The 57,671-nt window shown below is 62.5% G+C and carries 52 protein-coding genes and 1 pseudogene (2 of these 53 running past the window's edge); 35 read left to right on the top strand and 18 right to left on the bottom strand.

Going from position 1 to position 57,671, the window contains the following annotated elements; all coding sequences use genetic code 11:
• On the top strand, positions 1-365 hold the final stretch of the coding sequence (gene mscK / locus ACU688_RS23425) for a mechanosensitive channel MscK (RefSeq protein WP_448186541.1). 2,974 nt of this gene lie to the left of the window's left edge; 365 of the gene's 3,339 nt are visible here — the last part of the coding sequence; the start codon falls outside the window, past its left edge; it ends in the stop codon at positions 363-365.
• Between the two features lie 48 nt (positions 366-413).
• A complete protein-coding gene (selO, locus tag ACU688_RS23420; RefSeq protein ID WP_448186540.1) occupies positions 414-1,877 on the top strand; it encodes a protein adenylyltransferase SelO in 1,464 nt (487 codons plus the stop codon).
• A 5-nt stretch (positions 1,878-1,882) separates the two neighbouring features.
• Here the strand turns inward: selO and ACU688_RS23415 are convergent, their stop codons facing one another.
• Positions 1,883-2,284, bottom strand: a complete 402-nt coding sequence (locus ACU688_RS23415) for a helix-turn-helix domain-containing protein (RefSeq protein ID WP_448186539.1) — start codon at positions 2,282-2,284, stop codon at positions 1,883-1,885.
• Positions 2,281-2,577, bottom strand: coding sequence for a type II toxin-antitoxin system HigB family toxin (locus tag ACU688_RS23410; protein WP_448186538.1), 297 nt, complete (start codon positions 2,575-2,577; stop codon positions 2,281-2,283). Before ACU688_RS23410 ends, ACU688_RS23415 begins: the two co-directional genes overlap by 4 nt.
• Positions 2,578-2,800: 223 nt before the next feature.
• Between ACU688_RS23410 and trxC the strand changes: the two genes are divergently transcribed.
• The gene (gene trxC, locus ACU688_RS23405) at positions 2,801-3,235 is read left to right on the top strand and encodes a thioredoxin TrxC (RefSeq protein WP_448186537.1); all 435 of its coding nucleotides are present in this window, start codon (positions 2,801-2,803) and stop codon (positions 3,233-3,235) included.
• Positions 3,236-3,334: 99 nt separating this feature from the next.
• Here the strand turns inward: trxC and ACU688_RS23400 are convergent, their stop codons facing one another.
• Together ACU688_RS23400 and ACU688_RS23395 are read right to left on the bottom strand one after the other, a co-directional pair.
• Positions 3,335-3,544 carry a DUF6124 family protein gene (locus tag ACU688_RS23400; protein WP_448186536.1) on the bottom strand — a complete coding sequence of 70 codons (210 nt, stop codon included), beginning with the start codon at positions 3,542-3,544 and terminating at the stop codon, positions 3,335-3,337.
• 446 nt (positions 3,545-3,990) lie between these two features.
• The gene (locus tag ACU688_RS23395) at positions 3,991-4,761 is read right to left on the bottom strand and encodes a ParA family protein (RefSeq protein ID WP_448186535.1); all 771 of its coding nucleotides are present in this window, start codon (positions 4,759-4,761) and stop codon (positions 3,991-3,993) included.
• A gap of 348 nt (positions 4,762-5,109) precedes the next feature.
• On the opposite strand from ACU688_RS23395, the gene ACU688_RS23390 reads away from it, so the two are divergent.
• From ACU688_RS23390 to ACU688_RS23295, 20 genes are all read left to right on the top strand, one after another.
• On the top strand, positions 5,110-5,826 hold the full coding sequence (locus ACU688_RS23390; protein ID WP_448186534.1) for a beta-ketoacyl synthase chain length factor: 717 nt from the start codon (positions 5,110-5,112) through the stop codon (positions 5,824-5,826).
• Positions 5,805-6,617, top strand: a complete 813-nt coding sequence (locus ACU688_RS23385) for a lysophospholipid acyltransferase family protein (RefSeq protein WP_207041235.1) — start codon at positions 5,805-5,807, stop codon at positions 6,615-6,617. Before ACU688_RS23390 ends, ACU688_RS23385 begins: the two co-directional genes overlap by 22 nt.
• Complete coding sequence (locus ACU688_RS23380) at positions 6,595-6,864, top strand: phosphopantetheine-binding protein (protein WP_017738895.1); 270 nt, start codon at positions 6,595-6,597, stop codon at positions 6,862-6,864. The genes ACU688_RS23385 and ACU688_RS23380 overlap by 23 nt, the downstream gene beginning before the upstream one ends.
• 9 nt (positions 6,865-6,873) lie before the next feature.
• On the top strand, positions 6,874-7,128 hold the full coding sequence (locus ACU688_RS23375) for an acyl carrier protein (protein WP_017738894.1): 255 nt from the start codon (positions 6,874-6,876) through the stop codon (positions 7,126-7,128).
• Positions 7,125-7,670 carry a COG4648 family protein gene (locus ACU688_RS23370; protein WP_448186533.1) on the top strand — a complete coding sequence of 182 codons (546 nt, stop codon included), beginning with the start codon at positions 7,125-7,127 and terminating at the stop codon, positions 7,668-7,670. The genes ACU688_RS23375 and ACU688_RS23370 overlap by 4 nt, the downstream gene beginning before the upstream one ends.
• Positions 7,667-9,337 carry an ApeI family dehydratase gene (locus ACU688_RS23365; protein ID WP_448186532.1) on the top strand — a complete coding sequence of 557 codons (1,671 nt, stop codon included), beginning with the start codon at positions 7,667-7,669 and terminating at the stop codon, positions 9,335-9,337. Before ACU688_RS23370 ends, ACU688_RS23365 begins: the two co-directional genes overlap by 4 nt.
• Positions 9,338-9,486: 149 nt before the next feature.
• The gene (locus tag ACU688_RS23360) at positions 9,487-10,221 is read left to right on the top strand and encodes a glycosyltransferase family 2 protein (RefSeq protein WP_448186531.1); all 735 of its coding nucleotides are present in this window, start codon (positions 9,487-9,489) and stop codon (positions 10,219-10,221) included.
• The gene (locus ACU688_RS23355; protein WP_448186530.1) at positions 10,218-11,153 is read left to right on the top strand and encodes a lysophospholipid acyltransferase family protein; all 936 of its coding nucleotides are present in this window, start codon (positions 10,218-10,220) and stop codon (positions 11,151-11,153) included. The genes ACU688_RS23360 and ACU688_RS23355 overlap by 4 nt, the downstream gene beginning before the upstream one ends.
• Positions 11,137-12,678, top strand: a complete 1,542-nt coding sequence (locus ACU688_RS23350; protein WP_207041240.1) for an HAL/PAL/TAL family ammonia-lyase — start codon at positions 11,137-11,139, stop codon at positions 12,676-12,678. Before ACU688_RS23355 ends, ACU688_RS23350 begins: the two co-directional genes overlap by 17 nt.
• On the top strand, positions 12,671-13,096 hold the full coding sequence (locus ACU688_RS23345) for an acyl-CoA thioesterase (RefSeq protein WP_448186529.1): 426 nt from the start codon (positions 12,671-12,673) through the stop codon (positions 13,094-13,096). The genes ACU688_RS23350 and ACU688_RS23345 overlap by 8 nt, the downstream gene beginning before the upstream one ends.
• Positions 13,097-13,125: 29 nt before the next feature.
• A complete protein-coding gene (locus ACU688_RS23340) occupies positions 13,126-13,794 on the top strand; it encodes an outer membrane lipoprotein carrier protein LolA (RefSeq protein WP_448186568.1) in 669 nt (222 codons plus the stop codon).
• Positions 13,784-16,096 (top strand): MMPL family transporter, encoded by a 2,313-nt coding sequence (locus ACU688_RS23335; protein ID WP_448186528.1) that lies wholly within the window; start codon positions 13,784-13,786, stop codon positions 16,094-16,096. Before ACU688_RS23340 ends, ACU688_RS23335 begins: the two co-directional genes overlap by 11 nt.
• Positions 16,097-16,129: 33 nt before the next feature.
• Positions 16,130-17,377: an NAD(P)/FAD-dependent oxidoreductase gene (locus ACU688_RS23330; RefSeq protein ID WP_448186527.1), complete on the top strand. Its 1,248-nt coding sequence runs from the start codon at positions 16,130-16,132 to the stop codon at positions 17,375-17,377.
• On the top strand, positions 17,374-18,108 hold the full coding sequence (locus tag ACU688_RS23325; RefSeq protein WP_448186526.1) for a class I SAM-dependent methyltransferase: 735 nt from the start codon (positions 17,374-17,376) through the stop codon (positions 18,106-18,108). Before ACU688_RS23330 ends, ACU688_RS23325 begins: the two co-directional genes overlap by 4 nt.
• Complete coding sequence (locus tag ACU688_RS23320; RefSeq protein ID WP_448186525.1) at positions 18,105-18,587, top strand: hypothetical protein; 483 nt, start codon at positions 18,105-18,107, stop codon at positions 18,585-18,587. The genes ACU688_RS23325 and ACU688_RS23320 overlap by 4 nt, the downstream gene beginning before the upstream one ends.
• Positions 18,584-19,750 (top strand): beta-ketoacyl-[acyl-carrier-protein] synthase family protein, encoded by a 1,167-nt coding sequence (locus ACU688_RS23315; RefSeq protein ID WP_448186524.1) that lies wholly within the window; start codon positions 18,584-18,586, stop codon positions 19,748-19,750. Before ACU688_RS23320 ends, ACU688_RS23315 begins: the two co-directional genes overlap by 4 nt.
• Complete coding sequence (locus ACU688_RS23310) at positions 19,747-20,208, top strand: hotdog family protein (protein ID WP_017738881.1); 462 nt, start codon at positions 19,747-19,749, stop codon at positions 20,206-20,208. The genes ACU688_RS23315 and ACU688_RS23310 overlap by 4 nt, the downstream gene beginning before the upstream one ends.
• Positions 20,205-20,933 (top strand): 3-oxoacyl-ACP reductase FabG, encoded by a 729-nt coding sequence (gene fabG, locus ACU688_RS23305; protein WP_257781865.1) that lies wholly within the window; start codon positions 20,205-20,207, stop codon positions 20,931-20,933. Before ACU688_RS23310 ends, fabG begins: the two co-directional genes overlap by 4 nt.
• Positions 20,933-22,159 carry a beta-ketoacyl-ACP synthase gene (locus tag ACU688_RS23300; RefSeq protein ID WP_448186523.1) on the top strand — a complete coding sequence of 409 codons (1,227 nt, stop codon included), beginning with the start codon at positions 20,933-20,935 and terminating at the stop codon, positions 22,157-22,159. Before fabG ends, ACU688_RS23300 begins: the two co-directional genes overlap by 1 nt.
• Before the next feature lie 26 nt (positions 22,160-22,185).
• Positions 22,186-22,629 carry a hypothetical protein gene (locus ACU688_RS23295; protein ID WP_448186522.1) on the top strand — a complete coding sequence of 148 codons (444 nt, stop codon included), beginning with the start codon at positions 22,186-22,188 and terminating at the stop codon, positions 22,627-22,629.
• A gap of 383 nt (positions 22,630-23,012) precedes the next feature.
• Here the strand turns inward: ACU688_RS23295 and ACU688_RS23290 are convergent, their stop codons facing one another.
• On the bottom strand, positions 23,013-23,906 hold the full coding sequence (locus tag ACU688_RS23290) for a LysR family transcriptional regulator (RefSeq protein ID WP_448186521.1): 894 nt from the start codon (positions 23,904-23,906) through the stop codon (positions 23,013-23,015).
• A 172-nt stretch (positions 23,907-24,078) separates the two neighbouring features.
• Here ACU688_RS23290 and ACU688_RS23285 point away from each other — a divergent pair, with 172 nt between their 5' ends.
• Positions 24,079-25,305, top strand: a complete 1,227-nt coding sequence (locus ACU688_RS23285; RefSeq protein WP_448186567.1) for an MFS transporter — start codon at positions 24,079-24,081, stop codon at positions 25,303-25,305.
• Between the two features lie 140 nt (positions 25,306-25,445).
• Here ACU688_RS23285 and hemE read toward each other — a convergent pair whose 3' ends face one another.
• The 10 genes and pseudogenes from hemE to pilM all read right to left on the bottom strand — a co-directional run bounded on the left by hemE (position 25,446) and on the right by pilM (position 39,888).
• Positions 25,446-26,513, bottom strand: coding sequence for a uroporphyrinogen decarboxylase (hemE, locus tag ACU688_RS23280; protein WP_257782689.1), 1,068 nt, complete (start codon positions 26,511-26,513; stop codon positions 25,446-25,448).
• 243 nt (positions 26,514-26,756) lie between these two features.
• Positions 26,757-28,175 (bottom strand): FAD-dependent oxidoreductase, encoded by a 1,419-nt coding sequence (locus ACU688_RS23275; protein ID WP_016979195.1) that lies wholly within the window; start codon positions 28,173-28,175, stop codon positions 26,757-26,759.
• Between the two features lie 32 nt (positions 28,176-28,207).
• Positions 28,208-32,653: a glutamate synthase large subunit gene (gltB, locus tag ACU688_RS23270; RefSeq protein ID WP_448186520.1), complete on the bottom strand. Its 4,446-nt coding sequence runs from the start codon at positions 32,651-32,653 to the stop codon at positions 28,208-28,210.
• A 353-nt stretch (positions 32,654-33,006) separates the two neighbouring features.
• Entirely contained in the window at positions 33,007-34,575 is a 1,569-nt protein-coding gene (locus tag ACU688_RS23265; protein WP_448186519.1) for an SPOR domain-containing protein, read from the bottom strand.
• A gap of 10 nt (positions 34,576-34,585) precedes the next feature.
• Complete coding sequence (aroB, locus tag ACU688_RS23260) at positions 34,586-35,686, bottom strand: 3-dehydroquinate synthase (RefSeq protein ID WP_017738869.1); 1,101 nt, start codon at positions 35,684-35,686, stop codon at positions 34,586-34,588.
• 125 nt (positions 35,687-35,811) lie between these two features.
• Entirely contained in the window at positions 35,812-36,330 is a 519-nt protein-coding gene (gene aroK, locus ACU688_RS23255; protein ID WP_016979191.1) for a shikimate kinase AroK, read from the bottom strand.
• A 4-nt stretch (positions 36,331-36,334) separates the two neighbouring features.
• Positions 36,335-37,573, bottom strand: a pseudogene (locus ACU688_RS23250) (type IV pilus secretin PilQ); the annotation flags it as partial.
• Between the two features lie 142 nt (positions 37,574-37,715).
• Complete coding sequence (locus tag ACU688_RS23245) at positions 37,716-38,687, bottom strand: pilus assembly protein PilP (protein ID WP_448186518.1); 972 nt, start codon at positions 38,685-38,687, stop codon at positions 37,716-37,718.
• Positions 38,684-39,235: a PilN domain-containing protein gene (locus ACU688_RS23240; protein WP_448186517.1), complete on the bottom strand. Its 552-nt coding sequence runs from the start codon at positions 39,233-39,235 to the stop codon at positions 38,684-38,686. The genes ACU688_RS23245 and ACU688_RS23240 overlap by 4 nt, the downstream gene beginning before the upstream one ends.
• On the bottom strand, positions 39,235-39,888 hold the full coding sequence (pilM, locus tag ACU688_RS23235; protein ID WP_448186516.1) for a type IV pilus biogenesis protein PilM: 654 nt from the start codon (positions 39,886-39,888) through the stop codon (positions 39,235-39,237). Before pilM ends, ACU688_RS23240 begins: the two co-directional genes overlap by 1 nt.
• 206 nt (positions 39,889-40,094) lie before the next feature.
• Here pilM and ACU688_RS23230 point away from each other — a divergent pair, with 206 nt between their 5' ends.
• Positions 40,095-42,557, top strand: coding sequence for a penicillin-binding protein 1A (locus tag ACU688_RS23230; RefSeq protein WP_448186566.1), 2,463 nt, complete (start codon positions 40,095-40,097; stop codon positions 42,555-42,557).
• A 139-nt stretch (positions 42,558-42,696) separates the two neighbouring features.
• Here the strand turns inward: ACU688_RS23230 and ACU688_RS23225 are convergent, their stop codons facing one another.
• Positions 42,697-43,965, bottom strand: a complete 1,269-nt coding sequence (locus ACU688_RS23225; protein ID WP_017738862.1) for a malic enzyme-like NAD(P)-binding protein — start codon at positions 43,963-43,965, stop codon at positions 42,697-42,699.
• 287 nt (positions 43,966-44,252) lie between these two features.
• A complete protein-coding gene (gene rpmE, locus ACU688_RS23220) occupies positions 44,253-44,483 on the bottom strand; it encodes a 50S ribosomal protein L31 (RefSeq protein ID WP_448186515.1) in 231 nt (76 codons plus the stop codon).
• 217 nt (positions 44,484-44,700) lie between these two features.
• On the opposite strand from rpmE, the gene ACU688_RS23215 reads away from it, so the two are divergent.
• The 10 genes from ACU688_RS23215 to ACU688_RS23170 all read left to right on the top strand — a co-directional run bounded on the left by ACU688_RS23215 (position 44,701) and on the right by ACU688_RS23170 (position 57,592).
• Positions 44,701-46,920, top strand: coding sequence for a primosomal protein N' (locus ACU688_RS23215; RefSeq protein WP_448186514.1), 2,220 nt, complete (start codon positions 44,701-44,703; stop codon positions 46,918-46,920).
• A gap of 182 nt (positions 46,921-47,102) precedes the next feature.
• Positions 47,103-48,839, top strand: a complete 1,737-nt coding sequence (gene argS, locus ACU688_RS23210; protein WP_448186513.1) for an arginine--tRNA ligase — start codon at positions 47,103-47,105, stop codon at positions 48,837-48,839.
• Position 48,840: 1 nt separating this feature from the next.
• Positions 48,841-49,542 (top strand): SPOR domain-containing protein, encoded by a 702-nt coding sequence (locus ACU688_RS23205; protein ID WP_017738858.1) that lies wholly within the window; start codon positions 48,841-48,843, stop codon positions 49,540-49,542.
• A gap of 257 nt (positions 49,543-49,799) precedes the next feature.
• Complete coding sequence (hslV, locus tag ACU688_RS23200) at positions 49,800-50,330, top strand: ATP-dependent protease subunit HslV (protein WP_017738857.1); 531 nt, start codon at positions 49,800-49,802, stop codon at positions 50,328-50,330.
• A 37-nt stretch (positions 50,331-50,367) separates the two neighbouring features.
• Positions 50,368-51,705, top strand: coding sequence for an ATP-dependent protease ATPase subunit HslU (gene hslU, locus ACU688_RS23195; RefSeq protein WP_017738856.1), 1,338 nt, complete (start codon positions 50,368-50,370; stop codon positions 51,703-51,705).
• A gap of 149 nt (positions 51,706-51,854) precedes the next feature.
• Positions 51,855-52,232 carry a gamma-butyrobetaine hydroxylase family protein gene (locus ACU688_RS23190; RefSeq protein ID WP_017738855.1) on the top strand — a complete coding sequence of 126 codons (378 nt, stop codon included), beginning with the start codon at positions 51,855-51,857 and terminating at the stop codon, positions 52,230-52,232.
• Between the two features lie 249 nt (positions 52,233-52,481).
• A complete protein-coding gene (phaC, locus tag ACU688_RS23185; RefSeq protein ID WP_448186512.1) occupies positions 52,482-54,161 on the top strand; it encodes a class II poly(R)-hydroxyalkanoic acid synthase in 1,680 nt (559 codons plus the stop codon).
• Positions 54,162-54,326: 165 nt separating this feature from the next.
• Entirely contained in the window at positions 54,327-55,172 is an 846-nt protein-coding gene (gene phaZ / locus ACU688_RS23180; RefSeq protein WP_448186511.1) for a poly(3-hydroxyalkanoate) depolymerase, read from the top strand.
• An 89-nt stretch (positions 55,173-55,261) separates the two neighbouring features.
• Positions 55,262-56,944, top strand: a complete 1,683-nt coding sequence (gene phaC, locus ACU688_RS23175) for a class II poly(R)-hydroxyalkanoic acid synthase (RefSeq protein WP_448186510.1) — start codon at positions 55,262-55,264, stop codon at positions 56,942-56,944.
• A gap of 27 nt (positions 56,945-56,971) precedes the next feature.
• Positions 56,972-57,592 (top strand): TetR/AcrR family transcriptional regulator, encoded by a 621-nt coding sequence (locus tag ACU688_RS23170; RefSeq protein ID WP_448186509.1) that lies wholly within the window; start codon positions 56,972-56,974, stop codon positions 57,590-57,592.
• A 37-nt stretch (positions 57,593-57,629) separates the two neighbouring features.
• Here the strand turns inward: ACU688_RS23170 and ACU688_RS23165 are convergent, their stop codons facing one another.
• Positions 57,630-57,671, bottom strand: partial view of a response regulator gene (locus tag ACU688_RS23165; protein WP_448186508.1) — the 3' end only. It continues 621 nt past the right edge of the window; 42 of the gene's 663 nt are visible here — the last part of the coding sequence; its start codon lies beyond the right edge, outside the window — the gene reads right to left on this strand; it ends in the stop codon at positions 57,630-57,632.

The raw sequence follows: 57,671 nt of genomic DNA, 5'->3' as shown, positions 1-57,671 counted from the left end.
TGGACTACGGCTCAGACCTGGATCTGGTGAAGGAACTGTTACTCAAGGCCGCCCGGGAAAACCCACGCGTCCTCAAAGAACCCGAACCCCACGTGTACTTCCTCAACTTCGGCGAAAGCACCCTCGACCATGAACTGCGCATGCACGTGCGCGACCTTGGTGACCGCAACCCGGTGATCGACGAGGTGAACCGCTTTATCAACCGCGAGTTCAAGAACCACCACATCAACATCTCGTTCCGCCAGATGGAGGTCTACCTCAAGAACCTTCACGGCCAGGAATACAAACTGGTGGAAGTGGACAGCCCGGCCAAGCCCGCCAACGACGGCGGCGTCACCGAGCCACCGCCGAGCAAACTCGACTAACCGCGCTATCCCCAGCAGAATGCTCGGACATTCTGCTGGAGATGGCCGGTGAAAGCCCTCGACGAACTGACCTTCGACAACCGTTTCGCACGCCTGGGCGACGCGTTCTCAACCCACGTACTGCCCGAACCCCTCGACGCCCCGCGCCTGGTCGTGGCGAGCAAGGCCGCCATGGCTCTGCTCGACCTCGACCCAGCCGTGGCCGAAACGCCGGTATTTGCCGAGCTGTTCGGCGGGCACAAGCTGTGGGCAGAAGCGGAGCCACGGGCGATGGTCTATTCCGGGCATCAGTTCGGCGGCTACACGCCGCAGCTCGGTGATGGTCGCGGGTTGCTGCTGGGCGAGGTGTACAACGCCGCCGGAGAACATTGGGACCTGCACCTCAAGGGCGCGGGGCAAACGCCTTACTCGCGCATGGGCGATGGGCGTGCGGTGCTGCGATCTTCGATCCGCGAGTTCCTCGCTTCCGAGGCCCTGCACGCGCTGGGCATCCCGAGCAGTCGTGCGCTGTGCGTGATCGGCTCCGACACCCCGGTGTGGCGTGAGAAGCAGGAACGTGGCGCAATGGTATTGCGCATGGCGCCGAGCCATATCCGCTTCGGGCATTTCGAATATTTCTACTACACCAAAAAGCCCGAGCAGCAAGCGCTGTTGGCTGAGCACGTACTCAATCTTCACTACCCTGAATGTCGCGAGCAGCCTGAGCCGTACCTGGCGATGTTCCGCGAAATCGTCGAGCGCAACGCCGAGTTGATCGCCAAGTGGCAGGCCTATGGCTTCTGCCACGGCGTGATGAACACCGACAACATGTCGATCCTGGGCATCACCTTCGACTTCGGGCCGTTTGCATTCCTCGATGACTTTGACGCGCACTTCATCTGCAACCACTCCGATCATGAAGGGCGCTACTCCTTCAGCAACCAGGTGCCGATCGGGCAGTGGAACCTCAGCGCACTGGCGCAGGCGTTGACGCCGTTTATCAACGTGGATGCGTTGAAGGAAGCGCTTGGGCTGTACCTGCCGTTGTATCAGGCCAATTACCTGGACTTGATGCGCCGCCGGTTGGGGCTCACCACCGCCGAAGACGATGACCAGAAGCTGGTGGAGCGCCTGTTGAAGCTGATGCAGAACAGTGGCGTGGATTACACCTTGTTCTTCCGCCGCCTAGGGGATGAGTCGTCGGCGCTGGCCGTGGCGAAGTTGCGCGATGACTTTGTCGACATGGCCGGGTTTGATGCCTGGGCCGACCTGTACAAGGCCCGCGTAGAACGGGATGGCGATTACAGCCAAGAACAGCGCCGCGAGCGGATGCACGCGGTGAACCCGCTGTACATCCTGCGCAACTACCTGGCGCAGAACGCCATCACTGCTGCCGAGTCCGGGGATTACAGTGAAGTGCGGCGGCTGCATGAGGTGCTGAGCAAACCGTTTGAGGAACAACCGGGGATGGAGCAGTACGCGCAGCGGCCGCCGGATTGGGGTAAGCATTTGGAGATTAGTTGTTCGTCGTGAAACCTCTAGATGAAGGTTTCGACTGAAACACCGAAGCGTTCAGCCAGCCAACGTATTTGCCGTATGTTGAGCTGGCGTTTGCCGCTTAGGATTTCTGAAACCACCGACTGCGCCCCGACGCCCGGCAGGTCGCTCTGAGTAAGGTTGTGCTCGCGCATCATGTAGCGCAGCACATCGACACCACTGGCGACGGGCATTGGGCGATGCTCATGATCGTAGGCTTCGATCCAGTCACTGAGGATGTCCACCAAGCTCATCAGCGGACTGTCCTCGTCCTCACCGATCATGCTCAACAGCTCGTCCAGACCACATACCAGCGCGTCGTAGTCTGCCTCGTTCTCCGGCTTGCGCAACACTGGCGAAACGAATTGCCAGTGTTCAGCCGCTACTCGCATAAGCGCGCTCATCGGATTTTCTCCTTCCATTTGTCTTTCTCATACTCGCGGTGATCAAGCAGATGCTTGATGTAAATACGCTGCGCCCAATACTCCACGCCAGCAATCAACCTCAGTTTGTTGCCTCCAATATCGAACACATGAAACTCTCCAACCTTATCCGTGGCGGGAAACATGGCTTTCATCGCTGCGAAGTCTTTGGGGGAATTTCGCTTCACGATCCGATACCACTGATCCAACGCTGTTGCTGAACGCGGCCACTTTTCCTTTGCTTCCCAGATCCTTTTCTCGCTGATCACTCGCATGCAACATCCTTATCGCATCTTGCTATGAAGGTTAAACCTGACCTGCAAATATCGCAATTTGCTATATTCGCAAACAGACCAATGGCGCCCCTCAACAGCCTAGACAGACGCTCCCGGATCAACACCGGCGAAACTGTGAGCGGATGAGTCGCCATCTCCATACCTTGATAAACATCCTCGCCGACTCCAAATAGAGCCCATTGTCCATTTCCAGGAGCCCGCCATGTCCGAACCTCTCGTCATCCCTTGCCCTCATTGCAACGGCCTCAACCGCATCCCCGGCGAACGCCTGGGCGACGCGCCCAAGTGCGGGCGCTGCAAGCAGCCGGTGTTGTTAAAAAAGCCTTTCGAACTGAAGCAAGACGACTACGCCAGCCAGATCAAGGGCGATTTGCCGTTGCTGGTGGATGTATGGGCCGACTGGTGCGGGCCGTGCAAATCGTTTGCGCCGGTGTTTGAGCAGGCGGCTGGGCAGTTGGAGGGCAAGTGCCGGTTGGCCAAGCTGGACAGTGAGGCCAATCAGCAGCTGTCGGCGCAGTTGGGGATTCGTTCGATTCCTAGCTTGATCCTGTTCAAGAACGGCCGCGAAGTGGCTCGCCAGAGTGGGGCGTTTCCGCTGCCGCAGTTGATGGCGTGGTTACGCAGCCAGGGCGTTTAACTCGGTCAAATGTGGGAGCTGGCTTGCCTGCGATGACAGTGTTGAATTCACTACAGCTATCGCAGGCAAGCCAGCTCCCACAGAGACCGCATTGCAGATTTAGGCCAGTGGGGCTTCGCGGTCCATCATCTGGCCGACCAGCAGTACCCCTAGCTCGCTTAATTGATGGATGGCCAAGGCCACGTCGCGGTGTTCGCCGGTGAGGTCGTTGGACAGGTTGAGCAGCAGGGTGCGCACGGAAGAGAAGGTTTCGTAGCTGTTGAGGACGAGGGTTTCGGTGGGCAGATTGGGGGTTATGGTGAATAACATGCTTTTCGTTCTCTGATAGGGCCACCACCTATTCGCTACTAAACGAGGGCGGCAGCTGTACGCAGGTTAGTAGACCGGGAACGAAAGCAAAACCGGCGCACCCGAAGGTGCCCTGCGCACAGCTACCATAAGATTTTGGAGCCTTGCACATGCTGTCGTCTGATGGGGCTACTAAACCCGACCACTGAGAATTCAGCGGCCCGAGAACCTTAAGAGACACCCCTCCAGACGCACAAGCCGGCGGATTCTGGCGTACACGTAGGCAACGATACAAGGCTCAATCCCTATTGCCAGAGCTGTCCTACAGCATCAGTAGGACATATCCAAATCCCGTTCTGGAATGCAAAAAAATGTGGGAGCTGGCTTGCCTGCGATGACAGTGTTGAATTCACTACAGCTATCGCAGGCAAGCCAGCTCCCACAGGGGAATGGTGTGGCATTCGAGATCACGCGTTTTCCAGCAAGTTATGCAACTCCACAAACTGCTGGGTCAGCTTATGCCGTGGGTCCAGGTGGATCAGCGGCTTGCTCTCCTGGTGCGACTCACGCATGCGCACGGAGCTGGCCAGGTACACCGGCAGCACCGGCAAACCCTCTGCAATCAATTCATCGAGCATCTGCTGCGGCAGCGTCGCGCGGGCCTGGAACTGGTTGACCACGATGCCTTCCACCTCAAGACCTTCGTTGTGGTCCTCCTTCAATTCTTCGATCTCAGCCAGCAGGCCGTACAGCGCCTGGCGCGAGAAGCTGTCGCAATCGAAGGGAATCAGCACGCGATCAGCGGCAATCAGCGCCGAAACTGCATAGAAGTTCAGCGCCGGAGGAGTATCCAGGTAAATCCGGTCGTAATCTTCGCTCAACTCGTCCAACAGCTTTCGCAGCTTGTTGATCTTGTGCTTGGCCTCAAGCTTGGGCTGCAAGTCCGCCAACTCGGCGGTGGCGGTGACCACGTGCAGGTTGTCGAAGGGCGTTTCGTAGATATCCACCTTGTTCTTCTTCGAAAACGGCCCGGAAGACAGGGTTTGCTTGAAAAAATCCGCGATCCCCATGGGGATGTCGTTGCCCGTCAGCCCGGTGAGGTACTGGGTTGAGTTGGCTTGTGCATCGAGGTCCACCAACAGGGTTCGATAGCCTTCGCTGGCGCTGACCGCCGCCAGGTTGCAGGCAATGCTGGACTTGCCAACGCCGCCTTTCTGATTGAACACCACACGCCGCATGGAAAAACCTCCGTGTATCAATGAATGCCCGAGTGTAGAGGGCAAAAGCGCCTGTTAGCTACCTTGTTCATCCATGCACTACAGCATCACAGGCGATTGAAGCGCTGACTGTCATCTACCACCGACAAATTAAACAGAACGATCTGACAATCCAATCTGATCCCGGGTAGCGGACAATCTGTAAATCTTTCCAAGCCATTTGTAATCAACCTTGAACAATTCATTACCAAAGTTTGCTAGAAGCCCGCAGCACCGGGATAATGCGCGCCATTCGGCCATTGTTCCCTGTCCCGGTATTCGGGGCCAACGGCCGCACATGGAAGCCCGCAGGGGCGGGATAACCTCTCAGTGATCAATTTCAACATCGCCCAATGGCGCGCCTGGGCTCCAGGGCTCGACAGCGCGCAAGACTGGCTGGCCTGGAGCAAGGCCCCAGTGGTCATTCCCGCCAGCGACGCCTGCCCCGACGTGTCATTTCTGCCAGCCATGCAGCGCCGCCGCCTGAGCCGCCTGGCACGCATGGCGTTCAGCGTCGGCTGGCCATTGGCCGACGGCCTGCAGGATTTGCCGCTGGTGTTCATCTCCCGGCATGGCGAAACCCCGCGCACCCTCGACATCCTCAGCGACCTGGCCAACGACCAGCCCCTGTCGCCGACCCAGTTCAGCCTGTCGGTGCATAACGCGGTGATTGGCCTGTGGTCGATCCTGCGCAATGAAACCAGCGAAATGACCGCCCTCGCCGCAGCCGGCGACGGCCTGGAACACGGCCTGCTGGAAGCCGCCGCGCTGCTCAACGAAGGCGCCCCGGCCGTGTTGCTGGTGATCACCGAAGAACAGCCACCCGAGGCCTACGCCAGCTGGATCAAGGATGTGCCGTTCCCCTACGCCCTCGGCCTGCTGCTGACGCCGGGCGACGAGTGGCAACTGGATCTCACTGCCGCCACTGTCCAACCCACTCAAGCCCAGTGGCCCCACGCCCTGAACCTGCTGCGCACCCTGCTCACCGAGCAGGGTGCCTGCCAACATGCCTGGAAGAACCGCGTATGGAACTGGCAACGCAAGTAACCACCGACAAGCCACGGCAGGCCTACTACTGGCGCCTGTTCGCCACGGCCATCAGCTTCCTGGTGTTTGGCATCGGCGGGCTGGGCCTGCGCGTGCTGGTGTTCCCGCTGCTCAGTTGCCTGCCGGGCGATGCCAAGCAGCATCAGCGGCGTGCGCGCCACACCATCAGTTGCCTGTTCTGGTTTTTCATTCGCCTGATGTACCGCCTGGGCATCCTCACCTACAGCGTCGAAGGTGCGGAAAAACTCGGGCGCCCGGGGCAGATGATCGTGGCCAACCACCCGTCGCTGATCGACGTGGTGTTCCTCATCGGCCTGATGCGCCAGACCAACTGCGTGGTCAAGCAGAGCCTGTTCCAGAACCCGTTCATGCGTGGCCCGGTGCGCGATGCCGGCTATATCAGCAATGACGGCAGCGCCGACATGCTCGACGCCGCCGCCGACGCCCTGCGCGACGGCCAGACCCTGATCATCTTCCCCGAAGGCACCCGCACCACGCCCGGCGCGGCGCCCGCCTTTCATCGCGGGGGCGCCGCCATTGCACTGCGCGGTGCGACAATCGTCACCCCGGTGGTGATCAAGGTCAGCCCGACTACCCTGACCAAGGCCGAGCCCTGGTATCGCATCCCCAAACGTCGCTTTCACTTCAGTTTGCGCGTGGGTGCCGATATAGAACCACAGGCGTTCGCCACACTGGGGCCCGCGCCCCAGGCTTCACGCAAGCTCAACGATTACCTGCATGACTATTTTATTAAGGAGCTCGCCGAAGATGAGCGACAGCAACAGCCTTGAGTACGACATAAAGACGCTGATCATCGAGGCCCTGGGCCTTGAGGACATCAGCGTCGACGACATTGGTAGCGACCAAACCCTGTTCGGCGAAGGCCTGGGCCTGGATTCGGTAGACGCCCTGGAACTGGGCCTGGCGATCCAGAAAAAGTACGGCATCAAGATAGATGCCGACGCCAAGGACACCCGCAATCACTTCACCAACGTGGCCAGCCTTGCGGCGTTCGTCACGGCCCGACAGGCAGCTTGAGACCGTACCATGCAAACTCGTGACGATATTTTCAACACCTTGCGCGACGCCCTGGTGGAACTGTTTGAACTGGCGCCGGAACGCGTCACCCTTGACGCCAACCTGTACCAGGACCTGGAAATCGACAGCATCGACGCCGTGGACTTGATCGACCATATCAAGCGCCAGACCGGCAAGAAGATCGCCGCCGAAGAGTTCAAGGCCGTGCGCACCGTGGACGACGTGGTTGAGGCGGTGTACCGCCTGGTGCAACCCGCCGCATGAGCCGGCTGATCGGCCTTGGCCTGTTGTTGGCGGGGCTGCTGTACCCCTTTGCGGTGTATTACGGCACCGAGCACTTTGCACCGTGGCAATTCGGTTTGCTGCTGGGCAGCCTGTGGCTGTTGCGCGCGTTCACCGGCGCCCGGCGCCCCGGCAGCCGCTGGATGGCACTGGCGGTGATCGTGTTCTGCCTGCTGCTGGCCTGGTTCGACAACCCGCACCTGCTGCGCTGGTACCCGAGCCTGGTCAGCGCGTTCATGCTGGCGCTGTTTGGCCTGAGCCTGAAATACGGCCCGCCGATGGTGGAACGCCTGGCGCGCATGACCGACCCGCAGCTGCCGCCCCACGCGATTGTGTATACGCGCCAGGTCACCGTGGTCTGGAGTGCGTTTTTTCTGTGTAATGGCCTGCTCGCCGCCGCCCTCACCCTGTGGGCGCCGTTGAGCTGGTGGACGTTGTACAACGGCCTGATCGCCTACGGGCTGATGGGGTTGTTGTTTGCCGTGGAATGGCTGGTACGACAAAGGGTTCGAGGCCGCGTATGAATGGGTTGAAACTTGAGCACTTGCTGCTTGAGCCGCTGGAACAGCGTCCGGTCACCACCGAACCTGCAATGAATCACGCCCAGCTGTGGGAGCAATCCCTGAGCCTGGCGGCGGGCCTGCAAGCGCGTGGTATCCAGCGCGTCGCCGTACATCTGGAAGATGCCGGCCTGCTGGCGATTGCCCTGCTCGGTGCCTGGCGCGCCGGGGTCAGCGTGCTGCTGCCGGCCGACCTGCAACCACAAACCCGGCAACGCTGGGACGCGGCCGTTGACGCCTGGCTGACCGAAGCGGCGGATCTCGACGCGCTGTATCAAGTGCCGTTGAGCGCTGCGGCGCTGGACCTCGACGCCTGCCAACTGAGCCTGTGCACCTCCGGTTCCAGCGGCGAGCCCAAGCGCATCGACAAGTCCCTGCGCCAACTGGCCAACGAAGTCGACGCCCTGGAAGCCCTGTGGGGCGCAGATTTGAAGGGCGCGTGCATCATCGGCAGCGTCGCCACCCAACATATCTACGGCCTGCTGTTCCGCGTGCTGTGGCCGCTGTGCGCCGGGCGCACCTTTGTGCGCAAGCAACTGGCCTTTCCCGAGGACTTGCAGCGCGCCAGCCGCGAACACCTGCAATTTGCCTGGGTCGCCAGCCCGGCGCTGCTCAAGCGCATGGGCGATAACCTCGACTGGCCGGCACTGAGCCAGGTGTCGCGGGTGTTTTCATCCGGTGGCGCGTTGCCCATCGAGGCCGCTGGCGAGCTGTACGACCGCTTGCAGCAATGGCCGACGGAAATCCTCGGCAGCTCGGAAACCGGCGGCATCGCCTGGCGCCAGGGCGCACAGCCTTGGCAGCCGTTCGCCGATGTGCAGCTGAGCCAGGACGCCGACGGCGCCCTGCGCATCGCCTCGCCTTACCTGCCCGCCGGACATATCGAACAAACCGCCGACGCCGCGCGCATCCACGCCGATGGCCGCTTCGAACTGCTCGGGCGCCTGGACCGCATCGTCAAGCTGGAAGAAAAACGCATCTCCCTGCCCATGCTCGAACAAGCGCTGATGGCCCACCCGTGGGTCGCCGAAACGCGCCTGGGCGTGGTGCAGGAAAACCGCGCGTCACTCGGTGCGCTGGTGGTGCTGAGCGCCGAAGGCCTACATGCCCTGCGCAATCAAGGCCGTCGGACACTGACCCAAACCCTGCGCCAGCACTTGAGCCAGCATTGCGAAGCCTTGGCGTTACCGCGTCGTTGGCGATTACTGCGCCAACTGCCGCTGACCAGCCAAGGCAAACTGCCCCAGGCCCACGTCGAAGCGTTGCTGCTGGCACCACGGCCAAAGGCGCCAGAAGTATTGGAGCAAGCCGAAGCCAATGGCGAGTGGACCTTGCAGTTGAGCATTCCGCCGGACCTGGCCTACTTCAGCGGCCATTTCCCGGTCACGCCGGTGTTGCCGGGCGTAGTGCAGATCGAATGGGCGTTCAACCTCGGCCAGCAACTGCTCGACTTGCCCGCGACCTTTGCCGGGATGGAAGTGCTCAAGTTCCAGCAACTCGTACGGCCGGGCGACCGGATCGAACTGCACCTGCGCTTTGACCGGGAGCGCAGCAAGCTGTACTTCGCCTATCGCAATGGCGACGCGGCCTGCTCCAGTGGGCGCATCCTGCTGGAGAACACCGATGCTTGAGCTTCTGTGGCGAGGGAGCTTGCTCCCGCTGGGCTGCGCAGCAGCCCCAACACAAACAACCGAGATCACCCTGGAAAACCGCAGCGCCTGGGTTGGGAGTGCTGCGCACTCCAGCGGGAGCAAGCTCCCTCGCCACAGGGGTCAACATCATGCATAAACCCTGCGCCCTGATCCCGGTCTACAACCACGAAGCCGCCGTGCCCGCCGTGGTCCAGAGCCTGTTGGACAGCGGCCTGCCCTGCCTGCTGGTAGACGACGGCAGCAGCCCAACCTGCGCGGCAGTGCTGGCGCAACTGGCAGCCTTGGATAACGTCACCTTGCTGACCCTGCCGAACAACCAAGGCAAGGGCGCCGCCGTCATGGCCGGTTTCCGTGAAGCCGCGCGCCTGGGTTTCAGCCACGCCCTGCAAGTGGACGCCGACGGCCAGCACGACCTGCGCGAAGTCGAGACCTTCCTCGACGCCTCGCGCACTCACCCCAACGCAATCATCTGCGGCTACCCCGAATACGACGAGAGCGTGCCCAAAGGGCGCCTGTACGCGCGTTACCTGACCCACGTGTGGGTGTGGATCAACACCCTGTCGTTGCAAATCCGCGACTCCATGTGCGGCTTTCGCGTGTACCCGCTGGCGCCCACCCTGGCACTGATGGACTCGGCCTACATCGGCACCCGCATGGATTTCGACTCCGACATCCTTGTACGTCTGGCCTGGCGCAACCAGCCGATGCGCTGGCTGCCGACCCGCGTGCACTACCCAGCGGACGGCCTGTCGCACTTCCGCCTGCTGCGCGACAACGTGCGCATCTCGGCGATGCACACCCGCTTGTTCTTCGGCATGTTGGTGCGCTCACCGATGATCCTGTGGCGGCGGTGGCAGGCATGAGCGACAGCACCAAGCACTGGGCCGACCGCGAGGAGCGCGGCAGCTTCCTGCTGATGAAACTCACCGCGTTCGCCGCCAAGGTCCTCGGCCGCCGCGTGTTGAGCCCGCTGCTGTACGCCATCGTCTTGTACTTCTTCCTGTTCGGTCGCACCGCACGCCACAGCGCCTGGCAATACCAGCAGCGCCTGGCCGACTGGAGCGGGCGTGATGACCTGCGCCCCACCCACAAGCGCGTCTTCGGCCAGTTCATGGCATTCGCCGACTCCCTGCTCGACAAGCTCGACGTGTGGAACGGCAAGCTGCGCCTGGAGCAGATCGAGATCAACGACCCGGCCAAGTTGCGCGGGCAACTGCGCGGCGAGCGCGGGCAGATGCTGGTGGGCGCGCACCTGGGCAACCTCGAAGTGTGCCGCGCCCTCGCCGAGATCGGTGAGCAAGTGACCATGAACGTGCTGGTGCACACCAAGCACGCCGAACAATTCAACCGCCTGCTGGGCGAAGCCGGGGCGACGCACTTGCGCCTGATCCAGGTCAGCGAGCTGGACCCGGCCACCATGCTCCTGCTCAGCCAGCGCCTGGACGACGGCGAATGGCTGGCCATCGCCGGCGACCGCGTGCCGCTGCACGGCGGGCGCACGGTGCGCGTGGACTTCCTCGGCCACGACGCCGCCTTCCCCCAAGGCCCGTGGTTGCTGGCCGGTTTGCTCAAATGCCCGGTGAACCTGCTGATGTGCCTCAAGCACCACAACCGCTATCGCCTGACCATCGAGCCTTTCGCCGAATTGATCGAATGGAAACGTAACACCCGCGAGCAGGTCATAGCCCTGTGGACCGCGCGCTACGCCGCACGCCTGGGCCAGTTCTGCCTGGAAGCGCCCCAACAATGGTTCAACTTTTACCCTTTCTGGAAGACCGATGACCACGCATCTTGAGCCGGTAACCTTTGGCGAACGCGCTTTGCGCATCGAAGACGTGCTGGCCCTGGCCAACCGTCAGGCGCCCACCCAATTGCAGGGCGATGCCGCGTATCGCCAGCGCATCGCCAAGGGCGCGCAGTTCCTCGACTCGCTGCTGGACAAGGAAGGCGTGATCTACGGCGTGACCACCGGCTACGGCGATTCCTGCGTGGTGGCCGTGCCGTTGCAGCACGTCGAAGCGCTGCCGCGTCACCTGTACACCTTCCACGGTTGCGGCCTGGGCAAGCTGCTCGATGCACAAGCCACCCGCGCGGTGCTGGCCGCGCGTTTGCAGTCGCTGTGCCACGGCGTGTCCGGCGTGCGCGTGGAACTGCTGGAACGCCTGCATGCCTTCCTTGAACACGACGTGCTGCCGCTGATCCCGGAAGAAGGCTCGGTGGGCGCCAGCGGTGACCTGACGCCGCTGTCCTACGTGGCCGCGACCTTGTCCGGCGAGCGTGAAGTGATGTTCCGTGGCGAACGCCGCCAGGCCGCCGACGTGCATCGCGAGCTGGGCTGGGACCCGCTGGTGCTGCGCCCGAAAGAAGCCCTCGCGCTGATGAACGGCACCGCCGTGATGACCGGCCTCGCGTGCCTGGCCTTCGCCCGCGCCGACTACCTGCTGCAACTGGCCACGCGCATCACGGCGCTGAACGTGGTGGCGCTGCAAGGCAACCCGGAACACTTCGACGAGCGCCTGTTCGCCGCCAAGCCGCACCCTGGGCAGATGCAAGTCGCCGCCTGGCTGCGCAAGGACCTGGCCATCGACGCACCGACCGCGCCACTGCATCGCTTGCAGGACCGCTACTCGCTGCGCTGCGCGCCCCACGTCCTCGGCGTGCTGGCCGACAGCTTGAACTGGCTGCGTTCGTTCATCGAGATCGAACTGAACAGCGCCAACGACAACCCGATCATCGACGCCGAAGAAGAACGCGTGCTCCACGGCGGGCACTTCTACGGCGGCCACATCGCCTTCGCCATGGACAGCCTCAAGACCCTGGTGGCCAACGTCGCCGACCTGCTCGACCGCCAACTCGCGCTGCTGGTGGACGTGCGCTACAACCACGGCCTGCCAAGCAACCTGTCCGGCGCTCCGGCGGATCGCGCGATGATCAACCATGGCTTCAAGGCCGTGCAGATCGGCACCAGCGCCTGGACCGCCGAAGCGCTGAAAAATACCATGCCGGCCAGCGTGTTCTCGCGTTCCACCGAATGCCATAACCAGGACAAAGTGAGCATGGGCACCATCGCCGCCCGCGATGCGATCCGCGTGCTGGAGCTGACCGAACAGGTCGCCGCCGCCACCTTGCTCGCCGCCAACCAGGGCGTGTGGCTGCGCGCCCAGGCCGCAGACGCCCGCCCACTGCCGCCAGCCTTGGCCGCGATGCACGAACAACTGGCCCAAGACTTCCCGCCGGTCATCGAAGACCGCGCCCTCGAAGGCGAACTACGCCTGTGCCTGCAACGCATCGCCGCACAACACTGGAGGCTGCATGCGTAGCCCCGGCGTGCTGCACTGCGACACCGAAATCCTCGTGCCGTTTTTCGACGTCGACACCATGAACGTCGTCTGGCACGGGCATTACGTGAAGTACCTGGAAGTGGCGCGCTGCGCGCTGCTGGACAAGCTCGGCCACAACTACACGCAGATGCTGGAGTCGGGCTACGCCTGGCCGGTGATCGACATGCAGCTGCGCTACGTGCGCGGCGCGGTGTTTGGCCAGACGATCAATGTGCGCGCGAGCTTGGTGGAGTGGGAGAACCGTTTGAAGGTTAATTACCTGATTACCGATTTGGCCAGCGGCGAGCGGTTGACCCGTGCGAGCACGGTGCAAGTAGCAGTGGACATCGCCAGTCGCGAGATGCAACTGGCCTCGCCCAAAATCTTCACCAACGCCGTCGAAAGGGCCTTGAAATGAAATCCCCTGTGGGAGCGGGCTTGCCCGCGATGGACGTCAACGATAATGCAATCCGCCTGACACTGCGCAGCGCCCTCAAGCTCATCGCGGGCAAGTCGAGACGTCGCACCGCCGCTCCCACATTTTTGATTGGGTTGTTCTTGAGTTTCAGTGCCCATGCTTTCGACTTGCAGCAGCTCAGCGACCAACTGGCCAAACCCTCGGTGATCCACGGCAACTTCACCCAGGAAAAACACCTGCGCGCCCTGCCCCAGCCGCTGGTCAGCAAAGGCACCTTCGTCCTCGCCAAGGACCACGGCCTGCTGTGGCTGCTGAAAACCCCGCTGCAACAGGACTACCGCATCAGCGCCCAAGGCATCGCCCGCCGTGACGCCAGTGGTTGGCAGCCGCTGCCAAACAAGAGCGCCGGCGCCGAGCAGAATCGCCTGTTCCTCGCCGTGCTCCAGGGCGACAGCAGCGGCTTGCAGCGTGACTTTGAGCTGCAACTGAAAGGCGCAGCCAACGACTGGAAGCTGACGCTGATCCCCCGCTCGCTGCTGTTAAAACAAGTTTTCACCCAGATCAATATCGACGGTGGCGAGCTGGTGCAAACCATCGAGCTGCTGGAAACCCAGGGCGACAGCACCCTGCTGCGCATGCAGGACAGCACCGCAGCCCTGCCCTTGAGCGACGCGGAGCAACACGACTTTGCGCAGTGAGCGTCTGTTACCACGCCTGTTCCTGATCCTGCTGGTGGCCGTGCTGGCCCTGGCCGGCTGGCAGTGGCGCCATGGCGCGCCGTTGTCGGCGAACCTGATGGAACTGGTGCCGGGCAACACGCCGGACGCCTTGGAGCTGCAAGCCGAACAGCGCATGCAAGAGCCGCTGAACCGCGAAATGCTGGTGCTGGTCGGGCATGCCGACCGCCAGCACGCGGTGGCCGTGGCGCAACAATTGGGCGAGCGCTGGCAAGCCAGCGGCCTGTTTGAAAAGGTCCAGTGGAACCTGCAAGCCGACTTGCCGGCGCTGCGCGAGCAATTGCTGCGCGGGCGTCTGGCGATGCTTTCGGCCAAAGACCGCGAGCAACTGATCGAACAACCCGACGCCTTCATCCAACAGCGTGTGCAAGCGCTGTTCGACCCCTTCACCGGCTTCAGCCTGGTGCCGAGCCAGGATGACTGGCTGGGCCTGACCGGGCGCATCCAGAACAGCCAGCCACAACATGGCTCGGTGCAGTTGGATATCGGCAGCGGCGCGTTGATCGCCGATGCCGACGGCAAGAGCTGGGTGCTGCTGCGTGCGCGCACCACCGGCAATGCCTTCGACATGAAACTGCCGCTGCAAGTGGCGGACCTGCTCCAGGCCAGCCGTACACAAGCCGGCGAGCAAGGCGCGCAGCTGCTCGCCGCCAGCGGGCTGCTGTATGCGGCCAACGGTCAGCAGCAAGCCACGCGGGAAATCACCTGGGTCGGCGGCGGCGCCACCGTCGGCATCCTGTTGTTGCTGTTGCTCGCCTTCCGCCGCTGGCGCGTGTTGCTGGCGTTTGTGCCGGTGCTGGTGGGCATGCTGTTTGGCGCGGTGGCCTGTGTGGCGCTGTTCGGCCATATGCATGTGATGACCCTGGTGCTGGGCTCCAGCCTGATCGGCGTGGCGGTGGATTACCCGCTGCACTATCTGTCGAAAAGCTGGAGCCTGAAACCCTGGCGCAGCTGGCCGGCGTTGCGCCTGACGCTGCCGGGCCTGAGCCTGAGCCTGGCCACCAGTTGCATCGGCTACCTGGCGCTGGCCTGGACGCCGTTCCCGGCGCTGACGCAAATCGCGGTGTTCTCGGCGGCCGGCCTGGTCGGCGCATACTTGTCGGCCGTGTGCCTGTTGCCAGCGCTGCTCAAGGGCGTCGAACTGCGCCCGGCGCAATGGCCGCTGCGCGTCGCCGAATGCCTGTGGCTGGTGCGCGAATCGCTGCTCAAGCGCGTACCGAGCGCGGCGCTGCTGGCGCTGTTGCTGCTGTTTTGCGCCGGTGGCCTGTGGCAACTCAACAGCAAAAACGATATTCGCCAATGGATCGGCGCGCCGCCGCAACTGCTGCAAGAAGCACAAGCCGTGGCACGGATTACCGGGTTCCAACCCACCAGCCAGTTCTTTCTGGTGCGCGCCGAGAACCAACAGCAGTTGCTGGAACGGGAAAGCGCCCTGGGCCAGCGCCTCGACCAACTGGTGAACATGGGCAAGCTCCAAGGCTACATGGCCCTCAGCCAACTGGTCAGCCTGCCCGCCGAGCAGCAAACACTGCGCGATGCGCTGAGCCAACTGCCGCAACACTGGCAACCGCTGCAGGACCTCGGCGTCCCCGCCAGCGCCCTGCAAGCCGAAGTCGCGCAACTGCAGGCGCTGCCTACCCAAGACATCGACGCCGCGCTGCAAGGCCCGCTGGCCGAACCCTGGCGCACCTTGTGGCTGGGCCCGGTGGACGGCGGCGTGGCAGCGATGGTCAGCCTGCAAGGCCTGAACAACCCGGCGCTGCTGCGGGTGCAGGCCGTGGATTTGCCTGGTGTGCAACTGGTGGATCGCCTGGGCGACCTGAACCGGGTGTTCGCCGACACGCAGATCAGCGCCGCTGAATTGAAATTGATGTCGTGCGTGCTGATCGTGCTGTTGCTGATCCTGCCGTTCGGCTTTGGCGGTGCCCTGCGCATCGTCGCCCTGCCGCTGCTCGCCGCGCTGTGCAGCCTGGCCAGCCTCGGTTGGCTGGGCCAGCCGCTGACCTTGTTCAGCCTGTTCGGCCTGCTGCTGGTCACGGCCATCAGCGTGGATTACGCGATCCTCATGCGCGAGCAGATCGGCGGCCCGGCGGTCAGCCTGCTGGGCACGCTGCTGGCGGCGCTGACGACCTGGTTGTCGTTCGGCCTGCTGGCGGTGTCCAGCACACCGGCGGTGAGTAATTTCGGCTTATCGGTCAGCCTCGGCCTGGCATTCAGCTTTATGCTGGCGCCCTGGGCCGGGCAACAGAAACACGCCTTATGAATGTGATTATCGCCAATGCGGCAAGGAGCCCTCGTGCCCATAGTTGAAATGGAACGTCGCCAGGTGGTGGTGATCGGTGCCGGTCCGTCCGGGGCCATCGCCGCCGCGCTGTTAAAGCGCAAAGGGCATGATGTATTGATCATCGAGCGCCAGCACTTCCCCCGGTTCTCGATCGGCGAAAGCCTGCTGTCCCACTGCATCGACTTCATCGAAGAAGCCGGCATGCTCGACGCCGTGCAGGCCGCCGGTTTCCAGGTGAAAACCGGCGCCGCGTTCGCCTGGGGCGAGCGCTACAGCGCGTTTGATTTCAGCGATACCTTCAGCAACGGCAAGCCGACCACCTTCCAGGTGCAGCGCGGCGAATTCGACAAGTTGCTGGCCGACCAGGCGGCGCTGCAAGGCGTGGACATCCGCTACGGCGAAACCATCGTCGGCGTCGATTTCAAAGGCGAAACCCGTTACCTGCACGTACGCCGCGAGAACGGCAGCGAGTACCACCTCAAGGCCAAGTTCGTGCTCGACGCCAGCGGCTACGGCCGCGTGCTGCCGCGCCTGCTGGACCTGGAGGCGCCGTCGAATTTCCCGGTGCGCCAGGCGGTGTTCACCCATATCGAAGACCGCATCGAACACCCGGGTTTCGACCGCACTAAAATCCTCATCACCACCCACCCGACCAAACGTGACATCTGGTTCTGGAGCATCCCGTTCAGCAACGGCCGCTGCTCGGTGGGCGTGGTCGCCGCCAAGGAGCATTTCGACGGCCGCGACGGCGACCTCGATGCCTGCCTGCGCGGGTTTATCGACGAAACCCCGAGCCTGTCCAACGTGCTGCAAAACGCCGTGTGGGACACGCCCGCGCGCACCATCGGCGGCTACTCGGCCAACGTCAAGACCCTGCACGGGCCGGGCTTTGCGCTGCTGGGCAATGCGGCCGAGTTCCTCGACCCGGTGTTCTCGTCCGGCGTGACCATCGCCATGCGTTCGGCAAGCATGGCCGCCGGCCTGTTGCACCGCCAGCTGACAGGCGAAACCGTGGACTGGCAAACCGAATTCGCCGAGCCATTGAAGCGCGGCGTGGACACCTTCCGCTGCTACGTCGAAGGCTGGTACGCCGGCACGTTCCAGGATGTGATCTACCACCCGGACAGCTCGCCGGAGATCCGCCGGATGATCTGCTCGATCCTCGCCGGTTACGCGTGGGATGAGCGCAACCCGTTTGTCAGCGAGCCCAAGCGGCGCTTGCGGATGTTGTCGGAAATCTGTGCGAGTGAGCCGGTATGAGCAGTCAGTACCTGAGTAAAAACTACGTCGAAGAAACCAGGTTCGGCTTCTGGTTCCTGCGCAGCCACACCTGGCAGCACCATGTGTTACGCGTGGCGATCAACGACCTGCGCAGCCTGTTCACGGACCCGCTGCCAGAGGCGCCGGTGCTGCTGGATGCCGGTTGCGGCCAGGGCAAGTCATTCCAATACCTGCGGCAGGTGTTCGCCCCCGCACGCCTGATCGGCCTCGACGCCGACCCCCACAGCCTGAAACTGAGCCAGGCTGAAGCGGCGCGTCAGGGCATGGCCGTGGAGCTGATCGGCAGCGATTGCGCCACGCTCGATGTGCCGGATGAAAGCGTCGATATCCTGTTCTGCCACCAGACCTTTCACCACTTGGTCGAACAGCATCGCGCGCTGAAAGAGTTCTACCGCGTGCTCAAGCCGGGCGGGTACCTGCTGTTTGCCGAGTCCACGGAAGCCTATATCGACACCTGGGTGATCCGCTGGCTGTTCCGCCACCCGATGCATGTGCAGAAAAGCGCCGAGGAATACCTGGAGATGATCCGCGAACAGGGCTTTGAATTCGGCCCGCAGAACGTCTCGTACCCGTATCTGTGGTGGAGCCGTTCCAGCGATTTCGGCCTGCTGGAGCGCTGGGGCCTACGCAAGGCGCCGCCGGTGGGGCAGCGCGAAGAAACCCTGGTCAACTGCGTGGCGCGCAAGCCCCTGGCGAGCGCGGCCCGATGATGCGTGCGTGGCTGATCGGCTGCCTGTTGCTGCTGAGCGCCTGCGCCAGCCAGCCGCCGTTGCCGGAGAAAACCCCGAGCCTGGCTTTGCCCCTGCAATTGCACGTGCAGCGCTTGGCCGACGGCCAGAGCCAGGACTGGCTGCTGGTGATCCAGCGCGAAGGCAGCGGCATTCGCTGGTCGATGATGGACCCGCTAGGCATTCCCCAGGCCCGGCAAAAACTGATCGATGGGCAGTGGCAGGCCGACGGCTTGCTGCCGCCCAATCCCCAGGCGCGCGAGCTGTTTGCCGCGCTGCTGTTTGCGCTGACCTCGGCCAATGACCTGCGCGCGCTGTATCCAAGCGCACAGGCGATGGACCTGACGCGCACTCTGCCGGGCCATTGGCAGATCGTGTATCAGTCGTCCGAAGTATTCAGCGTGAACATCAGCGGCCAGCCCCTCAGCTACCGCATCACGCCGCTGGGAGCCGCGCAATGACGGCCTACCTCAACGCCCTCGGCGTGATCTGCGCCCTCGGCCGTGGCCAGGCCGAGGTCAGCCGTAGCCTGTTTGCCGGCGACTGCTCGGGCATGGTCGCCGAAAGCGGCTGGGTGCCGGAACGTGTGTTGCCGGTTGGCGCTGTGCACGGCGAGCTGGCGACTATTCCCGCAGAACTCGGCCAGCAGAGCAGCCGCAATAACCAGCTGCTGCTGGAAGCGGCGTTGCAGATCGAGGGCGAGATTCGCCAGGCGATTCGCACCTACGGCGCGTCGCGGGTCGGCGTTGTGCTGGGTACCAGCACCTCGGGCATCGATGAGGCCAGCCGTGGCATCGCCCATTTCCTGCGGGAAAACCAGTTCCCCGGCGACTATGACTACCAGCAGCAGGAACTCAGCGCCCCGGCGAATTTCCTCGCCGACTGGCTGCAACTGAGTGGCCCGGCCTATGTGATTTCCACCGCCTGCACCTCCAGCGCCCGTGCGCTGATGAGTGCCCAGCGCCTGCTGGATTTGGGCGTGTGCGATGCGGTGATCTGCGGTGGCGTGGACAGTTTGTGCAAGCTCACGCTGAACGGCTTCAGCTCGCTGGAAGCGGTGTCGAACGAGCGCTGCAACCCGTTCTCGGTGAACCGCAACGGCATCAATATCGGTGAGGCGGCGGTGCTGTTTGTGATGAGCAGGGAGCCGGCGCCCATCGCCCTGCTGGGCAGCGGCGCCAGTTGCGATGCGCACCATATCTCCGCGCCCGAGCCCAGCGGCAAAGGCGCGTTGCAGTCGATGCGCAAGGCGTTGGCCAGCGCGAAATTGCAGCCCGGGCAGATCGGTTACCTGAACCTGCACGGCACCGCCACCCAGCACAACGACGCCATGGAAAGCCTGGCCGTCGCCAACCTGTTCCCCCACGGTGTGGCCTGCTCATCGACCAAACCCATGAGCGGCCACACCCTTGGTGCGGCTGGCGCGCTGGAAGCTGCGTTCTGCTGGCTGAGCCTGCGCCACGGCCAACTGCCGCCGCACGTCTGGGACGGCATGCCCGACCCGGCGCTGCCAGCCTTGCACTGGGCACGGCTGGGCGACACCCTGGAAAAACGCTGCCTGATGAGCAACTCGTTTGCCTTCGGCGGCAACAACGTCAGCCTGATTATCGGAGAGGCCCCATGACCCCTTGGCCACTCGCCGAACTGCTACCCCATGCCGGCGACATGATCCTGATCGACCAGGTGCTGTCGTACGATGAAGAGCAGATTCGCACCCGCGTCACCGTCACCCCCGGCGGCCTGTTCAACCGCGCCGACGGCAGCCTGCCGGCCTGGGTCGGCATTGAGTTGATGGCGCAAAGCGTCGCTGCCTACGCCGGTTGCCGTGCGCGCCACAAAGGCGAAGCCGTGGAACTGGGCTTCCTGTTGGGCACACGCAAGTTCGAGTGCAACGTGGAGCACTTTCCGGCCGGCGCCGAGTTGACCATCCACGGCCTGCGCTCCCTGGAAGACGACAACGGCATGGGTGTGTTCGAATGCCACCTCACCGGTGAGGGCATCCAGGCCAGTGCGCGCTTGAACGTATTCCGACCGCCCCAGGCGGCCACCTATTTAGATGAATCGAAGGACGTAACGCCATGACTGAATCCGTACTGGTCACCGGCTCCAGCCGTGGCATCGGCCGCGCCATCGCCCTGCGCCTGGCCCAGGCCGGGCATGACCTCGTGCTGCACTGCCGCAGCGGGCGTGCTGAAGCCGACGCGGTGCAGGTCGAAATCGAGGCGCTGGGCCGCAAGGCGCGGGTGCTGCAATTCGATGTGGCGGACCGGGCTGCATGCAAGGAAATCCTCGAAGCCGATGTTGAGCAACACGGCGCCTATTACGGCGTGGTGCTCAACGCCGGCCTGACCCGCGACGGCGCATTCCCGGCGTTGTCGGAAGACGATTGGGACGTGGTGATGCGCACCAACCTGGATGGTTTCTACAACGTGCTGCACCCGGTGATGATGCCGATGATTCGGCGTCGCGCCGCTGGCCGTATCGTGTGCATCACGTCGGTATCGGGGTTGATCGGCAACCGTGGCCAGGTCAATTACAGCGCGTCGAAAGCCGGCCTGATTGGCGCAGCCAAAGCCTTGGCGATTGAACTGGGCAAGCGCAAGATCACCGTCAACTGCGTCGCGCCGGGCTTGATCGACACGGCGATGCTGGATGAAAACGTACCGGTGGAAGAGCTGATGAAGATGATCCCGGCGCAACGCATGGGCACCCCGGAAGAGGTGGCTGGCGCGGTGAATTTCCTGATGTCGGCCGAAGCCGGCTATATCACCCGCCAGGTCCTGGCCGTGAATGGAGGCCTGTGCTGATGAAGCGCGTCGTCGTCACCGGCATGGCCGGCATGACCTCCCTGGGCGGCGATTGGGCCACCATTTCGGCCAACTTCCGCGCCAACCGCAGCGGTATCCGGCGCATGGACGAGTGGGACCGGTTCACCGAACTGAACACGCGCCTGGCCGGGCCAATTGACGATTTTGTCGTGCCGGCTCACTGGACCCGCAAGCAACTGCGCAGCATGGGCCGCGTCTCGCGCCTGGCGGTGTGGGCGGCGGAGCAGGCGTTGCAGGACGCCGGCTTGCTCGGTGACGAGTCGATCAAGGACGGGCGCATGGGCGTGGCCTGTGGCTCGTCCACCGGCAGCACCGACGAGATCAAGGCGTTCGGCAATATGTTGCTGAACTCGGTGGCCGAGGGGCTGAATGCCAACTCCTATGTGCGCATGATGCCGCACACCACGGCGGCGAATATCAGCATCTTCTTTGGCCTGACCGGGCGGCTGATCCCCACGTCCAGCGCCTGCACCAGCGGCAGCCAGGGCATCGGCTATGCCTATGAGGCGATCAAGTTCGGTCGCCTGCCTTTGATGCTCGCCGGCGGCGCCGAAGAGCTGTGCCCCACCGAAGCCATGGTGTTCGATGCGCTCTACGCCACCAGCCTGAAAAACGATGCGCCGCAGACCAGCCCACGCCCCTATGACAGCGGCCGCGATGGCCTGGTGATCGGCGAAGGCGGCGGCATGCTGGTGCTCGAAGAACTAGAACATGCGCTGGCGCGCGGTGCGCACATCCACGCGGAACTGGTCGGTTTCGGCAGCAACGCCGACGGCCAGCACACCACCCGACCGGAGCAGAAAACCATGCGCCGTGCCATGGAGCTGGCGCTGGAAGACGCCGGCCTGGAGCCGTCCGCCATCGGCTACGTCAACGGCCATGGCACCGCCACCGATCAAGGCGACGTCGCCGAGACCCTGGCCACCCACGCCCTGTTCGGCAGCCGCATGCCCATCAGTTCGCAGAAGAGCTTCCTCGGCCACACCTTGGGCGCGTGCGGCGCGCTGGAGTCGTGGTTCAGCATCGAGATGATGAACAGCAACCAATATGTGCACACCTTCAACCTGGACGCCGTCGACCCGCAATGCGGCGAGCTGGATTACCTGCAAGGTGAATTCCGCGAGATGCACCACGAATACGTGATGAACAACAACTTTGCCTTTGGCGGCGTCAACACGTCGCTGATCTTCCGCCGCTGGTCCTGAATTTTTAATCGATTGGAGAATACGGAATGTCTTCCTTGCTACGCGCCACCCTGATCACCCTGGCCCTGCTGACCACCGCCGGTTGCACCAACAAGCCAGTGCTTAACCCACAACACGAAATACCGGCCGATGTTCAGGTGGGCGAAGAGAAAATGAAGCAGGTCATCATCAACGCCCTGAAAAAGCGCGAGTGGAATGTGCAGCGCCTGAGCCCGCAACTGGTGCAGGCCGAGATCACCATCCGTAACCAGTATTACGCCGCCATCGACATCCGCTACACCCGCAACAGCTACGCCATCACCTACCGCGACAGCCGCGACCTGGGCTACAAGGACGGCAAGATCCATCGCAACTACAACCGCTGGGTGAACAACCTGGACAGCGACATCATGGCCGGGCTGCGCAGCAATGGCGCAAACGAGGCCGGCTCGGCGGCGCAGTTGTTTGAGCAGACGGGCACGACCAAGTAACGCGGGGACCGCCCCCCCCTGTGGCGAGGGAGCTTGCTCCCGCTGGGCTGCGCAGCAGCCCCACTACGATCACCGCGACTTTTCCGGCAGATCGCGGTGTCAGGTTTTAGGGGGCTGGCGCCCCCAGCGGGAGCAAGCTCCCTCGCCACACACAGTGAACTGGGGTTCTCCAGAAACGACAAAGGGCGCCTTTCGGCGCCCTCTTCACAAACAGGTTGGCTTGTCATCGCCGCGTCCTGCCTGGCTCTGCGATGGCTGGTTGCCCAGGATCCTCAGAGTCTCACAAGCCCCTTTCGGGAACGTGGGCAGTATGCCCGAGCAAACCGAATTGGCAAACACTGAAGCTCCCACCTGGATCTGCTTCGTTTTGAAGTGCGTTTTTCTTACTGAACAGCCTTACGCGTCAACAACTCCACAAACCCCTGCGCCATCGGCGTCTGCACGCCCTTGCGCTGCACCAGCCACACCGCCGTCACCGCCTCTTCATCCAGCAACGTGCGATAGACCACGCCATCAATGCGAATCCGCTGGTAAGACGCCGGCAGCACCGACACGCCCAACCCCGCCGCTACCAATCCAATGATGGTCATCGCCTCTCCCGCTTCCTGGGCGAAGTGTGGGCTGAAACCGGCGTCGCGGGCCAGGTTGATCAACTGCGCATAGAGCCCACTGCCGTAACTGCGCGGGAAAAACACAAACGGTTCCTCGGCCAATTGCGCCAGGTGCAAGCCGCGCTCGCTGCCTTCCACCAACGGATGGCCAGCGTTCAACACGGCCACCAGCGGCTCGCGCATCAGCTCGATCACACTCAGCGAATCCGGCAACGGCAGCGGGCGCATCAGGCCGACCTGGATCGACTCGTCCACCAGCGACTCGGCCACCTGGGTGCTGCTCATCTCCTGCAAGTTGAGATGCACCGCCGGGAACGCCTGACGGAACGCAAAGATCGCCTGGGGAATACTCGCGTTGAAAGGCGCCGACGAGGTGAAACCGATCTTCAGTTCCCCCAGCTCACCCAACTGCGCACGTCGTGCCACATCGGCGGCCTTGTCGACCTGGGCCAGCACCAACCGCGCCTCATGCAGGAACAAACGCCCCGCCTCGCTCAGTTCGACCCGACGATTGGTACGTTCGAACAAGCGCGCACCCACCTGCTGCTCCAGCGCCTGGATCTGCTGGCTCAGCGGCGGTTGCGAGATGCCCAGCACCTGCGCGGCGCGGCCGAAATGCAGTTCTTCGGCGACAGCGATGAAGTACCGCAGATGTCGTAATTCCATGCCAGCCTCATTAGGTCGTAAAAGCTCTCAAACAGGTCGAACAATATATTGGAAAGAATCATTAGCCAGCTATATTCTTTTTTGCATGGCCGGTCCTGGCTCGCTTTTCCTCCCCGAGGTCCCCGTGAATTCTGCTGTCGCTCCACTCGCTCAAGAAGTCCCGCCCACTGCCCTGGATGAGGTGGTGGCCCAGCTCAATGACGCCTACATCGAAAAAGGCACGCCGATGTTCATGCGCACGGTGCTGGCGCTGTTCTCCGGCGGTTTTGCCACCTTTGCCCTGCTGTATTGCGTACAGCCGATGATGCCAGCGCTGTCCCACGAGTTTTCCATCAATGCCGCGCAGAGCAGCCTGATCTTGTCGGTCGCCACCGCAATGCTTGCCTGTGGCCTGCTGATTACCGGGCCGATTTCCGACCGTTTGGGCCGCAAGCCGGTCATGGTTTCCGCCCTGTTCTGCGCCGCGCTGGCGACCATCGCCAGTGGCTTGATGCCGACGTGGGAAGGAATTCTGCTGATGCGCGCGTTGGTGGGCTTGTCATTGAGCGGCCTGGCCGCCGTCGCGATGACCTACCTCAGCGAAGAGATCCACCCGCAACACATCGGCCTGGCCATGGGCTTGTACATCGGTGGCAACGCGATTGGCGGCATGAGTGGGCGCTTGATCATGGGCGTGCTGATCGACTTCGTCAGTTGGCACACCGCCACATTGATCATCGGCGCCCTGGCGCTGATCGCCGCCACGGTGTTCTGGAAAATCCTCCCCGAATCGCGCAACTTCCGCGCCAGCAGCCTCAAGCCGCGCAGCCTGCTGGATGGGTTTGTCATGCACTTCAAGGACGCCGGCCTGCCGTGGTTGTTCCTCGAAGCCTTCCTGCTGATGGGCGCGTTCGTGACGATGTTCAACTACATCGGCTATCGCCTGCTGGGCGATCCGTACGACCTCAGCCAGGCCGTGGTCGGCCTGTTGTCGCTGGTGTACCTCTCGGGCATCTACAGCTCGGCGAAAATCGGCTCCCTCGCCGACCGCCTCGGCCGCCGCCGCGTGCTGTGGGCCACCATCGTGCTGATGCTCGCCGGCATCGCCCTGACCCTGTTCACCCCGCTGTGGCTGGTGGTGCCGGGCATGCTGATCTTCACCTTCGGCTTCTTCGGCGCCCACTCGGTGGCCAGCAGCTGGATCGGCCGCCGCGCGGTGAAGGCCAAGGGGCAGGCGTCGTCGTTGTATCTGTTCTGCTATTACGCGGGATCGAGTGTGGCGGGGACGGCGGGCGGGTTCTTCTGGCATTACGCCGAGTGGAACGGGATTGGCGGGTTTATCGTGGCGTTGTTGATTGGGGCGTTGCTGGTGGCGTTGAAGTTGGCGAAGTTGCCGCCGTTGGGGGCAGCGAAGACCTGAAGCGGTTCTGCTTTTATGTGGGAGCTGGCTTGCCTGCGATGGCGGTGGTGAATCCAACGCCGCCATCGCAGGCAAGCCAGCTCCCACATTTTTGACTTGTGTTCAGCCATGAAAAAGCCCGGCATTTAGCCGGGCTTTTTTTATTCGTGGTACTGCGCGGACAGTTCGTGCACCGCGCGCAAGAACGCGCCCGCATGCTCCGGGTTCACTTCCGGCGTAATGCCATGCCCCAGGTTGAACACGTGCCCACTGCCCTTGCCGTAGCTGGCGAGGATGCGCCCGACTTCGGTGCGGATCGCTTCCGGCTTGGCGTACAGCACGGTCGGGTCCATGTTGCCTTGCAGCGCGACGCGGTTGCCCACGCGCTGGCGGGCTTCGCCGAGGTCGCAGGTCCAGTCCAGGCCGAGTGCGTCGGCGCCGGCGTCGGCGATACTTTCCAGCCACAGGCCGCCGCCCTTGGTGAACATGATCACCGGTACTTTACGGCCTTCGTGTTCGCGGATCAGGCCGCTGACGATCTTGCGCATGTAGGCCAGGGAGAACTCCTGGTACGCCGCCGACGACAGGTTGCCGCCCCAGGTGTCGAAGATCTGCACGGCTTGCGCGCCGGCCATGATCTGCGCGTTGAGGTACGACGTAACCGACTGCGCCAGCTTGTCCAGCAGCAGGTGCATGGCTTGCGGGTTGTCGTAGAGCATCGCCTTGGTCTTGCGGAAGTCTTTCGACGAGCCGCCCTCGACCATGTAGGTGGCCAGGGTCCATGGGCTGCCGGAGAAGCCGATCAGCGGCACGCGGCCGTTAAGCTCGCGGCGGATGGTGCTGACGGCGTCCATCACGTAGCCGAGGTCCTTGTGCGGATCAGGGATCGGCAGGGCTTCGATATCGGCCAGGGTGCTGACGACTTTCTTGAAACGCGGGCCTTCGCCGGTTTCGAAGTACAGGCCTTGGCCCATGGCATCGGGAATGGTGAGGATGTCGGAGAACAGGATGGCCGCGTCCAGTTGCGGGTAGCGGTCCAGCGGCTGCAGGGTGACTTCGCAGGCGAACTCCGGGTTCATGCACAGGCTCATGAAGTCGCCGGCGTTGGCGCGGCTGGCGCGGTATTCCGGCAGGTAACGACCGGCCTGGCGCATCATCCACACAGGGGTGACGTCCACGGGTTGCTTGAGCAGGGCACGAAGGAAACGGTCGTTCTTGAGGGCAGTCATGTCGGCATCCGCAAAAAAAGTGCGGGCATTTTCTCAGAGCCGGACGCAAAAGGCACGGAGTGCGCCGTGCCTTTTGTCTATCGGGTTGATTTACGACAATAACTTGAACCTGCGCAAAACAAATGTGGGAGCTGGCTTGCCTGCGATTGCGGTGGTTCAGTCGATACATCCGGTGACTGTTACAGCGCTATCGCAGGCAAGCCAGCTCCCACAGTTTGATCCCATTTCAGCTCGGGATCGGGGTCAGACTTGCAGGTAATCCAGGATCCCTTCGGCGGCGTTACGCCCTTCGAAGATCGCGGTGACCACCAGGTCAGAACCGCGCACCATGTCGCCACCGGCGAAGATCTTCGGGTTGCTGGTCTGGTGCTTGTACTGGCCTTGTTCCGGGGCTACAACGCGGCCCTGGCTGTCGGTCTGGATCTGGAACTGCTCGAACCACGGCGCCGGGCTTGGACGGAAACCGAAAGCAATGACCACGGCATCAGCCGGGATGATTTCTTCGGAACCCGGGATCGGCTCAGGGCTGCGACGGCCACGGGCGTCCGGTTCGCCGAGACGGGTCTCGACCACCTTCACGCCTTCAACGCGGTCTTCACCAACGATGGCAATCGGCTGGCGGTTGTAGAGGAATTTCACGCCTTCTTCCTTGGCGTTCTTCACCTCTTTGCGCGAGCCGGGCATGTTCGCTTCGTCACGGCGATAAGCACAGGTCACCGACTTGGCGCCCTGGCGGATCGACGTACGGTTGCAGTCCATCGCGGTGTCACCACCGCCGAGCACCACGACCTTCTTGCCTTTCATGTCGACGAAATCTTCCGGCGACTTTTCAAAGCCCAGGTTGCGATTGACGTTGGCGATCAGGAAGTCCAGCGCGTCGTAAACGCCCGGCAGGTCCTCACCGGCAAAGCCGCCTTTCATGTAGGTGTAGGTGCCCATGCCCATGAACACGGCATCATATTCTTCGAGCAGTTGCTCCATGGTGATGTCTTTGCCGATTTCGGTATTGAGACGGAACTCGATACCCATGCCGGTGAATACTTCACGACGGTGGCTCAGGACGGTTTTTTCCAGCTTGAACTCGGGGATGCCGAAGGTCAGCAGGCCGCCGATTTCCGGGTTCTTGTCGAACACCACCGGGGTCACGCCACCACGTACCAATACGTCGGCACAACCGAGGCCGGCAGGGCCGGCGCCGATGATGGCGACGCGCTTGCCGGTCGGCTTGACCTTGGACATGTCCGGGCGCCAGCCCATGGCGAACGCGGTGTCGGTGATGTACTTCTCCACCGAACCGATGGTCACCGCGCCGAAGCCGTCGTTAAGGGTGCACGCACCCTCGCACAGACGGTCTTGCGGGCACACCCGGCCGCACACTTCCGGCAGGGTGTTGGTCTGGTGCGACAGCTCGGCGGCGGCGAGGATGTTGCCCTCGGCCACCAATTTGAGCCAGTTGGGAATGAAGTTGTGCACCGGGCACTTCCATTCGCAATACGGGTTACCGCAACCCAGGCAACGGTGGGCCTGGTCGGCCGAGTGCTGGGGTTTGAAGGGTTCGTAGATTTCCACGAACTCTTTCTTGCGTTGACGCAACAGTTTCTTCTTCGGATCTTTGCGCCCGACATCGATGAACTGGAAGTCGTTATTCAGACGTTCAGCCATATTAAAACCTCATCAAACTCTTCAGGCGCATATCACTGCGGGTTGGCACGGATGCTGGAAAGCAACGATTTCAGGTTGGCAGCCTTGGGCTTGACCAGCCAGAAACGACGCAGGTAATCATCGAGGTTTTCGGCGAGGTTACGACCCCATTCGCTGCCGGTCTCCTCGACGTACTCGTCCAGCACGTGCTGCAAGTGGTTCCGGTAGGACTCCATGGCTTCGCCGCTGATCCGCTGGATCTCGACCAACTCGTGGTTGACCTTGTCGACGAAGGTGTTGTCCTGGTCGAGCACGTAGGCGAAACCGCCGGTCATGCCCGAACCGAAGTTGTAACCGGTCTTGCCCAGTACCGCGACAAAGCCCCCGGTCATGTACTCGCAGCAGTGATCGCCCGTGCCTTCCACCACGGTGTGGGCACCGGAGTTGCGCACGGCGAAACGCTCACCGGCCGTACCGGCGGCGAACAGCTTGCCACCGGTGGCGCCGTACAAGCAGGTGTTGCCGATGATGGCACTGTCCTGGGTCTTGTAGACGCTGCCTTTCGGCGGAACGATCACCAGCTTGCCGCCGGTCATGCCCTTGCCCACGTAGTCGTTGGCGTCGCCTTCCAGGTACATGTGCAGGCCACCGGCGTTCCACACGCCAAAGCTCTGGCCCGCAGTGCCTTTGAAGCGGAACGTGATCGGCGCTTTCGCCATGCCTTGGTTGCCGTGCTTGCGCGCGATTTCGCCGGAGATGCGCGCGCCGATGGAACGGTCGCAGTTGCAGATATCCAGGGCGAAATCGCCACCGCTGGCGTCGTTGATCGACGAGCCGGCGATTTCCACCATCTTCTCGGCCAGCAGGCCTTTGTCGAACGGTGGGTTGCGCTCGACGCCGCAGAACTGCGGTTTGTCGGCCGGGATGTGATCGCTGCCCAACAGCGGCGTCAGGTCCAGGTGGTGCTGCTTGGCGGTCTGGCCCTGGAGGATTTCCAGCAGGTCGGTACGACCGATCAGCTCTTCGAGGGAGCGCACGCCCAGCTTGGCCAGCCACTCACGGGTTTCTTCGGCGACGTAGGTGAAGAAATTCACCACCATGTCGACAGTGCCGATGTAGTGATCCTTGCGCAGCTTCTCGTTCTGGGTGGCTACACCGGTGGCGCAGTTGTTCAGGTGGCAGATGCGCAGGTATTTGCAGCCCAGGGCGATCATTGGCGCGGTGCCGAAGCCGAAGCTTTCGGCGCCGAGGATCGCGGCCTTGATCACGTCGAGGCCGGTTTTCAGGCCGCCGTCGGTTTGCACACGGACCTTGCCACGCAGGTCGTTGCCGCGCAGGGTCTGGTGGGTTTCAGCCAGGCCCAGTTCCCATGGCGCGCCAGCGTACTTGATGGAGGTCAGCGGCGAAGCGCCGGTGCCGCCGTCGTAGCCGGAGATGGTGATCAGGTCGGCATAGGCCTTGGCCACGCCAGCGGCGATGGTGCCCACGCCGGCTTCTGCTACCAGTTTCACCGAGACCAGGGCCTTCGGGTTGACTTGTTTCAAGTCGAAAATCAGCTGCGACAAGTCTTCAATCGAGTAGATGTCGTGGTGCGGCGGTGGCGAAATCAGGGTCACGCCCGGCACGGCATAACGCAGCTTGGCGATCAGGCCGTTGACCTTGCCGCCTGGCAGTTGCCCGCCTTCGCCCGGCTTGGCGCCCTGGGCCACCTTGATCTGCAGCACTTCGGCGTTGACCAGGTATTCCGGGGTCACGCCGAAACGGCCAGTCGCGACCTGCTTGATTTTCGAGCTCTTGATGGTGCCGTAGCGCGCCGGGTCTTCACCGCCTTCACCGGAGTTGGAACGCGCACCCAGGCGGTTCATGGCTTCGGCCAGGGCTTCGTGAGCCTCAGGCGACAAGGCGCCCAGGGAGATACCGGCGGAGTCGAAGCGCTTGAGGATCGATTCCAGCGGCTCGACTTCGCTGATGTCCATCGGCGTGTCCAAGGTCTTCACCTTGAACAGATCGCGGATCATCGACACCGGGCGGTTATCCACCAGGCTCGTGTATTCCTTGAACTTGGCGTAGTCGCCCTGCTGCACAGCGGCTTGCAGGGTGTTGACCACGTCCGGGTTGTACGCGTGGTATTCGCCACCGTGCACGAACTTGAGCAGGCCGCCTTGCTGGATCGGCTTGCGCGCGCTCCAGGCTTCGGCGGCCAGGGCTTTCTGCTCGGCTTCGATATCGACGAAACGCGCGCCCTTGATGCGGCTTGGCACGCCACGGAAGCTCAGGTCGCAGACTTCTTCGGACAGGCCGATGGCTTCGAACAGTTGCGCACCGCGATAGGACGTGACGGTGGAGATGCCCATCTTCGACAGGATCTTCAGCAGGCCCTTGGTGATGCCTTTACGGTAGTTCTTGAACACCTCATAGAGGTCGCCCAGCACTTCACCGGTACGGATCAGGTCGCCGAGTACTTCGTACGCGAGGAACGGATACACCGCCGAGGCGCCGAAGCCGATCAACACCGCAAAGTGATGCGGGTCGCGGGCGGTGGCGGTTTCGACGAGGATGTTGGAGTCGCAGCGCAGGCCTTTTTCGGTCAGGCGGTGGTGCACCGCGCCGGTGGCCAGGGAGGCGTGGATCGGCAGCTTGCCCGGGGCGATGTGACGGTCGGTCAGCACGATTTGGGTACGACCGGCACGCACGGCTTCTTCGGCCTGGTCGGCGACGTTGCGCACCGCGGCTTCAAGGCCGAGGCTCTCGTCGTAGTTCAGGTCGATGATCTGGCGGTCGAAGCCTGGGCGGTCCAGGGTCATCAACGAGCGCCACTTGGCCGGGGAGATCACTGGCGAGCTGAGGATCACGCGGGAGGCGTGCTCAGGCGATTCCTGGAAGATGTTGCGCTCGGCACCGAGGCACACTTCCAACGACATCACGATGGCTTCGCGCAGCGGGTCGATCGGCGGGTTGGTCACCTGGGCGAACTGCTGGCGGAAGTAGTCGTACGGCGTGCGCACGCGCTGGGACAGCACGGCCATCGGCGTGTCATCGCCCATGGAGCCGACGGCTTCGTAGCCCTGCTCACCGAGTGGGCGCAGCACCTGGTCGCGCTCTTCGAACGTGACCTGGTACATCTTCATGTACTGCTTGAGCTGGTCGACGTCATAGAAAGCCGAACCGTGGTCGTTGTCTTCCATGGTCGCCTGGATGCGCAGGGCGTTCTTGCGCAGCCATTGCTTGTACGGGTGACGGGACTTCAAGCGGTTGTCGATCGCATCGGTGTCGAGGATCTGCCCGGTTTCGGTGTCCACGGCGAGGATCTGCCCAGGGCCGACGCGGCCTTTGGCGATCACGTCTTCGGGCTGGTAGTTCCACACGCCGATTTCCGACGCGAGGGTGATGAAACCGTTGGTGGTGGTCACCCAACGCGCCGGGCGCAGGCCGTTGCGGTCGAGCAGGCACACGGCGTAGCGACCGTCGGTCATCACGACGCCGGCCGGGCCGTCCCACGGTTCCATGTGCATCGAGTTGTACTCGTAGAACGCACGCAGGTCCGGGTCCATGGTTTCGACGTTCTGCCACGCTGGCGGAATGATCATGCGCACGCCACGGAACAGGTCGATGCCGCCGGTGACCATCAGTTCGAGCATGTTGTCCATGCTGGAGGAGTCGGAGCCGACGCGGTTGACCAGCGGGCCGAGCTCTTCCAGGTCCATCAGATCGTTGGCGAACTTGGTGCGACGGGCCACGGCCCAGTTGCGGTTGCCGGTGATGGTGTTGATCTCGCCGTTGTGGGCGAGGAAGCGGAATGGCTGGGCCAGCGGCCATTTCGGCAGGGTGTTGGTGGAGAAGCGCTGGTGGAACACGCAGATTGCGGTTTGCAGGCGCTCATCGCTGAGGTCTGGATAGAAGGCGGTGAGGTCCGCCGGCATCATCAGGCCTTTGTAAATGATGGTCTTGTGGGAAAAGCTGCAGATGTAGTGCTCGGTGTCGGCGGCGTTGGAAACCGACGAACGACGACGCGAGGTGAACAGCTTGATCGCCATGTCCTGGTCGCTCAGGCCATCGCCGGCGATGAACACTTGTTCGATCTGCGGCAGGCGCTCAAGCGCGAGGCGGCCGAGGACGCTGGTGTCGATCGGCACTTTGCGCCAGCCGACGAGTTGCAGGCCGGCGGCGACGATTTCGCGGTTCATGTTCTCGCGAGCGGCTTGGGCTTTGACCGGGTCCTGGTTGAAGAACACCATGCCCACGGCGTACTGCTTGGGCAGGTCGACCGCAAATTGCTCTTTGGCGACAGCGCGCAGGAACAGGTCGGGCTTTTGAATCAGCAAGCCACAACCGTCACCGGTCTTGCCGTCGGCGTTGATCCCACCGCGGTGGGTCATGCAGGTCAGGGCCTCGATGGCCGTTTGCAGAAGGGTGTGGCTGGGCTCGCCCTGCATGTGGGCTATCAGGCCGAAACCACAGTTATCCTTGAATTCATCGGGTTGGTACAGACCTGCTTTCATAGACACTTTCTCACCAGGCTGCCTCTTATAACGAGGCAAATTTCTTTTCAATTCAACCGGTTACCTTCCACGCCGAACGTACGCCGGCTTAGCGGGGGCAAAAGGGAGGTCATTGTACACACCGACACAGACGCTCACAAATTTAGCGACGAAATGTCGCAAATCTATGTCGCATTTATGAAAGGTTTAAAGCGATATGCTGTGCTAGTCAAAACTTTTTTAATTCTGACCGCTACGACTCAAAAGCCACTGTGACGCAGACACCACAAAGCGCGCGGCCTGTAAGGGCAGCACGCACTTGCGGATATTTTTTGAGGTGCCGGGAGGGCGGCCTGGGTAAGGCCGCCGGATCTTCAGCGAGTTGTTGCGAGTTCTTGTTGAACGCTGGCAACAGTGCGAGGCCAAGGTTTACCAGCCTGAACCTTCGCTGGCAAGGTTTTGATCGCAGAATCAGCGGCTGCACGGCTGGAGAAGTTGCCGTAGGTGATCACGTAGAGAGGCTTGCCGTTGAGCACTTTCTTGAAATAACGGTACTCGCCGCCCTGCTCTTTCACGAACGCTTGGGCGTTGGCTTCGGAGCTGGTGCCGAGGATCTGCACGACGAAGTTGCTGGCAGGCTGGCTGCCATACCAACCGCTACCCGCTGCACCCGCTTTGGCGACGGTGACAGGCTTTTCAGCCGGTTTGGCGGCCGGAGCCGGGGCTGGCTTGGCAGCAGGCGCAGGCGCTGCGACAACCGGTTTGGTCACTGGTGCCGGCTTGGCGGTGGCGACAGTCGGTGCCGGCGTCGGCTTGGCCACCGCTGCTGGCTGGCCTGCTGGCACGCCTGCAGGTGGCGCGGTCGTGGTGACGGTTGGCGGGGTGGCGCTGGAGCCTTCCACCGGCACGCCGTCGTCGCCTTCGGAGATGCCACCGGCTTCTTCGGCGAGCGGGCCGCGCATCACCGGCTGACCGACCATCGGCAGGTTGGTCGGCTGGCCGGAGTTGGCGAATTCAACGTTCGGAGTAGGCTTGCCCAGTGGCAACTGCGCCTGTTCGGTTGGCGCGCCGGCAGTGGTCGGTGCCTTGCTGCGACCCGGGATCAACCAGGCGGCGGCAACAGCAACCACAACAACTGCGGAAATAGCCAATACGTGCTTCTTAGGCATAGTGAACCCCATCTTTGGACGCTTGACCGCAGAGCGGCTGGCAATCATGGCTTCGATCATCGCATCGCGGGCAACCTGGTTGATGGTGCCAGGCCAGCCGTCGGAGCTTTCGTGAATATCAGAGATCTGATTTGCCGTGAAAAGTTCGATACCGGCGCCTGCACCTTCCAGGCGTTGAGCCAGGTATTCGCGGGTTTCTTCTTCTTCGTACGGCTGCAATTCGATCACGTGGAACAGCTCTTGATCACCGCTGATCTGCTCCAGATCGGCGATCAGCGACGACTCACCAAACAGGAACACATGCGGGCGACCTTCCGGCGTACCGGCGGCCAGCGCCAGCAGCGCTTCGAGGGCGGACTCGTCGAGCTGCTCGGCGTCATCCACCAGCAAATAGACTTCCTGGCCGGTCAGACCCAGCTGCACCACCTGCTTGAGGATCGCGTTCGGCTCGGCCGTGGACACGTCCAGCGCCTGGGCCACCTGGCGCAGCACGCCAGCTGCATCACCGGCGCCGCGCGCGGAGACCACCACGCTCTGCACCGATTGCTTGTTGGTGCTCGCCACCAACGCCTGGCGCAGCAAGGTCTTGCCGCTGCCCAACGGGCCGGTAACCACCAGCAGCAACTGGCTGTAGCGCGCCAGATGATGCAACTGCCCCAGCACTGGCTTGCGCTGGGCCGGGAAAAATTTGAAACCAGGCACCCGTGGAGCAAAAGGGTCGTGGCTTAACTGGTAATGGCCGAGGAACGCCTCGTCGGCATGCAAACTAGTCATCGGGATCTGATTAACCTTTCAGCTGAGCCAGGGCGCGGTAATCCGCTCCCAGCGTGGCTTGTAAAATCTCTTTTGGATAATCGTCGGTTACCACGGCTTCGCCCATGTGGCGCAGCAGCACCAGTCGCAGTCGACCGTCGATCACTTTCTTGTCTATCGCCATATGTTCGAGGAAGTCCGCCTCGGTCATCTCTTCAGGCGGGATGACCGGCAAACCGGCGCGCTGGAACAGGCGGATACCACGATCACGCTCCTGGGCGCTGATCCAGCCCAGACGTTGCGACATCTCCAATGCCATCACTGTGCCAGCCGCCACGGCCTCTCCATGCAACCACACACCATAGCCCATGTGCGTTTCGATCGCATGGCCAAAGGTGTGGCCGAGGTTCAAGGTGGCCCGTACGCCGGACTCCCGTTCGTCGGCATTCACCACCAGCGCCTTGGCGGCGCAGGAGCGGGAAATTGCCTCGGTGAGTGCCACCTGGTCGAGGTTGCGCAAGGCGTCGACGTGTTCTTCCAGCCAGGCCAGGAACGGCTCGTCGCAGATCAGCCCGTACTTGATGACTTCCGCCAGGCCCGCCGACAGCTCGCGGGGCGGCAAGGTATTGAGGGTCGCGGTGTCGATCAGTACAGCCTGCGGCTGGTAGAACGCGCCGACCATGTTCTTGCCGAGCGGGTGATTGATACCAGTCTTGCCACCCACCGACGAATCGACCTGGGACAGCAAGGTGGTCGGCACCTGGATAAAGTCCACGCCACGTTGGTAGCAGGCCGCCGCAAAGCCGGCCATGTCGCCGATCACACCGCCGCCCAGGGCGATCACGGTGGTGCGGCGGTCATGGCGTGCCGTCAACAGGCCATCAAAGATCAGTTGCAGGGTTTCCCAGTTCTTGTGGGCTTCGCCGTCGGGCAGGATCACCGAGATCACCGAATACGCCGCAAGGCTGCGGCTCAGACGCTCTAGATACAGCGGCGCGACCGTTTCGTTGGAGATGATCGCCACTTGCCGCCCAGCAATGTGCGGTGCAAGCAACTCGGGCTGGTCCAGCAGACCCTCGCCAATATGGATCGGGTAGCTACGCTCGCCTAGATCGACCTTAAGTGTCTGCATGTGTCCCCGCGTTAGAGATGGTGTGACGACCGGCAACGTCGAGATGGGGCGTTGCCTGATGGCTCTACGCCACACCTCGGGAGGTGATGGCGCGCCGCCGAGAATAGCGCATTTCGGGCCTGGCTTTAACGGGGTGGCAGCCGTTGCAGGCGCTCGAGAATGTCGAGAACCACCATCCGCGGCGGCCGCTCATCGGTTTCCACCACCAGATCGGCGATTTCCCGATACAGCGGGTCGCGCAGCGTGAGCAGGTCCCGCAAGGTTTTCTCCGGGTTGGCCGTGCGCAGCAGCGGGCGATTGCGATCGCGCGCGGTGCGACCCACCTGCTGCTCGACCGAGGCATGCAGATAGACCACCCGACCACCGGCATGCAGCGCCCGACGGTTCTCTTCGCGCATGACTGCGCCGCCGCCGGTAGCCAATACCACGCCGTCGAGGCCACACAGCTCGGCGATCATCGCCTGCTCGCGGTCACGAAAGCCCAGCTCGCCTTCCTTATCGAAGATCCATGGGATATTGGCACCCGTGCGCAATTCAATTTCCTTGTCGGAATCTTTGAATGGCAGGCGCAGCTCTTTGGCCAGCAAACGGCCGATGGTGCTTTTTCCAGCCCCCATCGGTCCTACAAGAATCAAATTTCGCACAGAATCAACGACTCACAGCAATCGCCTGGTTATTCATAATACGCGGAGTCAGGAATACCAGCAGCTCGGATTTTTTCTCCGCCAGCGCATCGCGCCGGAAAAGGCGGCCAAGATACGGCACATCGCCCAAAAATGGCACTTTATCTACCACTTTGCTTTGGGTATTGGAGAAAACCCCGCCAATGACGATGGTCTCGCCATCCTTGACCAACACCTTGGCGTTGACTTCGTTCTTCTTGATCGGCGGCACATCGTTGAGTTTGTTCAGGTAGTCCGGCTCGTCCTTGGTGACCTTGACCTCCATGATCACGTGGCCGTCCGGGGTGATTTGCGGGGTGACTTCCAGGGACAGCGAGGCCTCCTTGAACGACACCGAGGTGGCGCCGCTGGAGCTGGATTCCTGGTAAGGGATCTCGGTGCCCTTGAGGATGCGCGCGGTTTCCTTGTCGGACGTGACCACCTTGGGCTGTGAGACGATTTCACCGTTGCCGGTTTTCTCCATGGCGGTCAGCTCCAGGTCCAGCAGCAGGTTGTCGGTGATGTAGGCAACGCCCAGGCCCGACGTGCCGGTAATCGCCCCCAAATCGACAAACGGCGAGCTGGGCGGATTTTCCGGCGGTTCTGCGCCCTCCGCTAACGGCTTGGGGATTCCGCCAGCGCCCCAGTTCCCGCGATTGAGCCGTCCACCCCAGCGCGCACCGAGGCTTTTGTCGTAATCCACATTGGCCTCGACAATCCGCGCCTCGATCATCACCTGGCGTACCGGGATATCCAGTTGCGCCACGATCCGCCGCAGCTCCTCCAGCCGCTCGCCGGTCTGGTAGGCAATGATGTTATTGGTGCGGTCATCCACCGCCACCGAGCCGCGCTCATCGGTGCTGCCTTCCAACCCCGACACCGACTGGAACAGCTTGGCCAGGTCCGCCGCCTTGGCGTAATTAACCTGCAACAGCTCCCGACGCAGCGGCGCCAGCTCGGCCATTTGCCGGCGCGATTCCAGGGTGAGCAGTTCGCGGGCGGCCAACTCCTCAGCCGGCGCCACCAGCAATACGCCGGCCTTGATCCGTTTATCCAGGCCCTTGGCTTGCAGCACCAGGTCAAGCGCCTGGTCCCAGGGCACATCCTTGAGCCGCAAAGTAATCGAGCCTTGCACATCGTCGCTGGCCACCAGGTTGAGGCCCGCCACGTCGGCGATTTGCTGCAATGCCGCACGCAGTTCGATGCTCTGGAAGTTGAGGTTGAGCCTGTCCGCCGCCAACGCCTGCGGCGGCGGCAGTTGGATCAGGTCGACGCGATTGGGCACAGCAGCAGCCATCGGTGCCGTGAACGCTATCCATAGCGCCACACCGAAGGACAGGAAAGTCCTTTTCATTGGGTTGATTCCGTTATGAGTTGACGTTTAACACGAGGGTTCGCGGGCGCTCCAGCCATGCACCCTGTTCATCGGGGAACAACTCCACCAGCTCGACATACCCGGCATAAATGGCCGTGACCCGGCCGTGATCCGGCCCCAGGTAGTCACCAACCGCCAGCCGGTGCACCGTAGAGGCCATGCGCAGCAGGACAAAAGCCTGTACGCCACGAGACAGGGTGCCGACCATTTCGAACTGGTCGACCGCGTACGCTTCCAGGACGCCACGCGGGCGCGTGAGGTCCGGCGCCCGGGCTGGCCGCCCACGCGTGTGATCGGCCTGAACGGCAAGCGGCGTGAACGGGTCGCGCAGGCCGGATGAGTCGTAGACAAAGCGCGCGCCCGGCATGATGGGCTCAGCCTGCCGGCCACCCGCAGACGTACGCCAATAGCTCTTCACCAGCAGCTCAAGACGCAGCAACCTGCCCTCCGGGCGCAGGACAACCTCATGGGCCGTGACGAATCGGGAAAGGCCACCCAATGCGCTGACGAACAGCGCCAAGTCGTGGTAGGCGCCACTGACGCCAACCGCCACCGGTTGTTCGACATAAAAAGCCTGTGGCTGCTCGTCCAGCGGCGTGACGCTTTCAACCAACAAGCCATTGGCCAATGCCAACCGCGCGATGTCTTCCAGCAGGCCGGGGATTTCGGATTCAGCGGGCAGCGCCTGAAAAAGCCCATCGACCTTCACCTGCATCAGTTCGAGCTGACGGGTGCGGTGCTCCAGGCTGGAAGCCAAGGCAGTTTTTTGCGCGACTTGCTGTTGCAGGGCCACTTCCCGCGCCTCGGCCTGGTGCAACCGCTCCCGCGCCGGGCTCAGGTACACCAGCTCACCCACCACAAACAACAGGCCTGCCAAGGCGCAGCCCAGCAGGGCTTTGCCAGGTAAGGGCCAATGTGCAGCGTTGTGAGTGAGCGCAGAAAGATCGAGCCTGGACAGGCTCAAGGTTGCACCTCGCCGGACTCTCCCTGGCGCACCATCAACTGGAATTCATTGGCGCCGCGCGCGCCTTCCGTTCGCACCTGCTGCAAGCGGGTGGCATGGGCGCCTTCAGTGGCCTCCAGGCGACGCATCAACTGGGCGATATCCTGGCTGGATTCAGCACTGCCGCGAATGCTCACCGTATCGCCTTTGGCCACCACTTCATGCAGGTGCACCCCATCCGGCACGGCGCGCGCCAACTGATCCAGCAACTGGGCGCCGGACGAGCGCCCATCGTGCAAGTCCTCGACAACCTTCATGCGCTGCGCCAATTGCTGGCTTTGCACTTGCAGGTCGTCGATGGTCTTGATGCGTGAATCGAGGACGGCGACGTCCTTATCCAGATGGTTGTTGCGCGTGACTTGCCGATCAATCGCCTGGTCGATCACTTGATCTGCCAACCACACCGCTGCGAGCGCCACACAGGCGAACGCCAGCAGCAACATCAGGAAAAACTTGCGCCGCCGTTCTGCCAGAGCCTGACGCCAAGGTAAAAGGTTGATTCGTGTCATCAAGCGAAACTCCTCAGGGCCAACCCGCAAGCCACTCCCATTCCCTGGGCATCCACGGCCCATTGTGCGCCATCGACTCGACGGCCCGGCGTGAAGCTGGCGAAATCCTGACTGCAAGCACGCGCCAATGCAAACCCTTCGACATCCACCACCCTCGCCACCAGCCCGGCCTGGGCCAAAACGGCCTCGCGCGCCGCGACCTGCTCCCTGAGACAGGCCGCCAATAGCACCTCGACCCGCGCCGGGTCCTGGGCGCATGGGCCCTGCACTTGATAGTCGATGGCCACGTCATCCAATGGATAGGGGATGTAGTGGTCGGCTTCCATCTGAATCCGCCAGCCCACTTCTTCGTCGCTGAGCCCGGACTCCATGTCGATCACCCGCGTAATGACCGAAGGGCCTGCCACGGCAATGGCCGCGTACCTGGCTGACGTGTGCAACCGGGCCACCGCCTGTTGCAGTGCAAGCCCTACAGACGCCAGGTCCAGCACGCTGCCATCGACCACCGAACCAAGCGGCAGCACCTGTGTGGCGTAGCCTTTGACGGTGTAACCGCTGCTGGAATGGCCCAACTCGACCAGCCTGATCGCCGTGTCGCTGATATCGACGCCGAGGACGACATCAACTTTTCGCCTGAAAAATCCCTTTCTCATAAAACTCCCCAAAACTTTCCCTGTCATAACGGCGGTCCTACCGCCGGTTAGCCGCTGAGCAGGCGCGAATGACGCCCCAAGCCGAAAAATGCTTTAATGCCCAGCGTTTTTCCCCGCTATTTACCGACAGCCCGGGTCGATCCATCGTTAGCCATGCATGCCCCGACGCCTAACCCATTCTTTTCTCTGGAAATCCAAAAGCCTTGATTCGTCTGCTGAAGTTTTTCGGGTACTCCATTGTCGCGATCGTCTGCGGGCTGCTGCTCGTACTCAGCGGGGCCTACCTCTACCTTAGTCCGGGTTTGCCCTCCGTAGAGGCCCTCAGAAGTATCCAGTTGCAGATTCCTTTGCGGGTCTACAGCAGCGATGAAAAACTGATCGCGGAGTTCGGCGAAATGCGCCGCACCCCGATCCGTTTCGCCGATATTCCACCCAATTTCATCAGCGCATTGCTGTCGGCCGAAGACGATAATTTCGCCAACCACTACGGCGTCGACCCCAGTAGCCTGGTACGTGCCGCCACGCAATTGGTAAAAAGCGGACACATTCAATCCGGCGGCAGCACCATCACCATGCAGGTGGCGAAGAACTTCTTCCTCACCAGCGAGCGCAGCTTTTCGCGCAAGGCCACCGAGATCCTGCTGGCCCTGCAGATTGAACGCCAGCTGACCAAGGACGAGATCCTTGAGCTGTACGTCAACAAGATCTACCTGGGCAACCGTGCCTACGGCATCGAGGCGGCATCTCAGGTCTACTACGGCAAGTCGATCCGCGACGCGAGCCTGGCGCAGATGGCGATGATCGCCGGCCTGCCCAAGGCGCCGTCGCGCTTCAACCCACTGGCCAACCCGGCACGCAGCAAAGAGCGCCGCGACTGGATCCTGGGCCGCATGTACAAGCTGGGCAAGATCGACCAGCGCGCCTATGAAAGCGCGGTGGCCGAGCCGTTGAACGCCAGTTACCACGTGCCGACGCCGGAAGTGAACGCACCCTATATCGCTGAAATGGCCCGCGCCGAGATGGTCGGCCGTTATGGCAGCGAGGCCTACACCGAAGGCTTCCGCGTGACCACGACGGTGCCGAGTGACACCCAGGAAATCGCCAACAACGCGGTGCATTCCGGGCTGATCACCTACGACCAGCGCCACGGCTACCGTGGGCCTGAGTCGCGCCTGCCGGGCAAGACCCTCAGCGCCTGGACCACCGAACTCGGCAAACAGCGCGCCATCAGCGGCCTGGAACCGGCCATCGTGACCCAGGTGCAAAAAGACGGCGTGCAGGTGCTGACTCGCACCGGCGAAGCCCATGTGGCCTGGGACAGCATGAAGTGGGCGCGCCCCTTCCTGAACACCAACAGCATGGGCCCGATGCCCAAGCAGCCGTCCGACGTGGCGCAGGTGGGTGACCTGATCCGTGTGCAACGCCAGAAGGATGACAGCCTGAAATTCAGCCAGGTGCCGCTGGCCCAGGGCGCCCTGGTTTCCCTCGACCCGCAGAACGGTGCCATCCGCGCCCTTGTCGGTGGCTTCGCCTTCGAGCAGAGCAACTACAACCGCGCCGTGCAGGCCAAGCGCCAGCCGGGCTCAAGCTTCAAGCCCTTTATCTACAGCGCCGCGCTGGATAACGGCTACACCGCTGCCAGCCTGGTCAACGATGCACCGATCGTGTTTGTCGACGAATACCTGGACAAGGTCTGGCGTCCGAAGAACGACACCAACACCTTCCTTGGCCCGATCCGTATCCGCGAGGCGCTGTACAAGTCGCGCAACCTGGTGTCGATCCGCCTGTTGCAGGCGATGGGCGTGGGCAAGACCATCGACTACATGACGCGCTTCGGCTTCAACAAGTCGGACCTGCCGCCGAACCTGTCCCTGGCCCTGGGCACCGCGACCCTCACGCCGATGGAAATCGCCACCGGCTGGAGCACCTTTGCCAACGGCGGCTACAAGATCGCGCCGTACCTGATCGACAAGATCGAAAGCCGCAATGGCGACACCCTGTTCACCGCCAACCCGCCGCGCGTGCCGGGTGATGTGGTCAACGGCGTGGCCGCTACCGATGGCCTGGCAGCACCGAGCAACGGTGGCATCACCATCGAACAGACCCCAGGTGCTGCGCCCGCTGCAAACGCCGCGACGCCTACCGAGCCGCAGGCGCCTGCCGTTGCCGAGCGCATTGTGGATGGCCGCACCACCTACATCCTCAACAGCATCCTGCAAGACGTGATCAAGAAAGGCACCGGCCGTCGCGCCCTGGCCCTCGGCCGCGCCGACATCGCCGGCAAGACCGGTACCACCAACGACTCCAAGGACGCCTGGTTCTCCGGCTACAACGGCGACTACGTGACCACCGTGTGGACCGGCTATGACCAACCGGAAAGCCTCGGCCGTCGCGAGTTCGGTGGCACCGTCGCGCTGCCGATCTGGATGAGCTACATGGGCGCCGCCTTGAAGGACAAGCCCCTGCACACCCAGCCGGAGCCGGAAGGCATTCTCAGCCTGCGGATCGACCCAGTGAGTGGCCGTGCGGCATCACCAAGCACGCCGAATGCCTACTTCGAACTGTTCAAGAGCGAAGACACGCCGCCGTCGGTCAACGAACTGGGCAATGGCGTGGCACCGGGTAGCCCGTTGCCGGCGGATGAGGCGGCGCCGATCGATCTGTTCTGATGCAGATCCAGTGTGGCAGCTGGCTTCTGTGGGAGCTGGCTCCCACATGTGGTGCTGTGCAAGGCTCAAGTTAAGTGCCACACAGCAAAAAGCCCCGACTCGCGAGAGCCGGGGCTTTTTGTTGGTGCGCTACAACGGCTTAGCCGTTGAACACATCATCCACGCTTTGCAGCGGGTAGTTCTTCGGATACGGCAGGGTAGCCACACCGGTCTCGATTGCGGCCTTGGCCACGGCATCGGAGATCAGGGTGATCAGGCGCTTGTCCATTGGCTTCGGAATGATGTACTCACGGCCGAATTCCAGCTTGGCGCCACCGTAGGCGTCGCACACGTCCTGAGGCACTGGCAGCTTGGCCAGTTCACGCAGGGCGTTGGCGGCGGCTACTTTCATCTCTTCGTTGATGCGCTTGGCGCGAACGTCCAGGGCACCACGGAAGATGAACGGGAAGCCCAGTACGTTGTTGACCTGGTTCGGGTAGTCCGAACGGCCGGTGGCCATGATCACGTCGTTGCGAGTGGCGTGAGCCAGCTCTGGCGAGATCTCTGGGTCCGGGTTGGAGCAGGCGAACACGATCGGGTTGGCCGCCATGGACTTCAGGCCTTCAGCGCTCAGCAGGTTCGGGCCGGACAGGCCAACGAACACGTCTGCACCGTCAAGGGCGTCAGCCAGGGTGCGCTTGGAGGACGGGTGGGCAAACATCGCCTTGTACTGGTTCAGGTCGGTACGCTCGGACTGGATCACGCCCTTGCTGTCGACCATGTAGATGTTTTCCAGCTTGGCGCCCATGCTCACGATCAGCTTCATGCACGAGATAGCCGCTGCACCAGCGCCCAGGCAGACGATCTTCGCGTCAGCCAGGGTTTTGCCAGCGATTTCCAGGGCGTTGATCATGCCGGCTGCGGTAACGATCGCGGTGCCGTGCTGGTCATCGTGGAATACCGGGATGTCGCACTGTTCGATCAGGGCCTTTTCGATCTCGAAGCACTCAGGTGCCTTGATGTCTTCCAGGTTGATGCCACCGAAGGTGATGGAAATGCGCTTAACAGTGTCGATGAAAGCCTGCGGGCTCTCGGAATCGACTTCGATGTCGAAAACGTCAATGCCGGCGAAGCGCTTGAACAGCACGCCTTTACCTTCCATGACTGGCTTGGAAGCCAATGGGCCGAGGTTACCCAGGCCCAGAATCGCGGTGCCATCGGAAATCACTGCAACCAGGTTGCCCTTGCCGGTGTACTTGTACGCCAACTCAGGATCGCGGGCGATTTCACGTACGGGCTCGGCCACGCCAGGGCTGTAGGCCAGCGACAGGTCGCGAGCGGTGGCGGTGGCTTTGGTGAGCTCTACACTCAGCTTTCCTGGACGAGGATTGGCATGATATTCGAGAGCGGCAGTTTTCAAATCAGACATATCGGCATTCCGCTTTTACTGTTGGTCGACGGACCGCCGAGGATACGCGTGTCGTAAAGTCCCTACAAGACTGGGTAGTCACCGGTGTCAAGGCCCCAGAGCGCCGTACTTTGGTCTAAGGCCACGGGATACAAGGGCTCAACTGTTCACAATCGATTTAAAAAATGTCTACAATTTTTTATTTAAACGTCGATTCAAGCGGTTTTTATCAAATACCAGGCACAAAAAAGGCACCCACGGGGGGCGCCTCTTTTTTCAGCGGGAAAAACCCAGGGGGTTTTTCAGGCTTACTCTGCTGGAGTAGCAGCCTTCTTGCCGAAAGCGCCGAAACGGTCAGCAAAGCGCTGTACGCGGCCGCCGGTGTCCAGAGTTTTCTGCTTACCGGTGTAGAACGGGTGGCACTCGTTGCATACGTCAGTACCCAGTGGCTTGGCCAGGGTCGAACGGGTTACGAACTTGTTGCCGCAGCTGCAAGTTACGTCGATTGCTACGTATTCTGGATGGATATCGGCTTTCATGGCACTTCCTCGGGCTAGCGTGCCGCCACTCGACACTATTGTCGAATACCGCACGTAATTAGGCCGCGGATTCTACCAGACCTTTTTAAACGCGCAAGCGGCGCTGAGGGCGTGAAACTCCCTTTCATCAGAAAACCATCGGCTACCCCAAGCCCTCCCCTGTCTGCTAGGCTCCCGCCCCTGCGCCACCGCCTGCCTTTATAGATGAGACCCCCGCGTGCCCGACGCCATTTTGCGCCTAGCCCTGCCCTCGCCCCTGCGCCGCCTGTTCGACTACCGCGCCCCGGCCGGCGTGCTGCGGGCGCAGTTGCAGCCAGGCATGCGCGTGCGCGTGCCGTTTGGCCGGCGGGAAATGATCGGCATCCTGGTGGAAGTCGCCGACCACAGCGAAGTACCCGCCGAAAAGCTCAAGCCCGCACTCGCCATCCTCGACGCCACGCCGCCGCTGCCGCCCGCCCTGTTCAAGCTATGCCTGTGGACCGCCCAGTATTACCAGCACAGCCTGGGTGACACCCTGAGCTGGGCGCTGCCGGTGCTGCTGCGCCAGGGCGAACTGGCCGAGGCGCGCCAGGAGCGTTTCTGGTCGATTGTGCCCGGCGCGCGCCTGGACGACCCGCGCATCGCCCGTGCCCCGCGCCAACGTGAAGCCCTGGCGACCCTGGCGCAACATCCCCACGGCGTGGCCCATCAGCTGTTAAGCAAGCTGATGCTGAGCAAAGACAGTCTCGACCTGCTGCTCGCCAAGGAGCTGGTGCAGGTGGAAATCCGCAAGCACGCCCCCGACCCGCGCCACGAACACTGGCTGGCCCAGCCGGAATTGCCGTTGAACCCCGAGCAACGCGCCGCCTACGAAGCCATCCGCGCCGGCTTCGACAGCTTCCACGCGTTCCTGCTGGCGGGCGTAACCGGCAGCGGCAAGACCGAAGTGTATTTGCAGTTGATCCGCGAGACCCTGCAAGCCGGCAAACAAGCCCTGGTGTTGATCCCCGAGATCAACCTCGGCCCGCAAACCCTGGCGCGTTTCGAACAGCGCTTCAACGCGCGCATCGCCCTGGTGCACTCGGCGGTCAATGATCGCGAGCGCCTGGAGTCGTGGCTGGCGGCGCGGGACGGCGAGGCCGACATTATTATCGGCACCCGTTCGGCACTGTTCACTCCGATGAAAAACCCCGGGCTGATCATCATCGACGAGGAGCACGACGGCTCCTATAAACAGCAAGAAGGCCTGCGCTACCACGCTCGCGACCTGGCGCTGGTGCGCGCGCGCCAGGAAGACATTCCGATTGTGCTCGGCTCGGCGACACCGTCCTTAGAGAGCTTGCACAACGCCTACACCGGTCGTTACGGCCTCCTACGCCTCAACGAGCGCGCGGGTGGCGCCAAACAGCCGCGTTTCCTGCGCCTGGATGTAAAAAGCCGTCCGCTGGACAGCGGGATTTCCGGGCCGATGCAACAGGCCATCGGCCAGACCCTCGCCGCCGGCCAGCAAGTATTGGTGTTCCTCAACCGTCGTGGCTTTGCGCCGACGCTGTTGTGCCATGACTGCGGCTGGATGTCCGAGTGCGAGCGTTGCGACGCGCGCATGACCGTGCACCAGCGCCACGGCGAGTTGCGCTGCCACCACTGCGGCCATGTGGAACGGGTACCGCGCCACTGCCCGCAGTGCGGCAAAGTGGACCTGCGACCCGTCGGCGCAGGCACCGAGCGCGCCGAGGAGCGCCTGGGCATTCTGTTCCCGGACTTCCCGGTGCTGCGGGTGGACCGCGACAGCACCTCGCGCAAAGACGCGATGAACCAGCTGTTCGCCACTATCCAGAAAGGCCAGCCGTGCATCCTGATCGGCACGCAGATGCTTGCCAAAGGGCACCACTTTCCACGGGTGACCCTGGTGTCGATCCTGGATGCCGATGGTGGTCTGTTCTCCGGTGATTTCCGCGCCAGCGAACGCATGGCGCAGTTGATCGTGCAGGTCGCCGGCCGTGCCGGGCGGGCCGAGGAACCGGGCAAGGTGATTATCCAGACGCACCTGGCCGACCACCCGCTGCTGATCCAGCTGACAGAACAAGGCTACTTTGCCTTCGCCGAGCAGGCCTTGAGCGAACGCCGCTCCGCCGGCCTGCCGCCGTTTTCCCACTTGGCCTTGCTGCGCGCCGAAGCGCATAAACCGGGGCAGGCCGAAGGTTTCCTCGACGAAGCGTGCAGCGCCGCCGAACGTTTGCTCGGCGAACTGGGTCTGACCGGCATCGAATTGCTCGGCCCGGTGCCCGCGCCCATGGAGCGCCGTGCCGGGCGTTATCGCGCTCAGCTACTCTTGCAGGCAACGTCCCGCGCGCCCCTGCATCGGCTGTTAAGTAGCCTGTTACTTGCCCTGGAGCAAATGCCCAGCGGCCGGCAGGTGCGATGGTCGATGGATGTGGACCCGGTGGATTTGTATTGATCGATCAATCCCACCGTTTGAATTGTTTACACCCTTAAATGTGGGAGCGGGCTTGCCCGCGAAGAGGCCCGCAGGTCCGCCAACCCGTCTGAACGGTTGGCAAGCCCGCCCTCCCCACGGATAATGCCCAGTTTTTCCACCCGCGCATCGCGCGCCGTCGCTTGCGGCACAAAGAGAACACCATGAAAGACACCATTCGCCAGCTGATCCAACAAGCCCTCACCCAACTCGTCAACGAAGGTGTGTTGCCTGAAGGCCTGACGCCGGCGATCCAGGTGGAAAACACTCGCGACAAGACCCACGGCGACTTCGCCAGCAACATCGCGATGATGCTCTCCAAGCCCGCAGGCATGAAGCCGCGCGATCTCGCGGAAAAGATCATCGCCGCCCTGCCGGCCGACGAGAGCGTCACCAAGGCCGAAATCGCCGGCCCGGGCTTTATCAACTTCTTCCAGAACACCCATGCCCTGGCTTCGCGCCTGGACTCGGCCCTGGCCGACGCCAAGATCGGCGTGCGCAAGGCCGGCCCGCTGCAACGCGTGGCCATCGACCTGTCGGCGCCGAACCTGGCCAAGGAGATGCACGTCGGCCACCTGCGCTCCACCATCATTGGCGACGGCGTGGCGCGGGTGCTGGAGTTCCTCGGCGACACCGTGATCCGTCAGAACCACGTGGGCGACTGGGGCACCCAGTTCGGCATGCTGATGGCGTACCTGCAAGAAAACCCGATCACCAGCAACGAGCTGTCGGACCTGGAAAACTTCTACCGCGCCGCCAAGAAGCGCTTCGACGAATCCGAAGAGTTCGCCGACCGCGCCCGTGGCCTGGTGGTCAAGCTGCAAGCCGGCGACCCGGAATGCCTGGAACTGTGGGGCCGCTTCCGTGAGATCTCCCTGTCCCACTGCCAGGAAATCTACGAACTGCTCAACGTCAAACTGACCATGGCCGACGTGATGGGCGAAAGTGCCTACAACGACGACCTGATCAACGTGGTCAACGACCTCAAGGCCAAGGGCCTGCTGGTGGAAAGCAACGGCGCGCAGTGCGTGTTCCTTGAAGAATTCAAGACCGCCGAAGGCGAGCCGCTGCCGGTAATCATCGTCAAGGCCGATGGCGGCTACCTGTACGCCACCACTGACCTGGCGGCCGTGCGCTACCGCAGCGGCGTGCTCAAGGCTGATCGCGCGCTGTACTTCGTGGACCAGCGCCAGGCCCTGCACTTCCAGCAGGTGTTCGAAGTGGCACGTCGCGCGGGTTTCATCACCCACCCGATGCACATGGAACACATGGGCTTCGGCACCATGAACGGCGCCGACGGCCGCCCGTTCAAGACCCGCGACGGCGGCACCGTGAAGCTGATCGACCTGCTCAACGAAGCCCAGGAACGTGCCTACAACCTGGTGAAGGAAAAGAACCCGGAGCTGGCCGAGGCCGACCTGCGCAACATCGCCCGCGTGGTGGGCATTGGCGCGGTGAAATACGCCGACCTGTCCAAGCACCGCACCAGCGACTACAGCTTCAACTTCGAGCTGATGCTCAACTTCGAAGGCAACACCGCGCCGTACCTGCTGTACGCCTACACCCGTGTGGCCGGCGTGTTCCGCAAGCTGGGCAAGGATTTCAGCGAAGTTGAAGGCCAGATCGTGCTGGCTGCCCCGCACGAACAGGAACTGGCGGCCAAACTGGCGCAGTTCGGCGAAGTGCTGAACAGCGTCGGCGAGAAAGGCACACCGCACATCCTCTGCACCTACCTGTACGAAGTCGCCGGCCTGTTCTCCAGCTTCTACGAGAACTGCCCGATCCTCACCGCCGACGACGAAGCCCAGAAGCAAAGCCGCCTGCGCCTCGCCGCCCTGGCCGGACGCACCCTCAAGCAAGGCCTGGAACTGTTGGGCCTGGAAACCCTGGAGCGCATGTAAGTTGGCTGCCAAGAAAAAACCTGCACCCAAGCGCGGCGCCAGCCGCTACCAGGCCCCGGCGAAGAAGCCGATTCCGGGCTGGTTGTGGATGGCCATCGGTCTTACGGTCGGCGCGTTTATCGTGTTCCTGATGAAGCTGGACCCGGGCAAGGGCGATGACGTCAAACGGGTCAAGCAGGAACAGCAGAAGGCCACGAAAATGGCCGAAGCCAACAAGACTGCGCCGAGCCCGACGGCACCGGTGAAGCCGAAGTACGACTTCTACACGCTGCTGCCGGAATCGGAAGTGATCGTGCCGCCTGACGCCGTGCCGGAGAAAACCCTGCCGACGCCGCAAGTGCCGACCACCCCGGTGACACCAGCGGAAGCGGCGAAGATCGACACGGCGCGCGCCCAGGCCGCCTTGGCCGGGATCACCCCGCCGCCACCGCCACCGGTTGCCGAAACCAAGGCAGCGCCGGTGACCAAGTTCTTCCTGCAAGCGGGCTCGTTCCCCAAGCAGGCGGATGCGGATCGTGTGCGGGCGCAGATCATTCTGCTGGGCCAGGCGGTGACGGTGGAATCCGGCACGGTGAAGGATGCGACCTGGTATCGCGTGCTGGTGGGGCCGTTCAGCAACCGTGAACAGCTGACCGTGGCACAGAAGCAACTGGCCGGCGCAGGGTTTAGCAACCTGTTGTTACAACAACGCCAGAGCCGCTAAACCAGGCCCAACGCAGTTCAAAGTGTGGGAGCTGGCTTGCCTGCGATAGCGCTGTAACAGTCAATATTTTCAGTGACTGAGACACCGCTATCGCAGGCAAGCCAGCTCCCACATTTGGTTTTGCGTGGTCTCGAAAGTGTGTCAGACCAATAAACACCACTCGTCCGCACACTGCCCCCACGGTTGAAATCCCCCCCGCCATCCCCATATCAGTTTTCACCAGGGCATTTTCGCCCCGCTGCGTGGAGACTCTCCCCTTGACCACCATCGTTTCAGTACGTCGCCACGGCAAAGTCGTCATGGGCGGCGACGGCCAGGTTTCCCTCGGCAACACCGTGATGAAAGGCAACGCCAAGAAAGTGCGCCGCCTATACCACGGCCAAGTGCTCGCCGGTTTTGCCGGCGCTACCGCCGACGCCTTCACCCTGTTCGAACGTTTCGAAGGCCAGCTGGAAAAACACCAGGGCCACCTCGTGCGCGCTGCGGTCGAACTCGCCAAAGAGTGGCGCACCGACCGTTCCCTCAGCCGCCTGGAAGCCATGCTGGCCGTGGCCAACAAAGACGCCTCGCTGATCATCACCGGCAACGGTGACGTGGTAGAGCCAGAAAACGGCTTGATTGCCATGGGCTCCGGTGGCGGCTACGCCCAGGCTGCGGCCAGCGCACTGTTGAAGAAAACCGACCTGTCGGCCCGTGAAATCGTCGAGACCGCCCTGGGCATCGCCGGCGACATCTGCGTGTTCACCAACCACAACCTGACCATTGAGGAGCAGGACCTCGCCGAGTAAGCCGTAGGCTTATTCCCGCTTGAGGCCGCCAAACACTATGTCCATGACTCCCCGCGAAATCGTCCACGAACTCAACCGCCATATCATCGGCCAGGACGATGCCAAGCGCGCCGTTGCCATCGCGCTGCGTAACCGCTGGCGCCGGATGCAACTGCCCGAAGAACTGCGCGTTGAAGTAACACCAAAGAACATCCTGATGATCGGTCCTACCGGCGTCGGTAAAACCGAGATCGCCCGTCGTCTGGCCAAGCTGGCCAACGCGCCGTTCATCAAGGTCGAAGCCACCAAGTTCACCGAAGTAGGCTATGTGGGCCGCGACGTCGAGTCGATCATTCGTGACCTGGCCGACGCCGCGCTGAAGCTGCTGCGCGAACAGGAAATGACCAAGGTCAGCCACCGCGCCGAAGACGCCGCTGAAGAGCGCATCCTCGACGCCCTGCTGCCACCGGCACGCATGGGCTTCAACGAAGACCCGGCGCCGAGCTCGGATTCCAACACCCGTCAGCTGTTCCGCAAGCGCCTGCGTGAAGGCCAGCTGGACGACAAGGAAATCGAGATCGAAGTCGCCGAAGTCTCCGGCGTCGATATCTCTGCGCCGCCTGGCATGGAAGAAATGACCAGCCAGTTGCAGAACCTGTTCGCCAACATGGGCAAGGGCAAGAAGAAAAGCCGCAAGCTCAAGGTGAAGGAAGCGCTGAAACTGGTGCGCGACGAAGAGGCCGGTCGCCTGGTGAATGAGGAAGAGCTCAAGGCCAAGGCCCTGGAAGCGGTCGAGCAGCACGGTATCGTGTTTATCGATGAGATCGACAAAGTGGCCAAGCGCGGCAACTCCGGTGGCGTCGATGTCTCCCGCGAAGGCGTACAGCGTGACTTGCTGCCGCTGATCGAAGGCTGCACCGTGAACACCAAGTTGGGCATGGTCAAGACCGACCACATCCTGTTTATCGCCTCCGGTGCGTTCCACCTGAGCAAGCCAAGCGACCTGGTACCGGAGCTTCAAGGCCGCCTGCCGATTCGCGTGGAACTCAAGGCGCTGACCCCGGGTGACTTCGAGCGCATCCTCAGCGAACCGCATGCGTCGCTCACCGAGCAGTACCGTGAGCTGCTGAAAACCGAAGGCCTGGGCATCGAGTTCCAGCCGGACGGCATCAAGCGCCTGGCGGAGATTGCGTGGCAGGTCAACGAGAAGACCGAGAACATCGGGGCGCGTCGTTTGCACACCTTGCTGGAGCGTTTGCTGGAGGAAGTGTCCTTCAGTGCTGGCGACCTGGCTGGTGCGCAGAATGGCGAAGTGATCAAGATCGACGCGGATTACGTCAACAGCCACTTGGGCGAATTGGCGCAGAACGAAGACTTGTCTCGTTATATCCTGTAAGTCATCTATCGGTGATAGCCGGCTCTTGTGGCGAGGGAGCTTGCTCCCGCTGGAGTGCGAAGCGCTCCCAAGATTTTGGGGCCGCTGCGCAGCCCAGCGGGAGCAAGCTCCCTCGCCACATATAACAGCCATACTGGACGACTTGCGCCATGACCAAATTTCCTACTGCCGTAAACCTGCACAAAACCTCCAACACCCTCGGCCTCACCTACGGCCCCGACGAGGTGTACCAACTCCCCGCCGAGCTGCTGCGCACCCACTCGCCTTCCGCCGAGGTCCAGGGCCACGGCAAACCGATCCTGCAATTCGGCAAGCTCAACGTGCGCCTGACCAAGATCGAACCGGCCGGTCAGTACGCACTGAAATTGACCTTCGACGATGGCCATGACAGCGGACTGTTCACCTGGGACTACCTCTACCAGTTGGCCGTACGCCAGGACGCGCTGTGGGCCGATTATTTGGCCGAACTCAAAGCTGCCGGAAAAACCCGCGACCCGAGCCAGTCGGTCGTGCGGCTGATGCTCTAGCCCAGGGGTCTTGCTCTTTAGAGGGCATTTTCTAATTTCATCTGCTTGAATGCCCTGTCGCGTGGCCAACGATTGGCCCGCTTGCGAAAAAAATTAAACTCGGGTAACCAATGGAACTGGCAAGTTCCCTGCATTTGACGATGCGGTATCAACGGTCACCCGAGTCGCAGTACCTGGCTTGTGTTGTGTATCGATATTGGGTGCACAGCGGTAACGGGTACTCGTCTTTCGGACAATGGAGCGTCGTAGATGAGTAACAAGAACAACGATGACTTGAAACGCCAGGCCTCGGAAAACACCCTGGGGCTCAACCCGATCATCGCGTTACGGAAAAAGGATTTACTCGCCTCGGCGAAGATGGTGCTGACCCAAGCCATCAAGCAACCGTTGCACAGCGTCAAGCACGTCGCCCACTTCGGCGTCGAATTGAAGAACGTGATGTTCGGCAAATCCGAGCTGGTGCCCGAAAGCGATGACCGTCGCTTCCACGACCCCGCCTGGAGCCAGAACCCGCTCTACAAGCGCTATCTGCAAACCTACCTGGCGTGGCGCAAGGAACTGCACGACTGGATCGGCGACAGTAACCTGTCGGAACAGGACATCAGCCGCGGCCACTTCGTGATCAACCTGATGACCGAAGCCATGGCGCCCACCAACAGTGCGGCGAACCCGGCGGCGGTCAAACGCTTCTTTGAAACCGGCGGCAAAAGCCTGCTGGACGGTTTGTCCCACCTGGCCAAGGACATGGTGCACAACGGCGGCATGCCGAGCCAGGTCAACATGGGCGCCTTTGAAGTGGGCAAGACCCTGGGCACCAGCGAAGGCGCCGTGGTGTTTCGCAATGACGTGCTGGAGCTGATCCAGTACAAGCCGATCACCGAACAGGTGCACGAGCGCCCGCTGCTGGTGGTGCCGCCACAGATCAACAAATTCTATGTCTTCGACCTGAGCCCGGATAAGAGCCTGGCGCGCTTCTGCCTGCGCAACGGCCAGCAGACCTTTATCGTCAGCTGGCGCAACCCGACCAAGGCCCAGCGCGAGTGGGGGCTGTCGACCTATATCGAGGCGCTGAAAGAAGCGGTGGATGTGGTGACCGCGATCACCGGCAGCAAAGACATCAACATGCTCGGCGCCTGCTCCGGTGGCATCACCTGCACCGCCCTGCTCGGCCACTACGCCGCGCTGGGCGAGAAGAAGGTCAACGCCCTGACCCTGCTGGTCAGCGTGCTCGACACCACCCTGGACACCCAGGTTGCGCTGTTCGTCGATGAGCAGACCCTGGAAGCGGCCAAGCGCCACTCCTACCAGGCCGGCGTGCTCGAAGGCCGCGACATGGCCAAGGTGTTCGCCTGGATGCGCCCCAACGACCTGATCTGGAACTACTGGGTCAACAACTACCTGCTGGGCAACGAGCCGCCGGTGTTCGACATCCTGTTCTGGAACAACGACACCACGCGCTTGCCGGCGGCTTTTCATGGCGACTTGATCGAACTGTTCAAAAACAACCCGCTGGTGCGCGCCAACGCCCTGGAAGTGTGCGGCACGCCGATCGACCTCAAGCAGGTCACCGCCGACATCTACTCACTGGCCGGCACCAACGACCACATCACGCCGTGGCAGTCCTGCTACAAGTCGGCGCAGCTGTTTGGCGGCAAGGTCGAGTTCGTGCTGTCCAGCAGCGGGCATATCCAGAGCATCCTCAACCCACCGGGCAACCCCAAGGCGCGCTACCAGACCAGCGACAGCCTGACGGCGACGCCGTTGGACTGGCAGGAGAATGCGACCAAGCACACCGATTCCTGGTGGTTGCATTGGCAGGTGTGGCAGGCGGAGCGGGCCGGGAAGTTGAAGAAGGCTCCTACGACATTGGGCAATAAAGCTTACGCCGCAGCGGAAGCGGCACCGGGCACCTATGTACACGAACGATAAGCAGATGTATGGCTGAAATGCAGTCAGTGTGGGAGCTGGCTTGCCTGCGATAGCGGTGGGTCAGTTAGCTGATGGGCTGACTGGAAGAATGCCATCGCAGGCAAGCCAGCTCCCACATGGACCGAGTTCCTACAGATAAACAGCACCACTTCACAGGGCTTGAGCATGCCGCAACCGTTCATCTTCCGCACCATCGACCTGGATGGCCAGACCATCCGCACGGCGGTGCGCCCGGGCAAGCCTCACTTGACGCCGCTGCTGATCTTCAATGGCATCGGCGCCAACCTTGAGTTGGTGTTTCCGTTCGTCCAGGCCCTGGACCCGGACCTGGAAGTGATCGCCTTCGACGTCCCCGGCGTCGGCGGCTCGTCGACGCCCAAACGGCCCTACCGCTTTCCCGGCCTGGCCAAGCTCACCGCGCGCATGCTTGATTACCTCGACTATGGCCAGGTGAGCGTAGTGGGTGTGTCGTGGGGCGGCGCGTTGGCGCAACAGTTCGCCTACGACTACCCGGAGCGCTGCAAGAAGCTGATCCTCGCCGCCACGGCAGCGGGCGCGGTGATGGTGCCGGGCAAGCCGAAGGTGTTGTGGCTGATGGCCAGCCCGCGCCGCTATATCCAACCGTCTCATGTGGTGCGCATCGCACCGATGATCTACGGCGGCTCGTTTCGCCGCGACTCAAAACTCGCCGCCGAGCACGCGAGCAAAGTGCGTTCGGCCGGCAAGCTCGGTTACTACTGGCAACTGTTCGCCGGGCTGGGCTGGACCAGCATCCACTGGCTGCACAAAATCCGCCAACCCACCCTGGTGCTGGCGGGGGACGACGACCCGCTGATCCCGCTGATCAACATGCGCATGCTCGCCTGGCGCATTCCCAACGCACAGCTGCACATCATTGATGACGGCCACCTGTTCCTGATCACCCGGGCCGAAGCCGTGGCGCCGATCATCATGAAATTTCTCGAAGAGGAGCGCATGCGTGCGGTGATTCATCCGCGACCGGCGATGTAAGGACCACAGCGCCGCGCAACTTGCCAGGAACCGACTATGGTTCTGAATTGGCGTGCCCGTTTGATGGCTTGACGAAGGAGTGTTGGCTCATGCGAGAAAGACCCGTGACGAACCCGGCCCCCACCCCCGCCGCGTTCATCAATGCGCAAAATGCGATCACCGGCCTGCGCGGTCGGGACTTGCTCTCGACCCTGCGCAGCGTGGCCGCCCACGGCTTGCGCAACCCGGTGCACACGGCCCGCCATGCCTGGGCGCTGAGTGGTCAACTGGGCCGCGTGTTGCTCGGCGAAACCGTGCATGAACCCAACCCCAACGACAGCCGCTTCGTCGACCCGACCTGGAAGCTCAACCCGCTGTACCGGCGCAGCTTGCAGGCCTATCTGAGCTGGCAAAAGCAGACGCGCCACTGGATTGATGACAGCACCCTGAGCGCCGATGACCGCGCCCGCGCGCACTTCGCCTTTTCCCTGCTCAACGATGCGGTCTCCCCTTCCAACACCCTGCTAAACCCGCTGGCCATCAAGGAGCTGCTCAACTCCGGCGGCAACAGCGTGGTGCGCGGCGTGACCAACCTGGTCGAAGACCTGCTGCACAACAACGGCCTGCCACGCCAGGTCAGCAAGCATGCCTTTGAAGTCGGCAAGACGGTGGCGACGACGCCGGGCTCGGTGGTATTTCGCAATGAACTGCTGGAACTGATCCAGTACAAGCCCATGAGCGAAAAACAGTACGCCAAGCCGCTGCTGGTCGTGCCGCCGCAGATCAACAAGTACTACATCTTCGACCTGAGCCCGGCCAACAGCTTTGTACAGTACGCGCTGAAAAACGGCTTGCAGACGTTTATGGTCAGCTGGCGCAACCCGGATGTGCGCCACCGCGAATGGGGCCTGTCCACCTACGTCGCGGCGCTGGAAGAAGCGCTCAACGTGTGCCGGGCGATCACCGGCGCCCGCGAGGTCAACCTGATGGGCGCTTGCGCCGGCGGCCTGACCATCGCCGCCCTGCAAGGCCACCTGCAGGCCAAGCGCCAGCTGCGGCGCATCTCCAGTGCCAGCTACCTGGTGAGCCTGCTGGACAGCCAGATCGACAGCCCCGCCACCCTGTTCGTCGACGAGCAAACCCTGGAAGCCGCCAAGCGCCGCTCCTACCAGCAAGGCGTGCTGGATGGCCGCGACATGGCCAAGGTGTTCGCCTGGATGCGCCCCAACGACCTGATCTGGAATTACTGGATCAACAACTACCTGCTGGGCAAGGAACCGCCCGCCTTCGACATCCTGTACTGGAACAACGACAACACGCGCCTGCCCGCCGCGCTGCACGGCGACCTGCTGGACTTCTTCAAGCACAACCCGCTGAGCCATCCCGGTGGCCTGGAGGTGTGCGGCACGCCCATCGACTTGCAGAAGGTCACGGTGGACAGCTTCAGCGTGGCCGGGATCAACGACCACATCACGCCGTGGGACGCGGTGTATCGCTCCACCCAACTGTTGGGTGGCGACAAGCGCTTCGTGCTGTCCAACAGCGGGCATATCCAGAGCATCCTCAACCCGCCGGGCAACCCCAAGGCCAACTACGTCGAAAACCCCAAGCTGAGCAGCGACCCGCGCGCCTGGTATTACGACGCCAACCACGTCGAAGGCAGTTGGTGGCCGCAATGGCTGGAGTGGATCCAGCAACGCTCGGGCGTGCAACGCGAAACCCTCACGGCCCTGGGCAACCAGAATTACCCACCGATGGAAGCGGCGCCGGGCACTTACGTGCGAGTGCGCTGAGCTCAACGATCAGACTAAGAAGACTGGATGAAGACGCGCGACCGGATCCTTGAATGTGCCCTGCAGTTGTTCAACCAGAAGGGCGAACCGAACGTATCGACCATGGAGGTGGCCAATGAAATGGGGATCAGCCCCGGCAACCTCTACTACCACTTCCATGGCAAGGAGCCGCTGGTGCTCGGGCTGTTCGAGCGTTTTCAAAACGAGCTGGCACCGCTGCTCGACCCGCCGGCGGAGGCCCGACTGGAGCCTCAGGATTACTGGCTGTTCCTGCACCTGATCGTCGAGCGCATGGCCCATTACCGCTTCCTGTTCCAGGACCTGTCGAACCTGGCAGGGCGCCTGCCAAAGCTGGCCAAGGGCATTCGCAACCTGCTCACCGCACTCAAGCGCACCCTGGCCTCATTGCTCGCACGGTTAAAGGCTGCCGGGCAGTTGGTCAGCGGCACCCAGGCGCTGGGGCAACTGGTGGAGCAGATCACCATGACCCTGCTGTTTTCCCTGGACTACCAACGGATTCTCGACCGTGAGGGTGAGGTGCAGGTGGTCGTCTACCAGATCATGATGCTGGTGGCGCCGCACCTGTTATCACCTGCCCGCCAAGCGACTGAACAGCTCGCCCTGCGTTACCTGGACAATCCGATCTGATGATTAGCGACAAAGAAAAGTTCTGACAGCAACAGCCTTATCCCAACTTTCCGAACTGCTGAGTAAACTTGAAGAGTTC

It is taken from the genome of Pseudomonas acericola (SeqCode), assembly GCF_053456465.1.
Note: the sequence above shows the minus strand (reverse complement) of the source record. Positions and strands in the feature narration are given on the sequence as shown.

Bases quoted from the DNA above. Each gene is read 5' to 3' on its own strand.
- ACU688_RS23415 (WP_448186539.1), bottom strand. From the start codon at position 2,284: ATGAGCGCGCTTATGCGAGTAGCGGCTGAACACTGGCAATTCGTTTCG.
- ACU688_RS23410 (WP_448186538.1), bottom strand. From the start codon at position 2,577: ATGCGAGTGATCAGCGAGAAAAGGATCTGGGAAGCAAAGGAAAAGTGG.
- trxC (WP_448186537.1), top strand. From the start codon at position 2,801: ATGTCCGAACCTCTCGTCATCCCTTGCCCTCATTGCAACGGCCTCAAC.
- ACU688_RS23400 (WP_448186536.1), bottom strand. From the start codon at position 3,544: ATGTTATTCACCATAACCCCCAATCTGCCCACCGAAACCCTCGTCCTC.
- ACU688_RS23395 (WP_448186535.1), bottom strand. From the start codon at position 4,761: ATGCGGCGTGTGGTGTTCAATCAGAAAGGCGGCGTTGGCAAGTCCAGC.
- ACU688_RS23385 (WP_207041235.1), top strand. From the start codon at position 5,805: ATGGAACTGGCAACGCAAGTAACCACCGACAAGCCACGGCAGGCCTAC.
- ACU688_RS23380 (WP_017738895.1), top strand. From the start codon at position 6,595: ATGAGCGACAGCAACAGCCTTGAGTACGACATAAAGACGCTGATCATC.
- ACU688_RS23375 (WP_017738894.1), top strand. From the start codon at position 6,874: ATGCAAACTCGTGACGATATTTTCAACACCTTGCGCGACGCCCTGGTG.
- ACU688_RS23370 (WP_448186533.1), top strand. From the start codon at position 7,125: ATGAGCCGGCTGATCGGCCTTGGCCTGTTGTTGGCGGGGCTGCTGTAC.
- ACU688_RS23365 (WP_448186532.1), top strand. From the start codon at position 7,667: ATGAATGGGTTGAAACTTGAGCACTTGCTGCTTGAGCCGCTGGAACAG.
- ACU688_RS23360 (WP_448186531.1), top strand. From the start codon at position 9,487: ATGCATAAACCCTGCGCCCTGATCCCGGTCTACAACCACGAAGCCGCC.
- ACU688_RS23355 (WP_448186530.1), top strand. From the start codon at position 10,218: ATGAGCGACAGCACCAAGCACTGGGCCGACCGCGAGGAGCGCGGCAGC.
- ACU688_RS23350 (WP_207041240.1), top strand. From the start codon at position 11,137: ATGACCACGCATCTTGAGCCGGTAACCTTTGGCGAACGCGCTTTGCGC.
- ACU688_RS23345 (WP_448186529.1), top strand. From the start codon at position 12,671: ATGCGTAGCCCCGGCGTGCTGCACTGCGACACCGAAATCCTCGTGCCG.
- ACU688_RS23340 (WP_448186568.1), top strand. From the start codon at position 13,126: ATGGACGTCAACGATAATGCAATCCGCCTGACACTGCGCAGCGCCCTC.
- ACU688_RS23325 (WP_448186526.1), top strand. From the start codon at position 17,374: ATGAGCAGTCAGTACCTGAGTAAAAACTACGTCGAAGAAACCAGGTTC.
- ACU688_RS23320 (WP_448186525.1), top strand. From the start codon at position 18,105: ATGATGCGTGCGTGGCTGATCGGCTGCCTGTTGCTGCTGAGCGCCTGC.
- ACU688_RS23315 (WP_448186524.1), top strand. From the start codon at position 18,584: ATGACGGCCTACCTCAACGCCCTCGGCGTGATCTGCGCCCTCGGCCGT.
- ACU688_RS23310 (WP_017738881.1), top strand. From the start codon at position 19,747: ATGACCCCTTGGCCACTCGCCGAACTGCTACCCCATGCCGGCGACATG.
- fabG (WP_257781865.1), top strand. From the start codon at position 20,205: ATGACTGAATCCGTACTGGTCACCGGCTCCAGCCGTGGCATCGGCCGC.
- ACU688_RS23300 (WP_448186523.1), top strand. From the start codon at position 20,933: ATGAAGCGCGTCGTCGTCACCGGCATGGCCGGCATGACCTCCCTGGGC.
- ACU688_RS23295 (WP_448186522.1), top strand. From the start codon at position 22,186: ATGTCTTCCTTGCTACGCGCCACCCTGATCACCCTGGCCCTGCTGACC.
- ACU688_RS23290 (WP_448186521.1), bottom strand. From the start codon at position 23,906: ATGGAATTACGACATCTGCGGTACTTCATCGCTGTCGCCGAAGAACTG.
- hemE (WP_257782689.1), bottom strand. From the start codon at position 26,513: ATGACTGCCCTCAAGAACGACCGTTTCCTTCGTGCCCTGCTCAAGCAA.
- ACU688_RS23275 (WP_016979195.1), bottom strand. From the start codon at position 28,175: ATGGCTGAACGTCTGAATAACGACTTCCAGTTCATCGATGTCGGGCGC.
- gltB (WP_448186520.1), bottom strand. From the start codon at position 32,653: ATGAAAGCAGGTCTGTACCAACCCGATGAATTCAAGGATAACTGTGGT.
- ACU688_RS23265 (WP_448186519.1), bottom strand. From the start codon at position 34,575: ATGACTAGTTTGCATGCCGACGAGGCGTTCCTCGGCCATTACCAGTTA.
- aroB (WP_017738869.1), bottom strand. From the start codon at position 35,686: ATGCAGACACTTAAGGTCGATCTAGGCGAGCGTAGCTACCCGATCCAT.
- ACU688_RS23240 (WP_448186517.1), bottom strand. From the start codon at position 39,235: ATGACACGAATCAACCTTTTACCTTGGCGTCAGGCTCTGGCAGAACGG.
- pilM (WP_448186516.1), bottom strand. From the start codon at position 39,888: ATGAGAAAGGGATTTTTCAGGCGAAAAGTTGATGTCGTCCTCGGCGTC.
- ACU688_RS23225 (WP_017738862.1), bottom strand. From the start codon at position 43,965: ATGTCTGATTTGAAAACTGCCGCTCTCGAATATCATGCCAATCCTCGT.
- rpmE (WP_448186515.1), bottom strand. From the start codon at position 44,483: ATGAAAGCCGATATCCATCCAGAATACGTAGCAATCGACGTAACTTGC.
- argS (WP_448186513.1), top strand. From the start codon at position 47,103: ATGAAAGACACCATTCGCCAGCTGATCCAACAAGCCCTCACCCAACTC.
- hslU (WP_017738856.1), top strand. From the start codon at position 50,368: ATGTCCATGACTCCCCGCGAAATCGTCCACGAACTCAACCGCCATATC.
- ACU688_RS23190 (WP_017738855.1), top strand. From the start codon at position 51,855: ATGACCAAATTTCCTACTGCCGTAAACCTGCACAAAACCTCCAACACC.
- phaC (WP_448186512.1), top strand. From the start codon at position 52,482: ATGAGTAACAAGAACAACGATGACTTGAAACGCCAGGCCTCGGAAAAC.
- phaZ (WP_448186511.1), top strand. From the start codon at position 54,327: ATGCCGCAACCGTTCATCTTCCGCACCATCGACCTGGATGGCCAGACC.
- phaC (WP_448186510.1), top strand. From the start codon at position 55,262: ATGCGAGAAAGACCCGTGACGAACCCGGCCCCCACCCCCGCCGCGTTC.
- ACU688_RS23170 (WP_448186509.1), top strand. From the start codon at position 56,972: ATGAAGACGCGCGACCGGATCCTTGAATGTGCCCTGCAGTTGTTCAAC.